At 60.4% G+C, this 57,671-nt stretch carries 50 protein-coding genes (2 of these 50 only partly in view); 9 read left to right on the top strand and 41 right to left on the bottom strand.

Annotated features, from left to right (window positions below; translation table 11 throughout):
- The 3 genes in view from rfbD to rfbC are tightly spaced (at most 24 nt apart) and all read left to right on the top strand, a layout consistent with a single transcriptional unit that may run on beyond the window.
- Positions 1 to 362 carry the end of a dTDP-4-dehydrorhamnose reductase gene (gene rfbD, locus VA599_RS19260; protein ID WP_346790118.1) on the top strand. The gene continues 571 nt to the left of window position 1, outside the view, so only the last 362 of its 933 coding nucleotides appear in the window; its start codon lies beyond the left edge, outside the window; its stop codon occupies positions 360 to 362.
- Positions 363 to 372: 10 nt separating this feature from the next.
- The gene (gene rfbA, locus VA599_RS19255) at positions 373 to 1,245 is read left to right on the top strand and encodes a glucose-1-phosphate thymidylyltransferase RfbA (protein WP_346790116.1); all 873 of its coding nucleotides are present in this window, start codon (positions 373 to 375) and stop codon (positions 1,243 to 1,245) included.
- Between the two features lie 24 nt (positions 1,246 to 1,269).
- Positions 1,270 to 1,812, top strand: a complete 543-nt coding sequence (gene rfbC, locus VA599_RS19250; RefSeq protein ID WP_346790114.1) for a dTDP-4-dehydrorhamnose 3,5-epimerase — start codon at positions 1,270 to 1,272, stop codon at positions 1,810 to 1,812.
- Positions 1,813 to 1,906: 94 nt separating this feature from the next.
- On the opposite strand, the gene groL is transcribed toward rfbC, so the two are convergent.
- From groL to gltB, 31 genes are all read right to left on the bottom strand, one after another.
- On the bottom strand, positions 1,907 to 3,547 hold the full coding sequence (gene groL / locus VA599_RS19245) for a chaperonin GroEL (RefSeq protein ID WP_021478510.1): 1,641 nt from the start codon (positions 3,545 to 3,547) through the stop codon (positions 1,907 to 1,909).
- A gap of 46 nt (positions 3,548 to 3,593) precedes the next feature.
- Positions 3,594 to 3,881, bottom strand: a complete 288-nt coding sequence (gene groES / locus VA599_RS19240) for a co-chaperone GroES (protein WP_021478511.1) — start codon at positions 3,879 to 3,881, stop codon at positions 3,594 to 3,596.
- A gap of 166 nt (positions 3,882 to 4,047) precedes the next feature.
- On the bottom strand, positions 4,048 to 5,154 hold the full coding sequence (locus VA599_RS19235; RefSeq protein WP_346790112.1) for an MraY family glycosyltransferase: 1,107 nt from the start codon (positions 5,152 to 5,154) through the stop codon (positions 4,048 to 4,050).
- A gap of 198 nt (positions 5,155 to 5,352) precedes the next feature.
- The gene (locus tag VA599_RS19230; RefSeq protein ID WP_346790110.1) at positions 5,353 to 6,249 is read right to left on the bottom strand and encodes a glycosyltransferase family 2 protein; all 897 of its coding nucleotides are present in this window, start codon (positions 6,247 to 6,249) and stop codon (positions 5,353 to 5,355) included.
- Positions 6,250 to 6,267: 18 nt separating this feature from the next.
- Complete coding sequence (locus VA599_RS19225; RefSeq protein ID WP_346790108.1) at positions 6,268 to 7,197, bottom strand: glycosyltransferase family 2 protein; 930 nt, start codon at positions 7,195 to 7,197, stop codon at positions 6,268 to 6,270.
- 204 nt (positions 7,198 to 7,401) lie between these two features.
- Positions 7,402 to 8,394, bottom strand: a complete 993-nt coding sequence (locus tag VA599_RS19220; protein ID WP_346790106.1) for an EpsG family protein — start codon at positions 8,392 to 8,394, stop codon at positions 7,402 to 7,404.
- Positions 8,391 to 9,509, bottom strand: coding sequence for a glycosyltransferase (locus VA599_RS19215; protein ID WP_346790104.1), 1,119 nt, complete (start codon positions 9,507 to 9,509; stop codon positions 8,391 to 8,393). Before VA599_RS19215 ends, VA599_RS19220 begins: the two co-directional genes overlap by 4 nt.
- Positions 9,510 to 10,625 carry a DegT/DnrJ/EryC1/StrS family aminotransferase gene (locus VA599_RS19210; protein WP_346790102.1) on the bottom strand — a complete coding sequence of 372 codons (1,116 nt, stop codon included), beginning with the start codon at positions 10,623 to 10,625 and terminating at the stop codon, positions 9,510 to 9,512.
- Positions 10,626 to 10,654: 29 nt separating this feature from the next.
- Positions 10,655 to 11,089 (bottom strand): hypothetical protein, encoded by a 435-nt coding sequence (locus VA599_RS19205; protein ID WP_346790100.1) that lies wholly within the window; start codon positions 11,087 to 11,089, stop codon positions 10,655 to 10,657.
- Positions 11,090 to 11,105: 16 nt separating this feature from the next.
- Complete coding sequence (locus VA599_RS19200; protein WP_346790098.1) at positions 11,106 to 11,672, bottom strand: acyltransferase; 567 nt, start codon at positions 11,670 to 11,672, stop codon at positions 11,106 to 11,108.
- Positions 11,669 to 12,835, bottom strand: coding sequence for an oligosaccharide flippase family protein (locus tag VA599_RS19195; RefSeq protein ID WP_346790096.1), 1,167 nt, complete (start codon positions 12,833 to 12,835; stop codon positions 11,669 to 11,671). Before VA599_RS19195 ends, VA599_RS19200 begins: the two co-directional genes overlap by 4 nt.
- 110 nt (positions 12,836 to 12,945) lie before the next feature.
- Complete coding sequence (locus tag VA599_RS19190; RefSeq protein ID WP_346790094.1) at positions 12,946 to 14,169, bottom strand: glycosyltransferase; 1,224 nt, start codon at positions 14,167 to 14,169, stop codon at positions 12,946 to 12,948.
- 392 nt (positions 14,170 to 14,561) lie between these two features.
- Positions 14,562 to 15,797 carry a polysialyltransferase family glycosyltransferase gene (locus VA599_RS19185; RefSeq protein ID WP_346790092.1) on the bottom strand — a complete coding sequence of 412 codons (1,236 nt, stop codon included), beginning with the start codon at positions 15,795 to 15,797 and terminating at the stop codon, positions 14,562 to 14,564.
- An 8-nt stretch (positions 15,798 to 15,805) separates the two neighbouring features.
- A complete protein-coding gene (locus VA599_RS19180; protein WP_346790091.1) occupies positions 15,806 to 16,537 on the bottom strand; it encodes an SGNH/GDSL hydrolase family protein in 732 nt (243 codons plus the stop codon).
- A gap of 15 nt (positions 16,538 to 16,552) precedes the next feature.
- Entirely contained in the window at positions 16,553 to 17,512 is a 960-nt protein-coding gene (locus VA599_RS19175) for a Gfo/Idh/MocA family oxidoreductase (protein WP_346790090.1), read from the bottom strand.
- 16 nt (positions 17,513 to 17,528) lie between these two features.
- On the bottom strand, positions 17,529 to 18,488 hold the full coding sequence (locus tag VA599_RS19170) for a Gfo/Idh/MocA family oxidoreductase (RefSeq protein ID WP_343481129.1): 960 nt from the start codon (positions 18,486 to 18,488) through the stop codon (positions 17,529 to 17,531).
- Positions 18,489 to 18,496: 8 nt separating this feature from the next.
- Positions 18,497 to 19,300 (bottom strand): oxidoreductase, encoded by an 804-nt coding sequence (locus VA599_RS19165; protein ID WP_346790088.1) that lies wholly within the window; start codon positions 19,298 to 19,300, stop codon positions 18,497 to 18,499.
- Between the two features lie 7 nt (positions 19,301 to 19,307).
- Positions 19,308 to 21,389 carry a glutamate-1-semialdehyde 2,1-aminomutase gene (locus VA599_RS19160; protein ID WP_346790086.1) on the bottom strand — a complete coding sequence of 694 codons (2,082 nt, stop codon included), beginning with the start codon at positions 21,387 to 21,389 and terminating at the stop codon, positions 19,308 to 19,310.
- Between the two features lie 2 nt (positions 21,390 to 21,391).
- On the bottom strand, positions 21,392 to 22,402 hold the full coding sequence (locus tag VA599_RS19155) for a Gfo/Idh/MocA family protein (protein ID WP_346790085.1): 1,011 nt from the start codon (positions 22,400 to 22,402) through the stop codon (positions 21,392 to 21,394).
- 21 nt (positions 22,403 to 22,423) lie between these two features.
- Positions 22,424 to 23,473: a nucleotidyltransferase family protein gene (locus tag VA599_RS19150; protein WP_343481126.1), complete on the bottom strand. Its 1,050-nt coding sequence runs from the start codon at positions 23,471 to 23,473 to the stop codon at positions 22,424 to 22,426.
- Positions 23,470 to 24,123 carry an acetyltransferase gene (locus VA599_RS19145; RefSeq protein WP_346790083.1) on the bottom strand — a complete coding sequence of 218 codons (654 nt, stop codon included), beginning with the start codon at positions 24,121 to 24,123 and terminating at the stop codon, positions 23,470 to 23,472. The genes VA599_RS19150 and VA599_RS19145 overlap by 4 nt, the downstream gene beginning before the upstream one ends.
- Positions 24,120 to 25,205, bottom strand: coding sequence for an N-acetylneuraminate synthase (gene neuB, locus VA599_RS19140; RefSeq protein WP_346790081.1), 1,086 nt, complete (start codon positions 25,203 to 25,205; stop codon positions 24,120 to 24,122). The genes VA599_RS19145 and neuB overlap by 4 nt, the downstream gene beginning before the upstream one ends.
- On the bottom strand, positions 25,198 to 26,364 hold the full coding sequence (gene neuC / locus VA599_RS19135; RefSeq protein WP_346790080.1) for a UDP-N-acetylglucosamine 2-epimerase: 1,167 nt from the start codon (positions 26,362 to 26,364) through the stop codon (positions 25,198 to 25,200). Before neuC ends, neuB begins: the two co-directional genes overlap by 8 nt.
- Positions 26,361 to 27,527: a LegC family aminotransferase gene (locus VA599_RS19130; protein ID WP_346790079.1), complete on the bottom strand. Its 1,167-nt coding sequence runs from the start codon at positions 27,525 to 27,527 to the stop codon at positions 26,361 to 26,363. Before VA599_RS19130 ends, neuC begins: the two co-directional genes overlap by 4 nt.
- 6 nt (positions 27,528 to 27,533) lie before the next feature.
- Positions 27,534 to 28,544 (bottom strand): NAD-dependent 4,6-dehydratase LegB, encoded by a 1,011-nt coding sequence (locus tag VA599_RS19125; RefSeq protein WP_346790078.1) that lies wholly within the window; start codon positions 28,542 to 28,544, stop codon positions 27,534 to 27,536.
- Positions 28,545 to 28,563: 19 nt separating this feature from the next.
- Positions 28,564 to 29,685 (bottom strand): GDP-mannose 4,6-dehydratase, encoded by a 1,122-nt coding sequence (gmd, locus tag VA599_RS19120; RefSeq protein ID WP_346790077.1) that lies wholly within the window; start codon positions 29,683 to 29,685, stop codon positions 28,564 to 28,566.
- Positions 29,686 to 29,705: 20 nt separating this feature from the next.
- Positions 29,706 to 30,632: a GDP-L-fucose synthase family protein gene (locus VA599_RS19115; RefSeq protein WP_346790076.1), complete on the bottom strand. Its 927-nt coding sequence runs from the start codon at positions 30,630 to 30,632 to the stop codon at positions 29,706 to 29,708.
- Between the two features lie 5 nt (positions 30,633 to 30,637).
- Positions 30,638 to 32,080: a mannose-1-phosphate guanylyltransferase/mannose-6-phosphate isomerase gene (locus VA599_RS19110; protein ID WP_346790075.1), complete on the bottom strand. Its 1,443-nt coding sequence runs from the start codon at positions 32,078 to 32,080 to the stop codon at positions 30,638 to 30,640.
- A 1,120-nt stretch (positions 32,081 to 33,200) separates the two neighbouring features.
- Positions 33,201 to 33,389: a hypothetical protein gene (locus VA599_RS19105; RefSeq protein WP_346790074.1), complete on the bottom strand. Its 189-nt coding sequence runs from the start codon at positions 33,387 to 33,389 to the stop codon at positions 33,201 to 33,203.
- A gap of 260 nt (positions 33,390 to 33,649) precedes the next feature.
- Positions 33,650 to 35,065 (bottom strand): FAD-dependent oxidoreductase, encoded by a 1,416-nt coding sequence (locus tag VA599_RS19100; RefSeq protein WP_346790073.1) that lies wholly within the window; start codon positions 35,063 to 35,065, stop codon positions 33,650 to 33,652.
- A 65-nt stretch (positions 35,066 to 35,130) separates the two neighbouring features.
- The gene (gene gltB, locus VA599_RS19095; protein ID WP_346790072.1) at positions 35,131 to 39,579 is read right to left on the bottom strand and encodes a glutamate synthase large subunit; all 4,449 of its coding nucleotides are present in this window, start codon (positions 39,577 to 39,579) and stop codon (positions 35,131 to 35,133) included.
- Positions 39,580 to 39,861: 282 nt separating this feature from the next.
- Between gltB and VA599_RS19090 the strand changes: the two genes are divergently transcribed.
- Positions 39,862 to 41,379, top strand: coding sequence for a phospholipase D-like domain-containing protein (locus tag VA599_RS19090; RefSeq protein WP_346790071.1), 1,518 nt, complete (start codon positions 39,862 to 39,864; stop codon positions 41,377 to 41,379).
- A gap of 483 nt (positions 41,380 to 41,862) precedes the next feature.
- Positions 41,863 to 44,121, top strand: a complete 2,259-nt coding sequence (locus tag VA599_RS19085) for an Orn/Lys/Arg family decarboxylase (RefSeq protein ID WP_346790070.1) — start codon at positions 41,863 to 41,865, stop codon at positions 44,119 to 44,121.
- 64 nt (positions 44,122 to 44,185) lie between these two features.
- Here the strand turns inward: VA599_RS19085 and VA599_RS19080 are convergent, their stop codons facing one another.
- Positions 44,186 to 45,109, bottom strand: a complete 924-nt coding sequence (locus VA599_RS19080; protein ID WP_104946138.1) for a GGDEF domain-containing protein — start codon at positions 45,107 to 45,109, stop codon at positions 44,186 to 44,188.
- 129 nt (positions 45,110 to 45,238) lie between these two features.
- Positions 45,239 to 45,868: a LysE family translocator gene (locus VA599_RS19075; protein ID WP_166440019.1), complete on the bottom strand. Its 630-nt coding sequence runs from the start codon at positions 45,866 to 45,868 to the stop codon at positions 45,239 to 45,241.
- Positions 45,869 to 45,999: 131 nt separating this feature from the next.
- On the opposite strand from VA599_RS19075, the gene VA599_RS19070 reads away from it, so the two are divergent.
- Both VA599_RS19070 and VA599_RS19065 read left to right on the top strand, forming a co-directional pair.
- Positions 46,000 to 46,554 carry a GNAT family N-acetyltransferase gene (locus tag VA599_RS19070; protein ID WP_346790069.1) on the top strand — a complete coding sequence of 185 codons (555 nt, stop codon included), beginning with the start codon at positions 46,000 to 46,002 and terminating at the stop codon, positions 46,552 to 46,554.
- Positions 46,555 to 46,671: 117 nt separating this feature from the next.
- On the top strand, positions 46,672 to 47,286 hold the full coding sequence (locus VA599_RS19065; protein ID WP_346790068.1) for a LysE family translocator: 615 nt from the start codon (positions 46,672 to 46,674) through the stop codon (positions 47,284 to 47,286).
- A gap of 211 nt (positions 47,287 to 47,497) precedes the next feature.
- Here the strand turns inward: VA599_RS19065 and VA599_RS19060 are convergent, their stop codons facing one another.
- Positions 47,498 to 48,289, bottom strand: coding sequence for a ferredoxin--NADP reductase (locus VA599_RS19060; RefSeq protein WP_199776239.1), 792 nt, complete (start codon positions 48,287 to 48,289; stop codon positions 47,498 to 47,500).
- 34 nt (positions 48,290 to 48,323) lie between these two features.
- Positions 48,324 to 48,722, bottom strand: a complete 399-nt coding sequence (locus VA599_RS19055) for an NUDIX domain-containing protein (RefSeq protein WP_346790067.1) — start codon at positions 48,720 to 48,722, stop codon at positions 48,324 to 48,326.
- Positions 48,723 to 48,784: 62 nt separating this feature from the next.
- On the opposite strand from VA599_RS19055, the gene VA599_RS19050 reads away from it, so the two are divergent.
- Positions 48,785 to 49,720, top strand: coding sequence for an isoaspartyl peptidase/L-asparaginase family protein (locus VA599_RS19050; protein ID WP_346790066.1), 936 nt, complete (start codon positions 48,785 to 48,787; stop codon positions 49,718 to 49,720).
- Here VA599_RS19050 and VA599_RS19045 read toward each other — a convergent pair.
- Positions 49,717 to 50,772: an NAD(P)H-dependent flavin oxidoreductase gene (locus tag VA599_RS19045; protein ID WP_346790065.1), complete on the bottom strand. Its 1,056-nt coding sequence runs from the start codon at positions 50,770 to 50,772 to the stop codon at positions 49,717 to 49,719. The genes VA599_RS19050 and VA599_RS19045 overlap by 4 nt on opposite strands.
- Before the next feature lie 57 nt (positions 50,773 to 50,829).
- A complete protein-coding gene (locus tag VA599_RS19040; protein WP_346790064.1) occupies positions 50,830 to 51,975 on the bottom strand; it encodes a trans-sulfuration enzyme family protein in 1,146 nt (381 codons plus the stop codon).
- Between the two features lie 233 nt (positions 51,976 to 52,208).
- Between VA599_RS19040 and VA599_RS19035 the strand changes: the two genes are divergently transcribed.
- Positions 52,209 to 53,972, top strand: a complete 1,764-nt coding sequence (locus VA599_RS19035) for an AMP-dependent synthetase/ligase (RefSeq protein WP_346790063.1) — start codon at positions 52,209 to 52,211, stop codon at positions 53,970 to 53,972.
- Positions 53,973 to 54,025: 53 nt separating this feature from the next.
- On the opposite strand, the gene VA599_RS19030 is transcribed toward VA599_RS19035, so the two are convergent.
- From VA599_RS19030 to ychF, 4 genes are all read right to left on the bottom strand, one after another.
- Positions 54,026 to 54,688 (bottom strand): amino acid ABC transporter permease, encoded by a 663-nt coding sequence (locus VA599_RS19030; RefSeq protein WP_046156687.1) that lies wholly within the window; start codon positions 54,686 to 54,688, stop codon positions 54,026 to 54,028.
- A 72-nt stretch (positions 54,689 to 54,760) separates the two neighbouring features.
- The gene (locus VA599_RS19025) at positions 54,761 to 55,534 is read right to left on the bottom strand and encodes a transporter substrate-binding domain-containing protein (RefSeq protein ID WP_346790062.1); all 774 of its coding nucleotides are present in this window, start codon (positions 55,532 to 55,534) and stop codon (positions 54,761 to 54,763) included.
- Between the two features lie 179 nt (positions 55,535 to 55,713).
- Complete coding sequence (locus tag VA599_RS19020) at positions 55,714 to 56,676, bottom strand: GumC domain-containing protein (protein WP_346790061.1); 963 nt, start codon at positions 56,674 to 56,676, stop codon at positions 55,714 to 55,716.
- A 115-nt stretch (positions 56,677 to 56,791) separates the two neighbouring features.
- A protein-coding gene (ychF, locus tag VA599_RS19015) for a redox-regulated ATPase YchF (RefSeq protein ID WP_021478221.1) crosses the window boundary here: on the bottom strand, positions 56,792 to 57,671 show its 3' portion. The gene runs 212 nt beyond the window's last position; 880 of the gene's 1,092 nt are visible here — the last part of the coding sequence; the start codon falls outside the window, past its right edge; the stop codon is at positions 56,792 to 56,794.

Below are 57,671 nucleotides of genomic sequence, written 5' to 3'. Positions count from 1 at the left end.
CAGACATCACCGCCGAGCTGATCCGCGAGTATCTAGCCAAACCGGCTGGATTCGCATTCGGCACCTACCATCTGGCGCCCCGTGGCGAAACCAGCTGGCATGGCTATGCGGTCTACCTGCTCCAGCGCGCCGCCGAATCCGGCCTGGCGCTTAAAATCGATCCCGCAAACATCCAAGGCATTCCCAGCAGCGAATACCCACTGCCAGCCAAGCGCCCCGCCAACTCCAGGCTATGCTGCGACAAGCTGCAGGATACTTTCGGCATCGCGCTGCCCGAATGGAAAAGCGGCGTAGACCAAGTGCTGGCCCAACTGCTCAGCCCCGCTGCCAATAGCGGCCGGCCGCCGCGGGAATGGCCATAGGAAACCGACAATGAAACGAAAAGGCATCATTCTCGCCGGGGGCTCCGGCACCCGGCTCTATCCGGCGACCATCGCAGTCAGCAAGCAACTGCTGCCGATCTACGACAAACCGATGATCTATTACCCGCTGACGACACTGATGTTGTCAGGCACCCAGGACATCCTGATCATCTCCACGCCACAGGACACACCCCGCTTCCAGCAGTTGCTCGGCGACGGTAGCCAGTGGGGGATCAATCTGCAATACGCGGTCCAGCCCAGCCCGGACGGCCTGGCTCAGGCCTTCCTGATCGGCGAGTCATTCATCAACGGCAATCCGTCGGCGCTGGTGCTCGGCGACAACATCTTCTACGGCCACGAGTTTTCCAATCTGCTGCAGGCCGCCAACACCCAGAACGATGGCGCGACCGTCTTCGCCTACCGGGTCAGCGACCCCGAGCGTTATGGCGTGGTGGAGTTCGACCAACAAGGCCGCGCTCTGTCCATCGAGGAAAAACCCCCCAAGCCCAAATCGCACTATGCTGTGACCGGCCTGTATTTCTATGACTCGCAAGTCGTGGAGATCGCAAAAAACATCAAGCCCTCGCTGCGCGGCGAACTGGAAATCACCGACATCAACAACATTTATCTGCAGCGGCAGCAGTTGAACGTACAAACCATGGGCCGCGGTTACGCTTGGCTGGATACCGGCACCCACGAGTCGCTGCTGGAGGCGGGCCAGTTCATCGCCACCATTGAGAATCGCCAGGGGCAAAAGGTTGCCTGCCCGGAGGAAATCGCCTTCCGCAACGACTGGATCGATGAAGCTCAGGTGCTGCGGCTGGCTCAGCCTCTGCAGAAGACCGGCTATGGCCGCTATTTGCTCACAATGATTGCGAACTAATCCAAACAAAGCAGAATAAGCACCATGAACGTAATCGACACCCGCATCCCGGAAGTCAAGATCATCGAGCCCAAGGTATTCGGCGATGAGCGCGGCTTTTTCTTCGAGAGCTTCAATCACCAGCGTTTCGAGCAAGCCATCGGCCATACGGTCGCCTTCGTGCAGGACAATCACAGCCGCTCCGGGAAAAACGTCTTGCGCGGCCTGCATTACCAACAGGATCCGCACCCGCAAGGCAAGCTGGTGCGCGTCGTCTCCGGCGCCGTGTTCGACGTCGCCGTCGACATCCGCCTCGGCTCACTATCCTACGGCAAGTGGGTAGGCGTGGAGCTGACCGCCGCCAACAAGCGCCAGTTGTGGATACCCGCCGGCTTCGCCCACGGCTTCCTTACGCTGAGCGACGATGTGGAGTTTCTATACAAGACCACCGACTACTGGCATCCGGAACTGGAGCGCAGCATAGCCTGGGATGATCCGGATCTGGCCATAGACTGGCCGCTGAGCGGCATGCCCACGTTATCGGCCAAAGACCAAGCCGGCGCGCCGTTCATCTCGCTGAAGAGCTGAGGCGCAGCCTCATAAGCAAACAGCCCCGCAGGCATACGCCGCGGGGCTGTTTGTTTCGGTGGACATGCGAACATGCCCGCCCGTACGGCTCGATTTACATCATGCCGCCCATACCGCCCATGCCGCCCATGTCCGGCATGCCTGCGGCCGGCTTGTCTTCCGGCAGCTCGGCGATCATGCAGTCGGTGGTCAACATCAGGCCGGCTACGGAAGCAGCGTGTTGCAGAGCAGAGCGGGTCACCTTGGCCGGATCCAGCACGCCCATTTCCAGCATGTCGCCGTATTCGCCGCTAGCGGCGTTGTAGCCGAAGTTGCCCTTGCCTTCCAGCACCTTGTTCACCACGACCGACGGCTCGTCGCCAGCGTTCTTGACGATCTGGCGCAGCGGAGCTTCGATCGCGCGCAGCACGATCTTCACGCCGGCTTCCTGATCGACGTTGTCGGTCTTCAGGCTTTCCAGGGTCGCGCGAGCGCGCAGCAGGGCTACGCCGCCGCCAGGCACCACGCCTTCTTCAACCGCGGCGCGAGTGGCGTGCAGCGCGTCTTCGACGCGGGCCTTCTTCTCTTTCATTTCCACTTCGGTGGCGGCACCGACCTTGATCACGGCAACGCCGCCGGCCAGCTTGGCCACGCGCTCTTGCAGCTTCTCGCGGTCGTAGTCGGAAGTGGCTTCTTCGATCTGCTTGCGGATCTCGCCCACGCGAGCCTGGATGGTGGCGGCTTCGCCGGCGCCGTCGATGATGGTGGTGTTTTCCTTGCCCACTTCAACGCGCTTGGCTTGGCCCAGCTGGTCCAGGCTTGCCTTTTCCAGGGTCAGGCCCACTTCTTCGGCGATCACTTCGCCACCGGTCAGCACGGCGATGTCGGTCAGCATGGCCTTGCGGCGGTCGCCGAAGCCCGGAGCCTTGACAGCCACAACCTTCAAGATGCCGCGGATGGTGTTCACCACCAGCGTGGCCAGCGCTTCGCCTTCAACGTCTTCGGCGATGATCAGCAGCGGGCGGCCGGACTTGGCCACTTGCTCCAGCACCGGCAGCAGGTCGCGGATGTTGGAGATCTTCTTGTCGAACAGCAGGATGAACGGGTTGTCCAGCGCAGCGATCTGCTTGTCCTGGTTGTTGATGAAGTACGGGGACAGGTAGCCGCGGTCGAACTGCATGCCTTCCACCACGTCCAGCTCGTTGTTCAGGCTCTTGCCGTCTTCAACGGTGATCACGCCTTCCTTGCCCACTTTTTCCATCGCATTAGCGATGATTTCGCCAATGTCGGAATCGGAGTTGGCGGAAATGGAACCTACCTGGGCGATTTCCTTGGAAGTCGCGCACGGCTTGGCGATCTTGGCGATCTCGCCAACCAGCGATACCACGGCCTTGTCGATGCCGCGCTTCAGATCCATCGGGTTCATGCCGGCGGCGACGTACTTCATGCCTTCCTGCACGATGGCCTGGGCCAGAACGGTAGCGGTGGTGGTGCCGTCGCCAGCCACATCGGAAGTCTTGGAAGCCACTTCCTTAACCATCTGCGCGCCCATGTTCTCGAACTTGTCCTTCAGTTCGATTTCCTTGGCGACGGACACGCCATCCTTGGTGATGGTCGGCGCGCCGAAGGAGCGGTCCAGCACCACGTTGCGGCCCTTGGGACCCAGAGTCACTTTTACCGCGTCGGCCAGAATGTTGACGCCGGCCACCATCTTGCTGCGAGCGGATTCACCAAACTTTACGTCTTTAGCTGCCATTCTCGAAATCTCCAGAATCTATTTATGAAGTAGGGATAGGATCGGATTACTCAACGATGCCCATTACATCTTCCTCGCGCATCACGAGGACTTCGTCGCCATCAACCTTGACGGTCTGGCCGGAATACTTGCCGAAGATGACCTTGTCGCCGACCTTCAGCTCCAGCGAGCGACGCTCGCCGTTTTCCAGAATCTTGCCGTTGCCTACTGCGAGCACTTGGCCCATGTCCGGCTTCTCAGCCGCCGCGCCGGGCAGAACGATGCCGGAAGCGGTCTTTTCTTCAGCCTCGAGGCGCTTGATAACAACACGGTCGTGCAGAGGGCGAATTGCCATGGATCTCTCCTGTTACATTGGCTGTTGAGAGTGGAACATCAGGTATGTATAGATTGCGGCAGAGCGCTTAGCACTCAACCGTTGCGAGTGCTAATAATAGGGACGCCATCCAAGTATTTCAAGAGGTAGAAGTGCAAAGGGCGTCCTAGACGCCCTTCGGATCAAATCAAAGCCTTCGGCAGGTTCGCCGCAACACCAGCCAGCGCGGCGTCCGAAAACGAATGATCATGCGATAAAGGTAGATATACGTCATGGCAAACAAGACGCAGAAAGTCATCAACACTCCGGTGTTCTGCCAAAACAGCATGGCAGGCACCACGGATATGGAAGACAGCGCCCACAAGTAGGGAGAGGTCAGGCTATTGCGCATGGTTTTATGATCGGCATTCTTGCTTCCCACCATCCAACGCACAAGGCGCTTGTAGACCAGCATGTGCAAATGCAGACCATCAGGCACTCCTGGAGACATCCCACGCAGGAATTTCTTTCGATAAATCGAGTATAACGTTTCAAAAACGGGATAGATCACACACAACAACGGGAACCACGGCGAAACTTGCGGATGGCGCACCACCAGCAGCACCGCCACTTCAGCGATCATGAAGCCCACCAAGTAAGCGCCGCCATCGCCGGCAAAGATCAAACCCCGCGGGAAGTTCCAAAATAGAAATCCAGCAATCGCGCCAATCATCGCAAAACAAATTCCCATTAAGGCCGCATCCTGCACTTTGAAAGCGACATACGCCATCGCCAGAAAAATGAAGATAGACACCACCCCCGACAAGCCATTGTAACCGTCGATGATATTGACCGCATGCGCCACCCCGCCAACCGCAACGACAGTCAGCAGCAGAGACAGCACCCAGAATTGCGACACTAAACCGTCCAATAGGGGAATGTCGAGACGCTGCAACCCAGCACCCAGTACAAAGTAGCCCAAAGTTGCAGCAATGAAAGTAGCCAGCAATCGGGGCAACGGCCCAACCTTCTTCGTCACATCTTCAAGTATCCCGACCGCAAAAGCAGGCAGCGCCACCGCCAACAATCGCAACACCGAAGCATCTCTCAGCAGCCATGCCAAAAAACCGCACCCCACCACCAAACCCGCCGCAATCGACACGCCACCAATACGCGGCACCGGCCGGGCATGAAACTTCTGCACCCCTCCCAAATCATGATCCGCAGAGAAACGCTCATGCAGATGAGCAAAACGGATCAGGCACATACCAACAAACAAGGATAAAAACGTGGCCAACAATAGAATCTGCAACATTGGAGCCTCTTTATATTTCTATCGACAATATCCATGAGGACACCATCTTGCCACAATCAAGAATGGACTTCGCGTTGCAGATGGTGACCCAATGGCTCTAAGTCAAGCAATTGCCGCCAATAAGCAGTATGCATCTCCGGATGAACCATATTCAGTTGCTGCGGCGTTTTTCACGCCACAACAATCCAGCTAGCTTTGCTACTTGCGTGCTAGCGTCCGTAGATTCTCGCTGATAAAGATGATCCCATAGCGACACAGCATGTAGATAGCTGGCCATTTAGCATAGCGCCGGCTGAATGCCCACCCTTGGCGCCAGTTATAACAGGAGTTGAACGCAGTCAACGCCTTACGCACCCCACGCCAGCCGCCCTTGCCTAAGCTAAGGCTGAAGCTCGCCGTCGTTGCCTCATTAACGTAGACGACGCTCCTGCTATCCACGAGAACCTTGAAGCCACGCAGCTTCGCTCCGTAGGCAAAATCCTCGTCGGCACAGTACTGAGGGAAAACCTCCTCGTCAAAACCGCAGCCCACCTCGAAAACACTCCACGGTATCACCAGCAGCCGACCGTACAGGAAATCGGTTTCCAGAAAACGTGACGCAGGCTCATGCCAGGGTGCCCCCCCCCTGATATTGACCTTATGCCGTGCGAAGCGCAGGTCATAACGACCGCCGCAAAAGTACACCTGAGCCTCTTCACCGGGCCGATGCACGATGTTCACTGCTCCAATCACAGCGCCGGGCTCCAGCTCCGATGCCTCCAGCAAACGAATTAACGCCATGGGAGCCAGATCGATATCATCATTCATAAGCAATACACGATCACCAGCGCGCGCTGTCTTCGCGATATGCTTCAGGCCATGATTGACGGTGGCCGTCCACCACATATCTGCATGCCCATCGACGATCTCGGCCGATGGGCATTGCGCTTTAACCGCGTCCCGAGTACCGTCGGTCGAACCTGCGTCGACAACAATCAGTCGCGCCGTCTTGGGCGGCAACTGCGCGCGCACTTTGGTCAAAGTAGCGCACAAGATATCGCGACGATTATGCGAAGGAATCAGAACGTAAACCTGTCCAGAAATCTGAGTATTCATACAATCAGTCACCATCAATCAAAGCACCATACGCACCGCACGCATCATAACGCGCTTCCGTAGCGAGCCCCACCAGCGGCGTGGCAAATACAGCACGCCCAGCGCCAGCGCGACTGCCATCGAACCGTGGTCCGCAGCAGCCGGACACAGCAGCGCAGTGCGCTTGAACTGGCCCACGCTCCACAATCCGGCCAACGCCTGCCCACGACGCCGGTTTAGATAGCCACAGCCATGCTGTCTTACAAGGTCCGTAGCGTACTTCTGCAGTAGCTGCGCGTCACCAATCATCAGATTACGCGGCGTAGCAACGTGCTCGCCAGGATGATGAACAAGGACCATCGCCAGGGTATCATCGAAAGCAAAACGTCCAGCCCGGATCAGACGAAGAGATAAATCATCGTCATGTCCGGAAACTAGGCTCTCATCTAGCTTGAGTGCGGCGTGGGGCTCCCTCCGAAACATGATTGAACTGGTCGGTGCGATTTTGAAATCAAGAAGCGCAGTCGAATAATCAACTGGGCAGATACGAGAACTACGGTCGATGTTCTTCACCAAATCCCATTGATTTCCAACAAACTGGACCCGATAACCAGAGAATAACGCATCCAGCCCTTGCTCCCGGCATCGCAGCACCCGCTCGGCGAGAGTATTAGGTTCGAAATAATCGTCGGAGTCGAGAAAGGTTACAAACTCGCCACTAGCAACCTCCATACCAAGGTTACGACTAACTTGTGGGCCGCTACGGGACGGCTTCTCAATCACAATCAAATCACGCGCTTTATAGCGCTCACGAATGTAAGAGACCGTGCCATCGCTCGATCCATCGTCGACTACGATGCATTCGACCCGCACGCCGGGCTGGCTGAATACGCTGTCCAGTGCATCTGGCAGACACCCAATGCGGTTGAAAGTCGGGATAATGACGCTAATATCGATCATGGCAGTCATAAATTTAAAGGTTTGTCAGAGCCGGCCCAACGCATGGTGTGAAACCGGTGTTTCTTGCTCGCCAACCACTCAGTGCTAACTTACGCAGGCAAGCACTTCCGCAAACTAGCTACAACATATAGGTAAAACTCAACTGCTCAAGATCAACCAACTACCGCAATAAGACATTGGGCACCAAAGACTAATCAATAAATGTATTGATCGTTACCAAATAGTATCTCCAGACAGACACCAGTTTCCATCACTACCATTCTGACAATCGCTCCATGGAATCATCAGGCTGCTCAGCACCAGCAACAAAGTCACGCCAATCGCCAGCAACCGGTGCCGAACCAATCGATGATTGGCACAGAAATCCAGCAGCATCAAGAACAATACCAGATCGCCGAGACGGCTCAGAACCGGACTCACCGCGTGGACCAGCACTACGAAGATTGCATACGCGGCCAAGTAGAAACGTTTACCACCATTGCGATACATCAACCAGACCACCAACAGCTTCATCAACACTGCTGGATATACCGCCTTGCTCTCGTATTGCTGCTCCAGATAGCCCTTGTAACCGGACAAATCGACAACCGTCAGCAGATCGGACTTCAGCCAGGCCAGCGCGATACCACAACCGGCCGCGCTCACCAACCCAATCGCAAGCCATTGACGCCGGCTCAGAGACAATCGCAGCAACGCCAGAGATATCAGTGATGAGTAATGAATAGCCGTCGAAGACAACAATGCCAATAGGCTCGCTCTCTGCAAACGAACATACAGGGATGCGACAATCAATAGCGCGAATGAGTTGCGGACCGCATTGAACTGGAAGTTCAGGTAAAACGAACTCAAGTAGAAGAGCAGAAAAAACAGCGGGTCGCGCAGCCGCGTCACAACCGACATCAACAGCAGTATCTCAACCAGGGCGAGTAAGCGAGTAAAGTCGAAATAATCAAGTCCTAGAGACTTGGCCCCAATCATTAGGGCAGAGAAACCAGGTTCAAGCGGAAAATCCTCGGCGATATCGAACAACCTCTGATAGCTCTTGACATCAGTACCAATCTGTCCCGCATATCCGATGGCGAATATGGCCAGCGGCAGCACCAATGCCCAGCACTCAACACGGGTAAGGACGCGGTTTCTCACGGTTGTTTCCAGCACAAGAAACGTGGTCAAGAACGCGGCAAACACGAATAGATATGGGATCATGATCGTTGGTACAGCGATCTCATTGTGTCCTTGACGCGACCCCAATTGAAACGCGCGAGAACATCACACTGCGCGGGATCGACACGCGCGAAGCCAGGACGTGCCAGCATGTCGGCCAACACGGCCCGCAGGCTGCCCGTACCAGTCTTCGAGCTGCCGTCGAAGAAAAACACCCCCTCGCCGGCAGACGCATAGTTGTACATGTCAACCTGATTGAGCAGCACCGGCGTCCCAGTGGTCAGGGCCTCCAACGCCGGGTAGCTATAGCCGCTTTCCAAGTGGCTCGGCACAACGTACAAGCTGGCATTCTGGTAGATGGCGTGGAGATGCTCCTCTGGGATAAAGCCCAACAAATGCACCCTCCCGGCCAGCGCTGACTCGGCGTTGACCGCAGTCCGGATATCGAAACCCATCGAGGTGCGTTCGAAGATCGGACCGCAGACGACCAGGTCATAACCGATGGCAGGATTCGCTTTCAGCGCGTCGCGATAAGCGGTCAACAGGCCATCCAGGTTCTTGCGCGGCTTGTTGAGCCCGATGTACAGGAAGTAGGGTCGCCGCAATCCATAAGCGGCCTGCAAATCCGCCTCGAGCGGCTCCATGTAGTTTCGGTAACCATGCGGACAAACAATTACCTCATGGAAGGGGTGATGTTTGGCAATCTGCTGCGCGGTGTAGTCCGATTGCGCCAGGATCGTCGCGCGATGACGCCTCAGGCTCCAGATATAGGCGTTGTAGGCCAAGCGGTGAAGCGGCGTGCGAAACTCCCCGGTATCGGTCAATACGTCGTAGAAATGCGCGATCTGCCTCACATGCTTGGGCAGCAACAGCGGGACATTGAAGTTGAGCGAATGCAGAGTCACGCGCCGGTGACGTAGGCGAGCAAACAAGCGGCGGAACTCAGTCTGTTCTCCACGCCCAAATGGCAGCGAGCGAAAACGGATCAGATTCGACAAACCATCCGGAATCGCTGTGCCGTCATTAACGATGTACAGGGTCTCGAACTCGGACTCTAGGTCACGCGCGCACTGGAAGATTCCGCGCGTAACCCGGCCGATGCCGGTCCAGGGCCAAGTGCGCAGGTCGACGACGATAAGTGGATCTTGGGTCTTCATTCAAAGAGTCAAAATGCGGCGTACGGTGGCGGCGACTGTGCGGATCTGCTCTTCGGTCAACGCCAGCCCGCTCGGAATGTAAAAACCACGCTCATATAGACGCTCGGCAACCGGACAATGATCGGATGATGCTATTGCGCCCATGCTATGCAGCACAGGTTGCTGATGCATCGGGTAAAAAAATGGCCGGCTACCAATCCCTTCGGCAGCAAGACGCTTCATTGCGTCAGCCCCGGTCAATCCCAGGCGCTCATCCAGCACCAAGCCGAAAACCCAATAAATGCTGTCGGCGTAGTCGGTCGACGCCAGCGGCAGTTGCACGCCATCCAGATCGCCGAGCAGTTCCTGATACAACGCCCCCATGCGACGCTTGCGCGCGACGAACTCATCCAGACGCTCCAACTGCGCCAGACCCAGCGCAGCCTGCATGCTGGTCATGCGCAGATTCCAGCCAAGCCGGTCATGTACAAAGCGGCTCTCAGGCTTGAAGCACAAGTTGCGCAAACTGCGGCAATGCTCGGCCAAATCATCACTATCCGTGACGATCATGCCGCCCTCTCCGGTAGTGATGTGCTTGTTGGGATAGAAGCTGAAGGTGCTGATGTCGCCGAGACTTCCGCAGGCGCGGCCCTTATAGGTCTGGCCATGCATCTGCGCCGAGTCTTCCAGCACTTTGAGGCCATGCTTGCGGGCCAGCTCCAGCAGCGGATCCATATCGACCGGCAAACCGTAGATATGAACCGCCATGATGGCTTTGGTGCGCGGCGTGATGCGCGACTCGATAGCGCTCACGTTCATGTTCCAGGTACGCGGATCGGCATCGATCAGCACCGGTTTGGCGCCATTGCGCACAATCTGCATCACGCAGGAAATAATGGTGAACGAAGGCATGATGACCTCGTCCCCTGGACCAATGCCCAGCGCCTCAATGGCGGCATCCAGCGCCGCAGTGCCGTTACAGACCGCGATTGCGTGCTTGCGATTGAAACGGGCCGCGAACCTCTCCTCAAAATCCCTAATAAAGGGGCCTTCCGAGGATATCCAACCCGATTCGATGCACTCGAGCAAGTAGCGTTTCTCGTTGCCGTCCAGCAACGGCTGATTCACAGGGATCATGTCGATGTTTCTCTCAGTCTGGTGCCGTTTTAGTGGCTGGAAAACTTGACTTGGTCGGCCGAAACCGGCTCGAAGCGAATCTTGTCGTGCTCGCCGACGTAGGGCCCCTGCTTGACCTCAACGATCTCGCTGGCCTCCAACATCTCAAAACCATGCCCGCCTACAATCAACAGAATGATATCGCCACAATCCAGCATGCGGCTCTCTCGATACTGTTGGTCGTTGCCGTAAAAGTCTACGCGCACGCGGCCGCTCTTGATGAAGAGCACCTCATTAGTGTACTGGACTTCGCGGCTGACGGGATTGTGCACATGTGGCTTGATGACGTAACCCTGCGGTCGATTCATGTAGCCCAATTGCTGAGAATACGAATCCGGTGTCAGGAATTTGATGCCGTCGGCCTTGTAATTGTGGCGTAAAATGAGCGCCATGACGGTATCGCCGTCGCGAATCTCTTCGATCATAGGAATTCCATTCATTTCAGGCGAAGCGGCCTTGGGCTTTTAGACGTTGATAGAGCACCATGTCCCGCTGGCCAATGATCCGCGCGGGGTTACCTGCGACGACCGCGCCGGGCGGGACGTCACGTGTGACGACCGCGCCCATCGCAACCACCGCTCCTTCACCGACGGTCACTCCAGGCACGATCGAGACGTTTGCACCGAGCCAGACAAAATCTTCAATGACAACCGGCCCCGGTAGGTCAACGTCATCGTACGGGATCATCGTATCGCTACGGTAATTGTGATTACTGGAGAAAATCGTCAACCCTCTGCCAGCGTGAAAATACCGACCTATACGTACGCCACCACTGCACTCAATGAAGGTGCCAGACTTGATATGGCTGGTCGGATCGATATGGAAACGTGACAAATCGCCGGCAAGGTAAAAATCATGTCCCCCCTGTGGCACAAAGGATAATGGTATCCCGCGAGCCCGCAAACGACGCACACGCAGTTGCGCCAGCAGACTCGACCAGCGGTCAACGATACAGTCAACTCGCATAGTGCCAAGGAGAAAAAGGATGATTCTAGTCAGCATAGTCATACAGTATTGGGAGAAAAGGGGCGGCGCACCAACGCCAGCATCAGCCAACCAGCGAGTGCAGCATAACCGAGCCCGGTGCCGAAAGCGGCGCCGAATAGGCCAAAATGCGGAATCAGCAACAGATTACCACCCAGCGCAATAACGGCAGCAAGAGCAAAGCCGATCAACTTACTGCTTGTCATGCCATAATAATCTGTCACGGTCCCAATGACCGCATAGACACTGCGCCACTGCATCATCACCACCAACACGTAGACAACAGGGATGGCCTCGGTGTAACGCGCTGGCAAAAGATGACCCGCCGCAAACGTGTACGCGACCAAAAAAAGCGAGGCAAAGGCAATTGACAAGCCGCAGAACCTAACGGCATAGCGCATCGCAACACGCGACGGTAGCTCGCGCCCGTCCTTCAGCGCGGCCATGAGTTTTGGCACCGAAGTGTTGAGCAAAGCGGTAATGAAAGTCAGCATGAAGCCGGCAATAGTGCAGGCAGCACCGTAGACGCCCGCAGCAGCCAGATCCAGGCGTTGCGCAACCACTACCTTGTCCGCCTCATTGAGCAGATAGGCGGGACCGACCGAGACCATCAACGGGGCGCCGAAGCGGACAATGCGCCCGAAGGCCTCGCGATCGAAACGCCAAGATACGATCACAGTAGGCCTCAACCCATAGCGGACCACCAGTAAAACTGCATCAGCCAACATCAGCGCGGCAACGCGAGACTCTGCCGTCGGCGATACCCACAGCACCAGCGCAACAGTCGCAATCGAGGCCGCTATCGAGGTCAGGAGTTGCACTAGCCCATAGGCGACGGCACGCTGCTCCATTATGTACTCAATGCCGGCCATGGTGACGAAGAACTTGAGCAGCGCCATTAAAGGCACGAGCAGCACCAGGCCATCAACCCGGCCCGAGAGCCAGACCGGCACTGCGACGATCTGGCCAACCACGAAGGTCATCAAAGCAAAATGGCTATAGGAGCGACGGAACGCCACATAGCTGTCAGCATCAAGCTTGGCCTTGTTGATTGCAACCAAGTTATCCGCGCCGAATCCGATTACGGCATTAGCAATCAGCAAAGCACCAAGCGTAATGGCCACCCGGCCAAACTCATCCGGCGCGACGTGGCGAATCATGAAGAGCGTAGTCAGCAATCCGATCACGCTCGCACCGGCCGAAAACGATAGATACACCGCCAATACCCGAGCACGAGAAGCCAGGCCACACACGCCCCGCAGGGCAGCGCCCACGCAGGAGCCTGTTATCCACGCAATCATGCGATGAAGCCTCCCCGCTGCGGTACAGCCAAGGCGGCATAAAGATCCAACACCCGGCGCGTAGCCACGATGGCCGTGAACTCGGTCTCAAACCGGCGGCGCGAGGCCATGCGCATGCGCTCAAGTGTCTGTGGCTTGCTCAACAAGGAAACAATCGCCGCCCCCAATGCCCGCGCGTCGCCAACCGGCACATTCAATCCGGTTTCGCCATGACTATTGACCCAGGGCACGCCTGAGCCTGCGATGTTGGATGCCACGATTGGCAACCCGTGTGCCATCGCTTCCAATAACACAACGCCAAACGCCTCTGCGCGCGAGACCGATGGCAGGCAGAACAACGTCGCGCGCTGAAATAGCTCGCGCAGCGACGCGTCGTCGAGCCGTCCGGCCAATTGCACTCGGTCGCTGACACCATACCGCGCGATGCGAGCCTCTAGCTCGGCGCGGCGCTCGCCGCCTCCGACGATCACAACTCGGCAACCAGACGGCAGATCACGCGCGGCATCGACGAGCACCTCGAAGCCTTTGTATGGCACTAACCTGCCGACTGCTAACACGATCTTTTCATCAGCGCGCGAGGCTTTGGGCTGCTCTGCTTTCCCTATCGCGGGCGCCAGGATCAAGCCAGGCTCATGGTCATCGTCGAGAACATCGGGATCTTCAATGCCAATTGGCACCACGCGGACCTTATCGCGAAAACGACGCAACAGCGGAGAAGCGTCGGCATAAGCCTGTGACGTTGCGATCACCGCATCGGCGCGGCGCAACAACAGCCGCTCCAATGGATACATCATCCGGCCCAGCCACCCCTTGTTGATGACGTCGCTGTGCCAATGCACGACAACCCGCCCCGGCAACCGCGCCAGGACAATAGCCAGTGCGGCCAGCATGTTGGGGACATGCACATGAACAATGTCGTACTCGCGCGCGCACCGCAGAAAGGCATAAAAATATTGCCAGCTGATGGGCTGCGAGGCGGTCTTCTTCCAGACTGGAGCGCGTAACACCTCGACATCGCCGATCCGCTCGCGACGCAAACTCGCGACATCGCCAAAGCACAACACGGTGACCTCATAGCCCGCCAGAGCAGCTCCTTGCGCGATATCCTTGGTAACCGTCTCAATGCCGCCAGCATCCGGATGGAAGTATTTCCCCAAATGCAGAACTTTGGTCGGATGGTTGAAGGCGTTGCCAGGCGTATCAACTCGTCGTTCAGCCACGTGTATTCCTCACAGACACCACACGCGGTGGCCTACAATATCGAGCAGCCTGCTGTAAACTGCCCTGAATCTCGGTCAACATTGTCCCCACGCTCAGCAGGCGCGAAATCGCAGCAATGTCAGGCTGGAGCATCGCGTCAACCCTGTGGGATTGGTGTTCGACACCATACTCGTCTTCGCCCTCGGCCAGATCGGCAACCAATACGTGGATACCGTCATGACTCGAGCACGCGACGATAATGATCTTGGAGTCCATCAATTGAGTCACTGTGCTTAATTGCGTGGCCGGTGAAGGTCTGGTTGCGGGTGAGGGGCGACGCGAATCGCCCATCTGACGATTGCGAGTCCATCCTTCGCGGTTGCGGGATTGAAGGGATTTGAACCACGAACAATCAAGAAAGCCTCCTTGGACGCCTCTCATCTTGCAGGTGCTCGTGCGCACCTGCAACTGAGGCAAAGCCACGTGACCGATGCAGAGGGAACGGTGCGGAACGCGCCCCTCCATCGCCGGCACTGGACGACAACATCAATAGCTGCCTCAAATCAATGCTTGTGACCGAATCGTCATTGGTGATGCCACTATGATAACCGGCGCGTACGCCGTCGTCATCTGCGAAACGGTAGCCCCAGATCTGCAGAATGCGAGTCGCGATCACGAAAACAGGCTGCTCCACCAGATCGTCTAGCAAGTGGTAGAGATACAGGGGTTCGATGCCCTCATACTCGATGCTGAGCAAGCCGGCAGAAAAATAGGATGCCAAAGCTTCTGGACGATAGTCGAGAATCATCTCCTCGATCGTACCAGCCCGATCGATAACGCTAACGGATGGAAACTCCCGCGCCAATAACTCGCCTATACGAACTACCCAACCTTGCGGCTCACGTGGATGGAACTTGAAGTACACGGTTTCGTAGCCATCTGTCAGCATGCGCATCAGTCGGCACAGACCCGCAATGTAGGCCTCATCGGTCTGGTAATGGTCATACATCCGCTCGTTCAGAAAAACGACGCTACCTCGACGAATCTCGCAACGTTTGCGAGCAGGCCTGAGGACACAGCATGTTGATATGTCGCGGTGCAGTCTCACATCCTTGTATAGTGCGATCACGTCGATCGCGCTGTTCGGCAGACGGGGGAACACTTGGCCATTAACCTTGAAGAGCCGGCTGCGCCCCAGTCCAGGCACCAACCGGAAAGCAAACTGAATGCAGCGCTCGCGCAAGGTCAGCCGCTCGCTGTCTGGCACTGACATCGGGATATAGGTGGCAAAGCCTCCGTCCTCCAACATTACGACATGCGCGCCGTGGTTGTGGAAGTACTGAACTATGATCTGGTTGAGCCACTCGACCTCGGTAAAGAATAGCAGCGTGTCACTGGGGCTAGGGTTCAACACCTGGGCAACATCGTGGCCGAGCACACAGTAGCGCCAAAGCATGCGCAGCAAACCGACGCGGCCTTGTGGCGTATCGAAACGATGTACGGCTTCGAAGTCAGCCATATCGTTCGGCAACGATAGCGCGTGCGGCACCGCGATCAGAGTCACACCGGAGCCAGCACCCAGCTCCGCGATGCCATGACGGCGCAGCGCATGCAGTTGATAGTCATTGTTGACCAGGACGTACAGCATGGCCGCGTTTACACTATCATATGGCGCTCAAGCGCCTCAAGAACCAGCGGCTCGAGCGCAGCCGCAATGCACCGCGCGCCCTGCTCGTTGAGATGATAGCCATCATCGACAAACAGCTCGTCGATCAAGGTCATATCCAGGAACGGATGCAGTACGCGCAGGCATGGGAATTGCGCCGCTAGACGATCCAGCACCGCGTTGTACGCATCAATCTGTTGACCAATGTGTGGATTCTTCGATGCCAGACGACGGCTGGCAGGCAAAGTCGAAAGCGCGATCACTCGGGCATCGTGGGCGGCGGCTCGCACAAGATAGCCGCGCAGATTGCGCTCATAGGCCGCCAACGGAACGAGACAGTTGCTGGCCTTGCGACCACGCCATGCTTCCAGCCACGAGGACAAGCGCCAACCCAGGCCGAACGGCAATCGATAGACATACGCCGCGGTCCGCTTATGCAAAACACGAGGCGAACAATCGCAAATTCCAAGCTGCAGCACGACCAAGTCTGGATTATAGAACTCCAGGCAGTCGGCGCCCTGATTACCTTCATCATTCAGACGCTCAGAGGTCGAAAGCCTCTGGGCACGATTGATCCAAGTAATCGCGGGCAAGCGCTCTTCCAGCATGCCTGGCCAAGTGTGCTCGTAGGCGACATCGTTTCGCGGCAAAGCGAGCGAGTCGGCAACAATCAGTCCCCTGGGGCGCAAGGACTTGCCAACAACAGAAATAATGGAAGACATAGTAGCGGACAATTGTCAGGCAGAACGCGCGTAGCCAGCAATAGCGCAGAAATGCTCGAGATTGACGGCCAGCTCATCAAGCGCACAAAGCGCGCCGGTGTCGGCCGCATAAAAGGCCTCCACTTGGCGGAACAGCCCCGGCTTGTACTCGGCATCCAGCCGCGCATCCTCCAGGTCGGCGGCAACCTCCTCGATTTGCACCGACCCCTTGCGCATTACTTGCAGCTTCTCCATCGGTCGGAAGATCAGCTTATGTTGTCGGGTACAGAACTCCAGTCCCCAACGCCCAGGCGCATCCCAGTCGGCATGATATGAGAACGGGACATGGCTTGTCGTCACGCCGCTACCGACAAACACGGCGCTTGCCGGATGCCAATCCAGCGCTCCAGCGCATGTGGCGTGCAACTGCGCGGGTACGCCGCCGAGATGAAAGGCCAAATCCAGCACGTGCGACGAGTTGCCCAACGCCCACAGTTCTTTCACGCCAGGCGCCTTCGTGAGCGTCACGATTTCGTGTCCCCACTCGGTAAAATCAAAGGTGAATGAGGTTAGTCCACCGTCGTTTTCAATAATCTCGCGTGCGCGGCGTACCGAAGCCAGAAAACGCCGATTGTAGGCAATATATACCCTGGCACCAGCCAAACGAGCGGCGTCTTGCAACGGACCAATCTGGTCCGGCCGCATCAACCCGGGCTTCTCGATAAGCAGATGCTTCACGCCAAATCTCAGCAATGCAACGCTGGTCTCGTATAACGCCTCCACGCCAACGGATACGATAGCGGAGGTCACGCCGGCGACGAGACCGGACGCGATTGCAGCGTCAAGGCCTCCGGTTTGCACCGGCACGCCGGTCTTTTCCGTAAACTCGGCCGCGCTCGTCGCGCCACGGCCGATAACAGCAAATTTACGCCCCTGCGCCTTCAGAACCTTGGCATACTCCACTGCCATGGAACCACTTCCAATCAGTAACAACATAATATAAGACTCCGGATCAGGTAATGGTGCACCGCGCGTGGTTACCAGCTACGGTACCTGCGCATTCCGCAAAGGCAAATAGCAAGGGGAGATGAGCGGCGACGGAATCGGCATACGGGGTCAAATCGCAGCCATTACCGGACAGCAGCTGGCTGGCAATCACTCCTGTCATCTCACTTTGATAAGGCAAGCGGAAGGTACTGGCGTCGTCCCCGCCCTGGCCAAAACGCCAAAGTTGGCCAGCGCCTTCAGCAATGAGCACTGTCTGGCGTCCATAGTGCAGCGTGACAGTGATTGGCTTGGTCGAACCGCGAATCGAGCGCACAGTGAAACGCGTAGCACCCACTTCGCCGGCGATCTCGCCGGTCAGCTCGACGTAGCCATTGCGTTTGCTCGCCATCACATCGGCGTCAAAGCGGGCCTCAAGTGCCTTCAGCTCGGTCTCGCCGGCCAGGAACTGGACCAGATCGACGAAGTGCACGCTATTGCAGCACAGTCCCCAGTCGCCGCCGTCAACGGTGAATTGCAACAACTGGTCGTCGCGAGTCTGTTCGCGCAACTCGCGGTAAACACTGAAGTGGCGGCGCGGCGTATTGACCCAGGCGGCAATGCCATGCTCGGCAATCAACGAAGCCGCGCGCTTGTACTGTTCAGAGTCGTTAAACAGGAATTTTTCCAGCACTAGATGGCGAATTTTCGCCACCCCGACTAACTGTTCGATCACATCAAGGCGCTGGTTCGCTGTGGTGGCGACAATCACCAAGTCAAGCGTGGCTGGCAGCGCATCCGGCGTCTCATACACATGAATCGCAGGCAGCGAGCCGGAATCCGGCGAGGCGATGAAGTCTTCTACCGCACGGCGCGAAGCCTCGAATGGATCTACGACATGGATGGTCAGCAACTCAGTCGACTTGACCAAGCCTTGCAGGTGGCGGCGGCCGAGTTGACCGGCGCCGATAATGGCAACTTGATTCATGGTGGGGCTCACTTCGACCAGCCATCGTCGACAACGATGTTCTGACCATTCACGTAGGAGGATAGATCTGAGATCAGGTACACCAGGGTACCGGCCACGTCAGCCGGCTCCAGCATGCCCTTGTGCTGGGCATACGCCTTGTAACGCTCCAGAAAAGGTTCGGGTTGATGATCAAAGATTCCCCCCGGCGATAGCACATTAAAGCGTAACGCCGTGCCCTGGTAGTAGCGCATGAAGTACAACGACAGGTGCTGGATCGCGGATTTGATGGCCGCATATTCTACCGGCATGGTCATCGCCGTTCCCTCGTAGATATCGAACCGCGGAGCGACGTTGCCGTAAATGGACGAGACGTTGACGACATGGCCGAAGCCCTGGACTTTGAAGAACTCGGCAAAGCGCTGCGTACTGAGAAAATAGCCCCCCAAGTGCGTGCTGACGTTCTCGCAGAAGTCCGCATACTCAACCTGTTCCAGCTTGCGTCCATACTGCTTGTTGCGCGGATAGGCATTGTTCACGACCGCATCGATTTTGCCGCACCTAGCCTGGATGCGGCTAATCAGCGCATCGAGCGACTCACGCACCGTGATATTGGCGGTTTCCGCGATCACGCTCGCGCCGGGAATTTTGGCCGATAACTCATCGCAAGCGACGCGACAGCGCTCCTCGTCGAGGTCGGCCACGATCAGCTGCGCGCCATGACGCAGCAGTGACTCGCCAAAAGCTTTGCCGAGCAGGCCCGCGCCGCCAACCAACACGACCGTCTTATCCTGCAACAGGGATGAATCAAGCGTCATCGATTTGGACATCATTGAGTGATTAGTTGAAACGACGGAACACAGGCTTGATCGCCGGACCGATCAAATACTTGTCGACCCCCTCCGCGATGCCGCGCGCGCACACATCCATTGCGGCAGCCAGCGCCTCGCGGGTCTTTTCCAGCTCGGCGTCTCCATGGCGATAGCTAAGCGCCAGCCAGGGCATCAACACGCCCTGCTTGATCATTTCCTGCGCGAACAAGGTTCTGAGCTCAAGCCAAGGCGCGCCCTCGCCAGTGACTGTCGCATAGTAGGGGCTGACTGCGGGGCCGGCCGCGTAGAAATGCTTTGCGATGCCGGCCTGCTCGGCTGCTCCATTGATCTCAGCTTGCAGCTTGGCGCCATACGTCCACAAGTGATCGACGACGGCATGCTCTTCGAGAAAATCCATCGTGGCAAGATACGCGGCTAGGCCGCACATCTCTGCGCCGTGCGTCGTCGAGAGCAGGAACAGGCGCTCCTGCCCCAGCTGATCTATCGACCCCAGCGACATCAATTCGCGCCGGCCGGCCACTGCTGCGACAGAAAAGCCGTTGGCCATCGCTTTGCCAAAGGTGCACAGATCGGGCGTGACGCCATAAGTATGCTGAGCACCCTTCAGGTGCCAACGGAAGCCGGTGATCATCTCATCGAGAATGAAAACAATCCCGTGCTTGCGGCACAGCGCCTCGACCTGCTGCAAATAGTTGACTTCACGGCTATCAGGGCCGATGAAGGTCGCAGGCGTATCCGTCGAAGCGGGCTCAAGGATAACGCAGGCGAATTGGTCTGGGTATTCGGCGATCAGCCGCTCAAGGGAGCCGATGTCGTTGTACGCGAACGATTTGGTCTGTTCAATGGTGCCGACAGGAATACCCTTGGTGATGGCGGTATTGCCGATGAACCAATCATCGTAAGAGAAAAAGGGATGCTGGGCGCAGCGCGCGACAAGGTCGCGCCCAGTGTAGGCGCGCGCCAGCTTGACCGCGGCGGACGTGGCCGTGGAGCCGTTCTTGGTGAACTTGACCATATCGACCGAATCGATCATGCCTACCAGTCGCTCAGCCGCAGCCAACTCGATCATGGATGCGCGCGTCAGGTTGTTGCCGGCCTCCAGGCCGCGAATCGCGGCCTCGTTGATCGCGGGCTCGGAATAACCGATGGACACGGCGCGCAGCGCCATGCCGTAATCCAGGAAACTGCGGCCGTCAGCCGCCCAGACGGTGCTCCCCTTGGCGCGTTCAAGGATTTGCGGCGCATTTACTGGATACTGGTCGTCGCCGCGAGAATAGGTGTGCGCGCCGCCTGGGATCACTCGATGCAGCCGCTCGCTATACGACTTGGCGTGGGTTGCGGTTTGTTCAGAAGAAACGCCCATATTGAAATTCTCCCAATATTGTTCTGTAACCGAAGCATTGATTCGATGCAGTCCACGGCTCAGCACGGCCTGCACCAAGTCGGATGCAGGCAGTTGCTCCCACCCCTGGATCTCACGTGCCGTCACATCGAAAAACTCGAGGTCTTCCGGATAATCCAGCGTGGCTCGCACCTGTTCGGCCCCAGGACAGGACAGCACATCCTCATGAACGGTCATGCCGTCAAAGATGCGTCCCCAACCGGTTTCTAGCACCGAAGCATCCGCGCCGCGCAGCGCCTGTTCCAGTACCGGCGTTGCATACCCCCAGGCATTCATGCCCAACGGCAAACCGCTAGTCTTGGCCAAAGACACGCCGGAAACGAGCGCATCATACACCGCGCGCATCGCCTCCGGCGCGCAGAAGATGTCATCGCCATCAATAGACAATAAGGCATCAAACCCGTGAGCTTGCGCGACTTGCAGATGGCGCAATGGAACGTTGTCGTCAGCGCCGAAGAATAGCTGCGCGGGAATGCCGGATGTCAGCGCCGAAAACCCTGCGTTGCGATCCGGATTGCCAGTTGCGATCCACAGCGAGGCCGCGCCGCCATCAAGCTCAGCGTGAAACTCAGCGGTGATCCGCTCCAACAGCCAGCGCAACGCCGGACGGCCAGCCATGTCCCGCAGATGCTTGTCGGACAAGCGCGTGGAACCCATACGCGCCGTAATGAGAATAGCGACGCGCATGATCAGATCGCCTGAAAAGTCGCCGTAGCGTCAGAACGCTCCAAGGCGTACAGCAATTTGAGCACACGGTGATCTTGCTCCAGCGAATTCGGAAACGCGGCCTTGCCGGCGACTGCGTCCAGGAAAGCGCGAATCTCATCAATATACATATTCTCGCCGATATTCTTGTTGTAACCTGGCTCGGCCTGTTCCATCTGGTAGACAAACTCAGTCCACTGGGCGGTTGCGCCGTCGAAAACCTTGATGGCAGCTTCGTCCCAGGACCAGGCCAGCAGTGCCTTGTCGCCATTGATGGTCAAGCGGCGGGTTGCATGGCGCGACACGACATCGACAGTAATAGTGGCGAGAAAAGTGCCATAATCGAAGAGGCCATTGTAGGTATCGTCGATGTATTCGGCGCCGGCGATGTCGATTGTTTTCCGATACTGGCCCGCGACACGACGCGGGAAGCCAAACAGCTCGGTGAACCACGTCATTTCGAACGGCACAATCTCGCGCGCGCCGCCAGTCGCCGGGTCGCTGACGTAATAGTCGGAAACCGGCTCATAAGTATGCCAATCCGGCAAATACTGGCCGGAATGCAGCATTACATTGGATATCTTACCCAACCGCCCACTGCGCACGATGCGCGATATCTCCGCGATTGCCGGATGGAAGTGCAGCGTCGTAGACGGCGCAGCAACCACGCCAGTTTGCTTCGCCAGCGCAACGACTGCCGCAAGGCCATCATCGACGACGCTGGCCTCGACAAAGAACGGCACGCGATGCGCAAGGCAGGCATGCATCGCCGCAACATGGGCCTTTGGTGGCAACGAGATGATTGCGACATCCGGCGCGAAACTTGTCCACAGCTGATCCAGCTCAGCCTCGACGCGTATGCCATAGCGCTGCGCGGCCTCGTCGCGGCGGTCCGCTCGCAAATCCACGCCCACAATGTCCATCACGCCCAAAGCCTGCAAGCAACGAACACGCCGCTTGCCCATAGAGCCCAAACCGATAACAACTGCTTTCATATATTTCTACCGGGAAAATAATCAATTGAAAATATTGTGAAACTCGCTGTTGGCCCGTTCGAAATCAGGTAGGCGGCCAATATCCAACCAGTAGCCATCGATCTGGTGCGCGCGGGCCTTCATGCCGCTCCTGAGTACAAGATCGAACAATGCCGGCATATCAAAGAAGCTGCCAGTCGGAACCAAATCCAGCACTTCGGGCGACAGTACATAAATGCCAGCGCTGACGACAAAGCGCTGAACCGGCTTTTCCTCGATCGAATGAATATGCCCCTCCCGCACATTGACCACGCCGAATGGGACCTGCATCTCATATTGACGTACCGCCATCGTGGTGTGGACACCCGCTTCAGCATGCTGGTCAATAAGGAGCCCGAAGTTCTCCTTTGTCAGCAAATCCGCGTTGGTGACGATGAAAGGCGAGGCGGGACGTTCCGGCAGCAGACTCAAGGCACCGGCGGTGCCCATGCGCTTCTCTTCGCGCACGTAGCGGATATCGACGCCAAGCGCCGAACCATCGCCAAAATGCTGCTCAATCTGCTCAGCCTTATAGTTCACCGCGAGGTAAAAACGGTGAAAACCCTGCTCGGCATAACTGCGAATGATCGTTTCAAGCAACGGTCGGGATCCAACCTTGAGCATCGGTTTCGGGGTGTCGCGCGTTAACTCCTGCAATCGCGAACCCAAGCCTCCGGCCATAATCACCACCCAGTTATCACGTCGCGCGGCGGTCAGATAATCGCTGATAAGCGCCAAGCCGATAACGATGCCATCAGCATCAACAATCGGCAATTGGTGGCGCCCGGTGCGGCGCATCGTAGCCTGGATCTCATGGGGAGTGGACGAGCTGGTAACGACTGTCGCTCCGGCATGCATAACGCGGCAGACCCGGTCATCCATGCCCAATCCGCTCAACAACGCGCGGCGCGCGTCTCCATCAGACACGGTTCCTAACAAACGACGATGCTCGTCAACAACCACAGCCAGCTGCGAGCCTGCCGAATCGATAATCTCCAACGCCTCTCGCAGGCTAACATCGGGGCCGATCAGGGCTGATTGCCAGCTCTTCATCGCTTCACTCCAAGAGGGCGCGCGGGCACGCCGCACACAACTTCACCGCCAGCGCTATCGCGCACAACGACGGCGCCCGCGCCGATCACGGTATCAGCGCCCACACTCACGGATTGGCGCAATACTGCACCAGCGCCGATAAGGCAGCCGTCGCCGACATGAGTTTGGCCACACAGCGTCGCACGCGTCGCGACATGGCACCATGCGCCAACGATCGCGTCATGCTCAACCACCGCCGCGGTATTAATAATCGTGCTGGCGCCAATCCGGGCGCCAGCCTGCACAATCGCACCGGCCAGTACTTGGGCGTCTGCAGCCAAGGTCGCATGCCGCGAGACCACCGCTCGAGGATGAATCACAGGCGCAAAGGTCCAGCCCTGCGCTTGCAGCCTCTGCTGCGCGCGGGCCCGCGCTGCCGTTCGGCCGGAGCCCGACACGAAGCCCAGGCCGTTCACCAGCCTCACTCGCTCGGGCACATACCCTGCAAGCGCTTCATCCCCCCCCAGCACGGGCAACCCCAATCGTCGCGAGCCATGAAGGCTGGGGTCGGGATCGGTATAGCCCAACACTTCGATGCCGGATTCGAGCAGGGCATCCGCCACTACGCCCGCATGCCCCCCGGCACCGATCACGATCACAGGCAGACTCATGGTTCGATCTGCTCGTCGGGAGAGAAATCACGCGTGGCGGGACGCCCCACCAACGACCAGATCTCCATCGGCGACATGCCCGTGCCAGGCCGCTTGCAGTCCAACATATCCAAGCTAAACAGCTCCCCAGCCTCAATTGGACGGCCAGCGACAATCGAACGGCGCGCCACGGCGCGATTGGGATGCTCGGCTGGAGCCGGCAATTTGCGCGCGCTCCCTAGAGCAGCCTCAACGTTGCGGATTGCCCCCACCATGTGCTTAAGCTCATCCGGCTCAAGCGAGGCCAGATGATCTGGCCCCGGTAATAAACGATCGAGCGTGAAATGTTTTTCAATCACCGTGGCACCGCGGGCAACGGAGGCAACAGATACCTCGATACCCAGCGTATGGTCCGAATAACCGACCGGCAAACCAAAAGCCTGCGCCATCGTATCCATCGCACGCAGGTTCACCGCCTCCGCCGGTGCAGGGTATTGCGTGACACAATGCAGGAGAGTGACATGACGGCGCAAGGCCTCCTGGCCCTCAACGCTGAAGTAGCAAGCATCAATCTCGTTTTGACTTGATGGCTGGCCATCATGCAGTAGCCCCCAGGCCAACACAGCCAGGGCGCGCTCCAAATCAGTCAGCGTCGACATGCCGCTGGATACCAGCAAGCGCTGGCGCAGCTGGGCTGCCTGCAGCAGTAGCGGCGCACAGGTGATATCGCCAGATGGAATCTTGATCGCCGGCATGCCAAGTCCGCCGAGGAACGTCAGACTGGCCGCATCGAAGGCCGTCGACATGAAACGAATGCCCCGCGCTTGGCAATGTTCGATCAGTGCATGATGGTCCTCAAGCTTCAATTCGAGCGCGCGCAGCATCGCAAGCTGATTGCCGCCCTCCTTCGTATTGGATATCTGATAACTGGCCTTGCCGGCCTTCGCCGTGGCCAGCAGCTCGGCCTTGAAGGTTTGGAATTTGACCGCGTCAGCGCCAGCTTCGGCAGCGGCATCGACTAGACGCAACGCCATGTCCAGCGAGCCGTTATGGTTGACTCCAGCTTCGGCGATAATAAAAACGGGAGATAAAGTCTCAGGCACGGGCAGCCTCTATCATGTGAAAAGTCTTCTTTAGCATGCGTGCCGCCGGCGGCATTGCCCGCAACGCATCGACGATACGGGCCGCGCTGCGGCCATCGCCATAAGGATTCTGGACACCGCTGCAATCCAGCGCCTGCGCGCAGGTAATCGCATCGCGAATTGAACCGCGCTCGGGTTCGCAATGCAGCACGGATGCCGCCGCTAGCCGGCCGCGCTGCCGATCCCCGACGTCGACGGTCGGTACCAGAAATGACGGCGCTTCATAAAGTCCGCTGGACGAATTGCCGACGACGACATCCGCCTCTCGCATCAGGCTCAGGTAGCGCAACTGTCCGAGTGAAGCAAACACTCGCACGCGCGACCTATCTTTGGCCCACGCCTGCAACGCAGCCGCCAACCCGCGACCGCCGGTATCGGCATTAGGCAGAGTGAACCACAACACCCACTCTTCAGGCAGGACATCCAAAGCAGCCAGCAGTTCCTCTTGCTGACGCAACCCATCTGCCGGCTCAAGCGTTACCGGATGGAAAGTCACCAATGCATTGCGCGCCCCCAGTGGCTGCCCCAAAGAGACCTCCAGCGCAGTGCGGTCCAGCAACTGCAGCCTGCTCAGATGATCCAGCCCCGGGCTGCCAACAACGTGGACGCTGCGCGGATCCTCCCCCATCTGGACAACTCGCTGACGAGCAGTCTCGTTCGTCACTAGGTGCAGGTGCGCCATCTTCGTGATGGCGTGGCGAATCGCCTCATCGAAGGCCCCTTCGGTGGTGTCCCCGCCGGCGATGTGCACCAGGGGCACGTTGTGCACCATCGCGGCTTGCGCGGCGGCCAGGATTTCGAAGCGGTCGCCCAATACAAGCATGGCATCCGGACGCAGACGCTCAATGGCATCGGAAAAACCAATCAGGCCCAGCGCCATCGACTTGGCGATGCCACCCGGCGCATCGCTCGAAACCAGCATGTCGACCCGCGCGCTGATGGGAATACCATCACGCTCTATATCACGCACGGTCAAACCGAATTCGGGCGAGAGGTGCATACCCGTAACGATAAGCTGCAGCTCAAAATCCGGCGCAGCGAGAAGATCGCGAATGGGCCAGTACAGCAGGCCATACTCGGCCCGGCTGCCCGTGACGATAGCAATACGGCGGCGGGTCACATGCTCTCCGGGATCAATTGCGGACTGCTCGGAATATTGATGATTCGGCGCGCAAGGTCTCGCGCCACCGGCAGCGGCGAGGCAGGACAGTCGCGGTACATTGGCAGCGTGTTCAGCAACTCCCAGACAGGGCGCGTCATCAAGCCAGCGGCGTTGGTCGCCCGCAGCACGTCATCTCGCTGCTCGGCACACTCCTCCGACAGGATCAGCGTCTGCAGCCAATAGTTGGCTCGGGTATCGGGACGCTCAAGGAAGAGCGATGCGCCGGCAAAACCTTCAAACGCCTGCTGGTAACGCTGCGTCAGTTCGCGCTTGGCATCGATGAAAGCGCTGATGCGCTCCAGTTGAGCGCATCCCATCGCGGCATTCAGGTTGGGCAACCGGAAGTTGTAAGCTACCTCGTCGTGGAAGAAGGCCCACGAGTGAGGCTGCTTGGCGGTTGTCGTCAGATGCTTGGCGCGGCGAGCCAGGTCCGAATCATTGGTGATGATCGCCCCGCCGCCGCCGGTGGTGACGATCTTGTTGCCATTGAAACTCAGCGTCGCGCAGACTCCAAAGTTACCCGTATGCCGACCATCCAGAAAGCTGCCCAGCGACTCTGCCGCGTCCTCGACCACGGCGAGCCCATGACGCGCCGCTACCTCGTTCAGCGCAGGCATATCCACCGGGTGGCCAAAAGTGTGCATGGGGACGACCACGCTGATGCGCCGACCAGTCAATCGGTTGAACAGCTCGCCGTTGCGGCGCTCGCCGATCTCGTCCAAGTGCTTGGCGAGCGCGCCTGGATCGATGCCCAGCGTGCGGGTCTCGCTATCGACGAAATGCGGCCACGCGCCATTATGGCGCACCGCATTGGCTGTCGCGACGAACGACAGCGCAGGCACCAGTACCTCATCGTCCTGGCGCACCCCGGCCAAGTGCAATGCAATCTGCAATGCCGAGGTGCCGTTGCTGACCACCACCGCATGCGCAGCTCCGGTATACGCGGCGAGGTCACGTTCGAATCGGTCGACGAATGAACCCACGGACGACACCCAGCCTGTTTGGATGCACTCAGTCACATAAGCCAGCTCATTACCTTTGAGCAAAGGCTCGTGCAGCGTGACCCGCCCGTCCCCAACAACATGGCGAATACGCTCGGCGATGGAATCAGAAAAGGACATGGCGGATCAGATATTGTAGTTGCCGGCCTTGTAACGGCCGAGATTCGACGGTTCCGTGAACCAGTCGATCGTTTCCTTCAGGCCGCGACGCAAGCCATCAATGCCGGCATACTCCGGCCCCCAGCCGGCCAGTTCACGCGCCAGCCTGTTATCGGCCCACAGGCGCTCAACCTCACTCCCTGCAGGACGCAGACGTTGCTCGTCGCTGGTGAAACGCACATCGCGGCCCATCAGTTCCGCAATCAGACGGGCCGTATCGCCAACCGATATCTCGTAGTTGCTGCCCACGTTGATCACCTTACCCAACGCCGCGTCGCACTCTGCGACTGCGCAGAAACCCCGCACGGTGTCTTGCACGAAGTTGAAGTCTCGCGTCGGATGGATGGCACCCAGCTTGATCTCGTCCATGCCTGCGGCGATCTGCGTGATGATCGTCGGAATCACGGCGCGCGCCGACTGGCGAGGACCATAAGTATTGAATGGACGGATCGTCGCCACCGGCGTCTCAAAGGACAGGAAGAAACTTTGCGCAATCTGATCCGCGCCGATCTTGCTGGCCGAATAAGGCGACTGCCCTTGCAGCGGGTGCTCCTCCGTGATCGGGACAAAGCGCGCCGTGCCGTAAACCTCGCTCGTGGAGGTGTGCACCACGCGCTCCACGCCCAACTCGCGCGCCGCCTGCACAACATTGAGTGTGCCTTTGACGTTGGTATCGATGTAGGTATCCGGCGAGTGATACGAGTAAGGGATGGCAATCAGCGCCGCCAGATGCAGCACTACGTCGCATCCCTGCATCGCCGTGCGCACACCATGGGGATCGCGGACGTCGCCAGCGAACACCTCGAATGAACGCCGGATGTCCTCCGGGCTTTGATCCAGCCAGCCCCAGCTATTGAAGCTGTTGTAATAGACGAAGGCTCGCACGTCGGCGCCCTGGCGCACCAGATGCTCAACGAGATGGGAACCGATAAAACCATCCGCGCCAGTAACGAGGATTTTCTTGCCTTGCAGTTTCATGATCGTAATCCGCGTCGCATCACTCGTTGTAGTCGTAGGCTTTGAAGCCGGCCTGTTTAACCAGATGGTCGCGACAGGCTGCTTTATAGTCGCTCACGACCATCTCGCTGACCAGCTCGCGCAGCGTGGTCTTGGGGGTCCAACCCAGCTTCTGCCCCGCGCGGGTCGGATCACCCAACAATGTCTCAACCTCAGTGGGACGGAAATAGCGGGGATCGACTTTGACGATGACGTCGCCCACCTTGCATTTGGCCTTATCACCGGTCACCGCCGAAACGCGACCGATCTCATCCACGCCCTCGCCCTCAAAAGTCACCGTGATGCCAAGCTCGGCGGCAGCGAAATCGACAAACTGGCGCACCGAGTACTGCACGCCGGTAGCGATGACGAAGTCCTCGGGCTTGTCCTGCTGCAGCATCAACCACTGCATCTCGACATAATCGCGAGCATGGCCCCAGTCGCGCAGCGCGCTCATGTTGCCCAGGTACAGGCAGTCCTGTAATCCGAGAGCGATACGCGCGATAGCACGCGTAATCTTGCGCGTGACGAAGGTCTCTCCACGAATAGGACTTTCGTGATTGAACAGGATGCCATTGCAGGCATACATACCATAAGCTTCGCGGTAATTCACCGTGATCCAGTAGGCATACAGCTTGGCCACCGCATAGGGACTGCGCGGATAAAATGGCGTGCTTTCTTTCTGTGGCACTTCCTGTACCAAGCCATAAAGCTCGGAGGTGCTAGCCTGGTAGAAGCGCGTCTTCTTTTCCAAACCGAGGATGCGGATCGCCTCCAGCAGACGCAAAGCGCCAATACCATCGGCGTTAGCGGTGTACTCAGGTTCTTCAAAACTTACCGCCACATGACTCTGCGCCGCCAGGTTGTAGATTTCGTCAGGCTGCACCTGCTGGACGATTCGAATCAGGTTCGTCGAGTCGGTCAGATCGCCGTAGTGCAGCTTGAAACGCTGATCCGGATCGTGCGGGTCTTGGTAAAGATGATCAATGCGATCGGTGTTGAAGAGACTCGAGCGTCGCTTGACTCCGTGCACTTCGTAACCTTTGGACAGCAGGAACTCTGCTAAGTAAGCGCCATCCTGGCCGGTAATACCAGTGATAAGAGCGACTTTCTTGTTCGACATCGTATTCTTTCTTCGCAAAATCAGTATCGGAAAGGAGCAGCTTCATAGGCCAGACGTAGCCCTTCGCTCAACGGGGTGCGCGCACACCAGCCCAACGCTTCCAAGCGACCGACATCCAGCAATTTGCGCGGCGTGCCATCTGGCTTGGACAAATCAAATACAATGCGCCCCTCAAAGCCTACAGTGGCCATCACCATTTCGGCCAACTCGCGGATCGTCACATCCTCGCCTGTGCCGATATTGACCAGATCGCCGTCATAATCCCGCTCCATCAGGTGAACGCAAGCATCGGCTAAGTCATCCACATACAGAAACTCGCGGCGCGGAGCGCCGCTTCCCCAAACCACGCACTCCTTGTCGCCGCGCAGTTTTGCCTCATGCGCCTTGCGCAGCAGCGCCGGCAAAACATGGCTGCTGGCCAAATCGTAATTGTCGTTGGGTCCATAAAGATTGGTGGGCATCACGCTCACATACTGTCGGCCATACTGGCGGTTGTAGCTCTCGGCCAACTTGATACCCGCGATCTTGGCTATGGCGTAAGGCTCATTGGTCTGTTCCAACAAGCCAGTCAGCAGGTACTCTTCCTTGATGGGCTGAGGACAGTCCCGCGGATAGATACAGCTGGAGCCGAGGAACATTAACCGCTGCACACCCGCCAAATGCGCGCCATGGATGAGATTGGCCTCTATCATCAGGTTCTGATAGATAAAGTCAGCGCGCTGCAGATTGTTAGCCTGAATGCCTCCCACCTTGGCAGCGGCAATGAAAAGGTAATGCGGCTTCTCATGAGCCAGGAACTCATGCACCGAGCGTGAGTCGAGCAGATCCAAATCTGAACGGTCGGCGGTAAGGATGCTTGTGTAGCCCGCGGCACGCAGTCGTCGCGCAAGAGCGCTGCCAACCATGCCACGGTGGCCCGTTACAAAAATCTTACTATCTTTGTCCATGCTGCTCACTGCCGACCATAGGTATCTTCGAAGCGCACGATATCATCTTCACCCAAATAGCTCCCAGACTGTACCTCTATGATTTCCAATGGAATCGTCCCCGGATTAGCCAACCGGTGCACCTCGCCCAGGGGAATATAGGTCGACTGATTCTCAGTCAGCAGAATGACATTGTCACCATTGGTAATCTCGGCGGTACCTTTGACCACGATCCAATGCTCGGCACGATGGTGATGTTTTTGCAGGCTCAGGCTAGCCTTAGGCTTGACCTGAATGCGTTTGACTTTGAAACGCCCGCCTTCATCAAGGCTGTCATACCATCCCCAAGGACGGTGAACCTTGCGATGCAGCGCATACTCTTCCCGCTTTTTCTGCCCCAAGGCATTGACAACGCGTTTGACATCTTGACTGCGCGACTGATTGACAACAAGCACAGCGTCAGGCGTTTCAACAACAATGACGTCGTCAATCCCGACCAGGCTGACTAACCGGCTGGTTGCATGCACAAGTGTATTGTGGCTGTCGATTGCCAGCACATCCCCAACATGCGCATTCCCGAACTCATCCTTCGGCAAGACTTTCCAAACGGCATCCCAAGCGCCCAAATCGCTCCAGCCTGCATCCAGAGGAACCATTTTAATATCGAAACGGCTGCCCGGGCAGCACTCCATCACGGCATAGTCAACGGAATCGGAAGGGATTTTGGCAAATTCGTCCCTGCCGGGCCTGATAAATTGAGCATCGACAGTACGCTGAGTCCAAGCAAGATAGGTTGCATCCAGAATATCGCTGCGAAACTGTTCTAGCGCCTTCAGCCACACAGAGGCCTTGAGTACAAACATGCCCGCATTCCAATAATACCCACCCTCAATAAGATAGGACTCGGCAGTTTCCTCGTCTGGTTTCTCAACGAAACGCTTAACAACCTGAGCACTACCATTTGCATTGGCATTGTGGATCTGGATATAGCCGTAGCCCGTCTCAGGACGATCTGGCGTCACCCCCAGAATCACTATCGCTTCGTTTGCCGCCTCGCGGATCGCCGACTGCGTTGCCGATGCAAATGCCACAGCATCAGTCACCATCTGATCAGCAGGGGTAACAACCAAAACCGGATCATCGCCACTTGCCATTGCAGCCAAGGCCGCCAGAGTCAGCGCTGGCGCCGTATTTCGGCCGGTCGGCTCAAGCAAGGCTGCCCCCAACTCGATATCGACTTCACGCAACTGCTCTGCGGCGAGGAAGCGATGGTCCTCACCTGTGACAATGAGCGGAGAAGCAATCTTCAGGTCAACTTCACCCAAATTTGACAGGCGCTGCGCCGCTTGCTGAAACAGGCTTTCCTGACCATTCAGGCACAGAAACTGCTTCGGAAAACCAGCCCGGGAAAGTGGCCACAAACGTGTCCCTGAACCACCACACAAAATGACGGGAGTGACCTTGATCATGATTTTCGTCCTCTCCAGCCTGTTTGATCAACTTCTAATTTCCGCATCCAGCCCCCTGCTTCATATCAGAAAAGCCTTGGTCAGCACCGCACGCTACCATCATCGGGGCCAGCAGATTAGGCATAACCGAGTTTGTTGTTATCACCGGAGAAAGCCCTGCCTTTTGACTAAAATCCTTGCCAATCAGCGGCTCATACAGCTGATTAGCACATCGCCTTCCTCAGTCTTTGCGCCAACGCCGGCTAGGATACTCTTGCCACCGCAGGCCCAGCCGCACTCTCCAAGAACTCAACAGGCCAGGCGGTCACGGGAGCAATGCCAAAGAGTGAACACATGGATCAAGCGCACAAGCGTCCGGCCCGCGTCACGTTCAGCAAACTCGATGAGAGCACTCAATGATGAGCGGATTCTAGTGAAAACGGCCATTAGGGGGAAGAGGCTTCCGAACTTTTAGGCAGGAAGTCTCTAGCACATCCCTCGCTTAATTCCGCCCAAAACATCGGCACTGGCTAGCCATTCACCATCATTGACAGTGCGATTAATTATGCGCCTACCACGAACCCGCAATCGAATCGAACGTTCGCATCAAACGCATTTGGAATCCAGTCATCAAGAGCCGTCGCAGAAAACTACAGAAATCCACCTGCGTCGCCCCCCCCATAAACGAACCATTGACTGTTCGCGCCGACACAATACATATCGGCACTCTTGCGACCACCCAACCATGGCATCGCGCCTCAAAAAACCAAGAAAATGTCCGCTAGAACCATTGTGGAGCCGAAAAATTCAACGAGTTTAATATTGCTTATCATTCTCAATGTTACGCCTTCAAAATTGTCCCCTTTTTTTTGTGACGTAAGGAACCACAACCAAAAGTTGCGCGCACTCATGACTAACCGTACCCCCCTCCTGGCAATTTGGGCTCATCATTGAGAAGCTGCGACGCAACCAGTTGTGCATGTCCAGCGAGCCGCTTCCTTTGCACCACGCTCAATGACTCGATGTAAGGCCGGATCTAAGAGTCTGTTTACGATCTTTTTACGAGCAGCGCAGCCCGCAGCAGAGTGCGTAGGCTTTCATCATTCCAAGGCGCCGCATCTGACCCGTCGGCCGGACAGCCTTATGGGGCCTTTTTCTGCCGGCGCATGGTTTTGGCGAACGTCTCTTGCAGTGAATGACACTGCTGCAGGCCGATTTTCGCGCCCTGCATCCGACAAAAAATGGCCGCTGCCGCAAAAAGATCGTCAGCAGGCTCTAAGATACCAATCGATGCCAATAAGTAGATGAGCCATCTCATCGGTATCAGCATGGCCTCATCCAAGCCGCCCACAACTTTAGTCGAGCTCTTGCGTCACGATGAGCGGCACGCGAAGCGCGCCCTGACCACAGGCTACGCCCCGGAACAAGGGATGCAATTATCCATGGCCCCTTCTCCTCGACACCATATTCTCTTAAATGGTGGCGAACGCGTGCCATTGTACGGATGGGATGATGCAAAAATGCAGCCTGTGGTTGTGGCGCCAAGGCATCTGTAATGCAAAAGAGCCAGGGGGAACGGCCCTGGCTTGGCTACCACACTCCCAAATATCCCAACACCCCCTCCGCGGCCTGCCTTCCATCAAACACTGCCCTCACAACAAGATCCGCACCACGTACCATATCCCCGCCGGCAAACACCTTGGGGTTGCTGGTCTGGTATTTGTACATGCCATGCGGAGCGGCTTGCGTGCGGCCATTGGGAGCCGTGGCTATGCCGTGCTGTTCCGACCATGGCGCCACTTCAGCCTGGAAGCCAAAGGCGATGATCACGTGGTCGCATTCTACGATTTCTTCGCTGCCCGGCACCGTTTCGGCGTTGCGGCGGCCCTTGGCGTCCGGCTCGCCCAGGCGGGTTTCGGCCAGCTTCACCGCCAGGGTGCCGCCTATCATCGGCTCGATGGATACCGGCTGGCGGTTCCACTGGAATTCGACGCCTTCTTCGCGAGCATTGCCCACCTCGCGCTTGGAACCCGGCATATTAGCCTCATCACGGCGGTAAGCGCAGATCACTCGTTTCGCTCCCTGGCGGATGGCCGTGCGGTTGCAGTCCATTGCCGTGTCGCCGCCCCCAAGCACTACCACCCGCTTGCCGCGCATCGATATCGCAGCCTCCCCTTGCGGCAAAGTGCCAAGGCTTTGGCGCACATTATTGATCAGGTAGGGCAGCGCCTCCAGAACGCCCGGGCTGTCTTCTCCCGAGAAATTGCCGCGCATATACCGATAGGCTCCCATGCCCATGAAGATGGCATCGTGCTTTTTCAAGAGCTTGTCGATGGAAATATCTTTTCCAACCTCGGTATTCAGCACAAACTCGACGCCCATGCCTTCCAATATTTCGCGGCGACGGCGCACAACGTCCTTTTCCAGCTTGAACTCCGGAATGCCGAAGGTCAGCAGCCCGCCGATTTCCTCATAACGGTCATACACCACGGCCTTGACCCCGTTGCGAGCCAGCACGTCGGCGCAGGCCAGACCAGCCGGGCCGGCGCCGATCACTCCCACTGTCTTGTCCGTCCACACCACTTTGGACATGTCCGGCCGCCAGCCCGCCTTGAACGCCTCGTCGGTGATGTACTTTTCGATACTGCCGATGGATACCGCGCCGAAACCGCCCTGGTCCAGCGTACAGGCACCCTCGCACAGCCGATCCTGCGGACAGACCCGGCCGCAGATTTCCGGCAAGCTGTTGGTCTGGTGCGACAACTCAGCCGCTTCGAACAGGCGCCCCTCCTCCACCAGCTTCAACCAGTTGGGGATGTAGTTGTGCACCGGACACTCCCACTCGCAATACGGATTGCCGCAGGACAGGCAGCGCCCGGCCTGATCGGCGGCGTCCACCGCGTGCAGAGGCTGGTAGATTTCCTTGAATTCGATCTTGCGGACCGAGGCGTCGATCTTGTCGCCCGGGTTGCGCGACAGCTTCATGAACTGGAATACATCGGACATCTTGTTCTCTCCCGCTAGGGTGGGCGGCGCCGCGCGCCGCCCTGTATTTGGATGGCTGCCGGCGCTTAGTCTTTGAGCAGGCTTTCCAGCTTGGCGGCCTTGGGCTTCACCAGCCAGAAGTAGTCGACGTAGTCGTCGAAGTTCTGCAGCATCGCGTGGCCGGTTTCCGAGCCGGTCAGCTCCACATGCTTGGCGATCTTCTCCAGCAGGTAGGCGCGGTACATGCCCATCGCCTCGCCGTTGATCAGGTGGATGTCGATCAGCTCATTGTTGTAGCGGTAGGCGAATTTCTCGTTCGGGTCATAGACGAAGGCAAAGCCACCGGTCATGCCCGCGCCGAAGTTGTAGCCGGTTTCTCCCATCACGATCACGGCGCCGCCGGTCATGTATTCGCAGCAATGGTCGCCCGCGCCCTCGATCACCGCCAAGGCGCCGGAGTTGCGCACGCCGAAGCGCTCGCCGGCAATGCCGGCCGCGAACAGCTGGCCGCCAGTGGCGCCATACAGGCAGGTGTTGCCGATGATGATGGATTCGCTCGCCTTGTAGCCGGCGTCCTTGGGTGGGTAGATGGTGACGCGGCCGCCGGCCATGCCCTTGCCGACGTAGTCGTTGGCGTCGCCTTCCAGCTCCAGGTGCAGGCCGGCGGCGTTCCACACGCCGAAGCTCTGGCCGGCGCTGCCGCTGAACTTGACCTTCAGGCAGCCGAACGGCAGCCCAGCCGCGCCGTGGACGCGGGCGATCTCGCCGGACAAGCGCGCGCCGATGGAGCGGTGGGTATTCTCGATCGGATAGGCCAGCTCCAGCATTTGCTTGTTGTGGATGGCCGGCAGCGCGTCTTGCAGGATCTGCTCGGCCAGCTCGCCCTTGTCGAAGGACGGATTGCTGGCGCTGACGCAGAAGCGCGGCTCGTTGTCCGGCACCGTGCCTTGCGACAGCAGCGGCGCCAGATCGAGACGGCCCTGGCGCTCGCTCTCCCCTGCCAATACGTCCATCAGGTCCATGCGGCCGATCAGCTCTTCCATGCTGCGCACGCCGAGCTTGGCCATCCACTCGCGGGTTTCGCGGGCGATGAACAGGAAGTAGTTGACCACCATCTCCGGCAAGCCGATGAAGTACTTGGAACGCAGCTTGACTTCCTGCGTCGCCACGCCGGTGGCGCAGTTGTTCAAGTGGCAGATGCGCAGGTATTTGCAGCCCAGCGCCACCATCGGCCCGGTGCCGAAACCGAAGCTCTCGGCGCCGAGAATGGCGGCCTTGACCACGTCCAGGCCGGTTTTCAGGCCGCCGTCGGTCTGCACCCGCACCCGGCCGCGCAGGCCGTTGGCGCGCAGCACCTGCTGCGCCTCGGACAGGCCCAGCTCCCACGGCGAACCGGCGTATTTGACCGAAGTCAGCGGCGAGGCGCCGGTGCCGCCGTCGTAACCGGAGATGGTGATCAGGTCGGCATAAGCCTTGGCCACGCCGGCGGCGACGGTGCCGACACCGGGCTCGGCCACCAGCTTCACCGACACCAGCGCCGATGGATTCACCTGCTTCAGGTCGAAGATCAGTTGCGCCAGGTCTTCGATGGAATAGATGTCGTGGTGCGGCGGCGGCGAGATCAGGCTGACGCCCTCCTTGGCGTGACGCAGCCGCGCGATCAGGCCGGACACCTTGTCGCCGGGCAACTGGCCGCCCTCGCCCGGCTTGGCCCCTTGCGCCACCTTGATCTGCAGCACCTCGGCGTTGACCAGGTAGTGCGGCGTGACGCCGAAGCGGCCGGACGCCACCTGCTTGATCTTGGACATTTTCTCGGTGCCGTAGCGCGCCGGATCCTCGCCGCCCTCGCCGGAGTTGGAACGACCGCCCAGACGGTTCATGGCGATGGCCAGCGCCTCATGCGCCTCCGGGCTCAACGCGCCCAGCGACATGCCGGCCGAGTCGAAGCGCTTGACGATGGCCTCAACCGACTCCACCTCGTCCAGCGGAATCGGCTCTCCGGCTAGCTTCAGTTGCATCAAGTCGCGCAGCATCGCCACCGGACGGGTGTTCACCGCCTCGGCATATTGCAGATAGGCTGTGTAATCGTCGTTCTGCACCGCCTTTTGCAGTTGCATCACCACGTCCGGGTTGTAGGCGTGGTATTCCTCGCCGTGCACGTATTTGAGCAGGCCGCCCTGGGCGATGCCGCGCATCGGGTTGAACGCCAGCCGCGCCAGCTGTTTCTGGTCGGCTTCAAAATCAGCGAAATTGGCGCCGGACACGCGCGACACCGTGCCTTTCAGACACAATTCCACCACTTCCTCGTGGATGCCCACCGCTTCGAACAACTGCGCGCCGCGGTAGGAGGCGATGGTGGAGATGCCCATCTTGGACAGCACCTTGAGCAGGCCCTTGTTGATGCCCTTGCGGTAGTGCTGCAGCGCCTCGTTGGCCTTCAGCGCCACTTCGCCGCTGCTCACCAGCTCGATGATGCTTTGATAGGCCAGATACGGGTAAACGGCGGTGGCGCCGTAACCCAGCACACAGGCCATCTGGTGCGCGTCGCGCACGGTGGCGGTTTCCACCACGATATTGGTCTTGCAGCGCAGGCCGGCGTCGATCAGCGCATGATGCACGGCGCCGGTGGCGAACAGCGCGTGGATGGGCAGCCGCTCGCCGGTGGCGTGGCGGTCGGACAGCACCACCACCACCGTGCCCTCCTGCACCGCTTCCACCACATGGAGGGCCAGACAGATGATAGCCTCGCGCAGCGTGGTTTCCGTCGGGTCGTAGCACAGGTCGAAATTGGTGGCCTTCAGGTAAGGCTCTGGCCGAGTAGTGACGCGGGTGAACTTTTCATGGCTCAGCACCGGACTGCGCACTTCCAGCCGCTTGGCGTGCTCGGCGCTCTCCTCGAACATATTGCGTTCCGGGCCGAACACCGTATTCAGCGACATCACCACCGCCTCGCGGATCGGGTCGATCGGCGGGTTGGTCACCTGGGCGAACTGCTGGCGCAGGTAGTCGAACGGCGCGCGCACTTTTTGGCTCAACACGGCCATCGGCGTGTCGTCGCCCATCGAGCCCACCGCCTCCTGGCCGTCGGCCGCCAGCACGCGCAGGATCTGGTCGCGCTCCTCGCGGCTGAGGTTGAACAGCTTCTGCAGCCGCGCCAGCTCATCCTTGGACAAGGGTTCGACGCCGGCATCGTCCTCTATCGACAGCTCCAGGTACTTGGCGCTGTCCTTGATCCATTGCCGGTACGGCTTGGCGCTCTTCAATTGCGCGTCGATGTCTTCCGGCATCAGCAATTCGCCGTTCAGCAGATCGGCGCCGAACAGCTGGCCCGGCTTGACCCGGCCCTTCCTCACCACGTCCTGGGCGCGGTAATCCCATACGCCCACTTCCGAAGCGATGGTCAGGATGTTGTCGCGGGTCAGCACCCAGCGCGCCGGGCGCAGGCCGTTGCGGTCCAGCATGCAGGCGGCGTAGCGGCCGTCGGTCAGCACAATGCCGGCCGGGCCGTCCCACGGCTCCATATGCATCGAGTTGAATTCGTAGAAGGCGCGCAGGTCCTTGTCGGTGCTGTCCACGTTCTGCCAGGCCGGCGGCACCAAGAGGCGCAGCGCGCGGAACAGCGGAATCCCGCCCATCAGCAGGCCTTCCAGCATATTGTCCAGGCTCATCGAGTCAGAGCCGTCGGTCTGGACGATGGGACGGACCGCGTCCATGTCGAGGTGCGGCGAGGCCATGATGCGCTCGCGCGCGCGCGCCCAGTTGCGGTTGCCCTGCACCGTGTTGATTTCGCCGTTGTGGGCGAGGAAACGGAAGGGCTGGGCCAGCTTCCATTGCGGCCAGGTATTGGTGGAGAAGCGCTGGTGGAACACTGCCAGGCTGGATTCGAAACGCGGATCGGCCAGATCGACGAAGAAACGCGGCAGATTGTCCGGCGTCACCAGGCCTTTATAGGAAATGGTGTGCGGCGACAGCGTGGGCAGATAGAAACTGGGATCGTCGTCGCGACAGGCCTTTTCCGCCTGGCGGCGGCCCATGTACAGCCGGCGCTGAAAGGCCAGCTCGTCCATGCCGAACGGGCAGTTCACGAACACCTGGGAGATAGCGGGCAAGGACGCCAACGCGGTCTCGCCGCAGGCGGACAGATCCACCGGCACCATGCGGAAGCCGGCCACTTCCAGCTGCTGCGCTTCCAGATGCTCGCGCAGGCGCGCCAGGCTGCGCTCGCCCACCGCGTGGTCCGAGTGGTGGAACACCAGTCCGGCGGCGTACACTGACTTCAACGCGATGCCGGCTTCGCCGGCCACTTCGCGCAGAAACCCATCCGGTTTCTTGAACAGCAGGCCGCAACCATCGCCCGACTTGCCGTCCGCCGCCACAGCGCCGCGGTGGGTCAGCTTGGCCAACGAGGAAATGGCGGTGGCCACCAGCCAGTGGCTGGGCTTGTCGTCCAGCTGGGCGATCAGGCCAAAGCCGCAGCTGTCCTGTTCGAACTCGGGTTTATACAATGTGCCTTGCAGGCGGCTCTGTCTGTCCATTTCTCTGCCCATTTATACTTTGTAGTGATACGTTCGATTCTACGGGCAAGATCGCGCCAGCCGCAAGACAGTTTGGCGCAGCGCAACAATCATTTTATTTCAATCATTTGAAGCGCAATGACTTGTTTTGATATGTAATTCCACTACTCGATTACTGCATTTTTTTTGAGTTTTTGAGACAAAAATTTTCAAAAAAACGACAGTATTTCTCATTGAAAACCAGATACAAAGTAGCCATTCCAGCAATATTTTGTATTCTGTCAGACAAAATTCAGAAAAATCATGAACCGAGACGAGCAGTCGCAACAGACCCTGCAATTCGTCCGCCAGCTGGCGGAACAGGCACTTTCCCGCTCCGCCGGCGCGCCGCTGGTGGGCGGCAATCAGGTGAGCCTGCTGTACGACAGCGCCGAGAACTTCCCTGCCTGGGAAAAATCCATCGCCTCCTGCCTGGATTCCGTCTTTATCGAAATGTATATTTTCGCCAATGACCAATTTGGAATGAAAATACGGGATATCCTTATAGAAAGAGCAAAGCAAGGCATCCAAGTTTGCCTGCTCTATGATTGGCTTGGCAGCTGGCGCGCTCACTTGTCCAGCTTCTTCAAACCGCTGTTGGAGGCGGGCGCCGAAGTGCGCGCCTATCACCCGCCCAGCCTGAGCGCCGGGCTCGCCCTGCTGGGACGCAACCACCGCAAGATGATCATCGTCGACCGGCGGGAGCTGTTCGTCTCCGGCCTGTGCGTCAGCCAAAGCTGGCAGGGCCAGCCCGACAAGGGTCTGGCGCCGTGGCGCGACACCGGCCTGGCGCTGCGCGGCCCCTTGCTGGCGCCGGCGCTGGCCGCCTTCGCCGACAGCTGGGCCAGCTGCGGCGAGCCCTTGGACGCGCGCTGGCTGGCTCCTGCCGATACGCAGCCCTGCGGCGAGGCGGCGGCGCGGCTGATCGCCACCACGCCGTCCACCGCGCGGATGATGCGGCTGGACCTCCTGGTGGCCAGTTTCGCCCGCCGCACCTTGTGGCTGACCGACGCCTATTTCATGGCCACCAGCCTCTATCTGTCCGCGCTGAAGCAGGCGGCCCGGGACGGCGTCGACGTGCGCCTGCTGGTGCCGCGCTCCAGCGACATCCGCTGGATCGCCGCCGTGTCCCGCACCCAATACCGCCCGCTGCTGGAAGCCGGGGTGCGGGTGTTCGAATGGAACGGGCCGATGATCCACGCCAAGACTGCGGTGGCCGACGGCCGCTGGGCCCGCATCGGCTCCACCAACCTCAATCTGTCGAGCTGGCTGGTCAACCGCGAGCTGGACATCGCGCTGGAGGATGCCGGCCTGGCCGGGGAGCTGGCCGACCGCTTCCTGCAGGATCTGGAGCAATCCACCGAGATCGTGCTGCGCCAGGAACGGCGCAAACCGGTGCCCCGGCCGATAGGCAAGCAGGAAAAGCGGCCGCGCGGCACGCCCAAGGAAATGGCGCTCAGCAGCGCCAGCGCCGCGGCGCGGCAGGCGATGCGCATCGGCGACGCGCTGGGCTCCGCGGTGCGCGGCAGCCGGATGGTGGAAAGCAGCGAGGCTCCTGCCTTTCTCAGCATCGGCGTCGCCCTGTGCCTGCTGGCGCTGGCCATCGCCTACTTCCCCTGGCTGGCCGCCGCGCCGCTGGTCGCGCTGCTGGCCGCCGGCGGCCTGGCGGTGGTATTCAAGGCCGCCGGCCTGTATCTGGAAAAACGGAGAAAAAAACAACAGTTGCGCCTGGCTCAGCCCCCCTCCGACGACACCCGGGACCCGCCTGCCGACTGCCAATGAAAACAGCTCTTTAACCATCCCAGAAGGGCATATGGGCAGGGTCGCCCCCCTCCTCTTGCCCCGGGCGATTGTTCAAGGCGCGATTTTTTCACACCATCTACCGCAACGCACAACAACATGACAGGCAAAAGGTCTACAATGCGCGCTTCTTGGGATGTTCTCCAGGCCGGCTGACGTGAAGCGACCGATGGTCGCCAGGTACGGACCGCGGCGCAAAGCGACCCTGTTTTAGATCGGCTGTTCCGCGCCAGGCGCGGCGCTCCGCCTGTTGTCCAGACACGGCGGCTCGCCCTCTCCAGGCAAGGCCCAGCCCACTATTTCGCGCCTCAAGGCCAGCCTCCAGGGCGGCGGCGAAGACCCGTTCTTCTGCCCGTGCGTACAGATCTGCGCCCCACGCGCACCTAGCGACATTGCCGCGGCAAAGTCCGGTGACGCCATCGGCTCCGCTGCAGTGTCCGAGTTAACAGCAACAAGGACTCAGGTATGCGTTTTCACTTCCCCATCGTGATCATCGACGAGGATTTCCGCTCGGAAAACACCAGCGGCTCCGGCATCCGCGAACTGGCCGCCGCCATGGAGGCGGAAGGCATGAGCGTGATCGGCTACACCAGCTACGGCGATCTCACCTCCTTCGCCCAGCAGCAAAGCCGCGCCGCCGGCTTCATCCTGTCGATTGACGACGAGGAATTCCAGACCGTGGATTCGGCCCAAGAGTCGCTGGGCAATCTGTACGGCTTCGTCGCCGAGATCCGCCGCCGCAATCCGGACATCCCGGTCTACCTGTACGGCGAAACCCGCACCGCGCGCCACATCCCCAACGACATCCTGCGCGAGCTGCACGGCTTCATCCACATGCACGAGGACACGCCGGAGTTCGTCGCCCGCCACATCATCCGCGAGGCCAAGAGCTACCTGGACAACCTGGCGCCGCCGTTCTTCCGCGCGCTGGTGGACTACGCCTACGACGGCTCCTACTCCTGGCACTGCCCCGGCCACTCCGGCGGCGTCGCCTTCCTGAAGAGCCCGGTGGGCCAGATGTTCCACCAGTTCTTCGGCGAGAACATGCTGCGCGCCGACGTCTGCAACGCGGTGGACGAACTGGGCCAGCTGCTGGACCACACCGGCCCGGTGGCGGCGTCCGAGCGCAACGCCGCCCGCATCTTCAACGCCGACCACCTGTTCTTCGTCACCAACGGCACGTCCACGTCGAACAAGATCGTCTGGCACAGCTGCGTCGCCGCCGGCGACATCGTGCTGGTGGACCGCAACTGCCATAAGTCGAATCTGCACGCCATCATCATGACCGGGGCCATCCCGGTGTTCCTGATGCCGACGCGCAACCACTACGGCATCATCGGCCCGATCCCGAAATCCGAGTTCCATCCGGACACCATCAAGCGCAAGATCCTGGCCAATCCGTTCGCGCGCGAAATGCTGGAGAAGCACCCCAACCGCAAGCCGCGCATCCTGACGCTGACTCAATCCACCTACGACGGCATCCTGTACAACGTCGAGGAGATCAAGGGCCTGCTGGACGGCGAGGTGGACACGCTGCATTTCGACGAAGCCTGGCTGCCGCACGCCTGCTTCCACGATTTCTACCGCGACTTCCACGCCATCGGCGAAGGCCGTCCCCGCTGCGAGGACAGCCTAGTGTTCTCCACCCAGTCCACCCACAAACTGCTGGCCGGCATCAGCCAGGCCTCGCAAATCCTGGTGCAGGACCCGCAGAATCGCCAGCTGGACACCGCCTGGTTCAACGAGGCTTACCTGATGCACACCTCGACCAGCCCGCAATACTCGATCATCGCCAGCTGCGACGTGGCCGCCGCGATGATGGAGCAGCCGGGCGGCCAGTCGCTGGTGGAAGAGTCGCTGGTGGAGGCGATGGAATTCCGCCGCGCGATGCGCAAGGTGGACGAGGAATACGGCCGCGACTGGTGGTTCAGCGTGTGGGGCCCGGACGACCTGTCCGACGACGGCATCTGCGACCAGGCCGACTGGACGCTGCGCCCCGACGAGCGCTGGCACGGCTTCGCCGGCATCGAAGACGGCTTCAACATGCTGGACCCGATCAAGGCCACCGTGCTGACGCCGGGCCTGGACGTGGACGGCAGCTTCGAGGAAATGGGCATTCCGGCCGCCATCGTCACCAAGTACCTGACCGAACACGGCGTGGTGGTGGAAAAAACCGGCTTGTACAGCTTCTTCATCATGTTCACCATCGGCATCACCAAGGGCCGCTGGAACACGCTGATCTCGCTGCTGCAGCAGTTCAAGGATGATTTCGACAAGAACCAGCCGCTGTGGCGCGTGATGCCGGAATTCGTCGCCAAGTACCCGCAATACGATCGCGTCGGCCTGCAGGACCTGTGCCAGCGCATCCACGGCCTGTATACCAAGCATGACGTGGCGCGCCTGACCACCGACATCTACCTGTCCGACATGGAGCCGGCGATGCGCCCGGCCGACGCCTTCGCCAAGATGGCGCACCGCGAGATCGAGCGCGTGCCGGTGGACCAACTGGAAGGCCGCGTCACCGCGGTGCTGCTGACCCCGTACCCGCCGGGCATCCCGCTGCTGATCCCGGGCGAGCGCTTCAACAAGACCATCGTCGACTACCTGCGCTTCGCCCAAGCCTTCAACCGCGAGCTGCCGGGCTTCGAAACCGACGTCCACGGCCTGGTGGCGGTGGAGGTGCAGGACCGCAAGGTTTACTGCGTGGACTGCGTCAAGCAATAAGACGCGGGGCTGGGAACGACAAAGGCGGGAGCGATCCCGCCTTTTTTCATGCCCATGCCCAAGCTTAAAGCCTCACCCGCCAGGTATTGCGCCCACCGGCCTTGGCTTGGTACAAGGCTTCGTCCGCCCGTCCCAGCGGCGCAGACAGATCATCGCCGGCGCGAAGCAAGGACATTCCGATCGAACAGGTGTAGGAAAACGCCGGGTCATCCGCCAGCGGCCGCGACGACTGCACATCGGCCAGAATCAGCCGTATCAACGCTTCCGCCTGCTCCAGGCCGCTGCCGGGCAACAGCAGCAGAAATTCCTCCCCGCCCAGCCGCCCCAAGCTGTCATGCGGCTTCAGCAAGGGCTGCAGCCTATGCGCGAAATCGCGCAGCACCGCGTCACCGGCCAGATGACCCTTCAGGTCGTTGATCAACTTGAAATTGTCCAGGTCCAGGATGGCCACCGCGGCGGCTTGGCAGGCGCCGCCATGGTATTGCTCCACCAGGCCGTCCATCTGCTGCAGGATGTGGCCGCGGTTGCCGATGCCGGTCAAGGGGTCGGTCAGCGCCGCCCGCTGCGCCAGGTCGCGCGCCTGCCTGAGCTCGCGCTCGCCGACGCGCAGCTCGGTGATCTCGCTGCCTACGCACAGCATCCAGCCGCCCGTCTGCGTGGTCTCAGTCATCCAAATCCAGCGGCCGTCGGCCAGATCGGTCTCGAATGCGCGGAAGGGCAACTTGGCCCGGCGCGATTTCGCCGAGGCGAGCCAGGCCTCGAAATCCCGGGTGCTGATCTGCGTCCCCCGTCGGTTTTGATAATTGCGCCGCATCAATTGCTCCCAGCTGATGCTCTCGTCCGGCGCCACGCCCAGCGCCGCGCAAAAAGCCGGGTTGGCGTAGCGCAGGCAATCGCGCTCGTCAAACAGGGAAATCAGCAGCGGACAATCCCGTTGCAGCGACATCAGGCGGGAAGCGATGTCTTCGTCTTCATCGGCAGGCTTCATACACTGGCATCCGGCGGCATCCGGGCCGATGTTCATCGGCCCGCCGCCGCCCATTGCGGACGGCGGTCATAAGCCATGGTAGAGCAAAACCGGGACGGGATTAAACCGCGTCGCCCGGACCGGACCCGTTCACTTCTGCCCCGCCGCCAGCAAGCGCAAAGCCAAGCCCCCGAATACCGTCGCCAGCAGATATTGCGGCCAGCGTCCGCCCTTGCCGCCCGCCAACGCTCGGCCCATGCGGCCACTAGCGACGATCACCAGCGCGTTGACACCGAAGCCCACCACGTTGAGCACCGTGGCCAGCAGCATGATCTGCAATGCCACCGGGCCGGCCTGTGGCTCGACGAACTGCGGAAACAGCGCCAGCACGAACAGCGCCATCTTGGGGTTGAGCAGATTGGTGGTCAGCCCCTGCAGCGCGATGCGCGCCAATGGCTTGCCGTCGGAGCCGGGCTCGGCCGCGCGCAGCACGCTCTTGCTACGCAAGGTGGTCCAGGCCAGATACAGCAGATAGGCGGCGCCGGCGATGCGCACCGCATCGTAGGCCATCGGCACCAGCACGAACAACTGTGCCAGGCCCAGCGCCGCCAGCAAGGCGTGGCAATAGGTGCCGATCTGGATGCCGAACAGCGTGGCGAAGCCGGCGCGCAAGCCCTGTCCCGCGCTGCGGCTGGCGATCAGCAGCATGTCTGGCCCGGGCGTGGCGGCCAGCGCGAGACAGGCGAGGGAGAACAACAGCAGAGTGGACAGGGTGGGCATGCGCGGGGCTCCGTTATCGGTGACGAAGGCATTCATCATACCGGCATCATCCGGACGCGAACAGCCGCGCACCCATGTTTGAAGAGCCGCAGCGTTTAGGGTATATCTATTTGTCCTGATCAGGAGAATGAATGGACTTCCCCACTCTGCATACCCCGCGGCTGACGCTGCGCGAAATCACGCTGGACGACGCGCCGGCGCTGCTGGGCATCCACGGCGACGCCGACACGATGCGCTGGTTCGGCACCGACCCGCTCGCCACGCTGGAACAAGCCCGGCAAATGGTAGAGAAGTTCGCCGGCTGGCGAAACCTGCCCGCGCCCGGCGTCCGCTGGGGACTGGCTCTCGATCAGGACGGTCCATTGATCGGCAGCATCGGCCTATTCAAATGGAACCCGGGCTGGCGCTGCTGCACGCTGGGCTACGAACTGGCGCGCGGCCAACAAGGGCAAGGCCTGATGAGCGAGGCGCTGCGCGCCGCGCTGGCCTGGGGCTTCGAACATATGGAGCTGAACCGGATCGAGGCCCAGGTCCATCCGGACAACCAGGCTTCGCTGACGCTGCTGAAACGGCTGGACTTCAAGACGGAAGGCCGAGCCCGCCAGGCCGGCTTCTGGCTGGGCCGCTATCAGGACCTGATCAATCTGTCGCTGCTGCGCGAGGAAAGCGCGCTGGCCGTGGCTTAGCGCGGCTAACAAAATGCTGCTTTATGCCTGAGGCAGGGCGCGCCGACGCAGACAGTACTGCCAGTCGGCACATCGCAGCATCAGGATTTTTGTTGGCGGCTCTTAAGGAGAAACCCAATGCACCACTATCTGTTGTTCCTGCTGATGGCCAGCCTGGCCATCCTGACGCCCGGCCCCGGCGTGCTCAACTCGCTGGGCAACGCGCTGCGTTTCGGCCTCCGCGGCAGCCTGCCCGGCATACTCGGCGTCGCCGGCGGCAGTTTCATCGTCGCCGCGCTGTCCGCCACCGGCCTGGGCCTGCTGCTGGCCACCTCGGCGCTGGCCTTCACCGCGCTGAAGTGGCTGGGCGCCGGCTATCTGTTCTACCTGGGCATCAAGCTGCTGCGCGCGCCGGCCTTTCGTTTCGACGCGCCGGACGCCAAGCGGACCGGACCTTGGCGGCAATTCGCCGGCGGCATGCTGCTGCAGTTGAGCAATCCCAAGTCCATCTTTTTCTTCCTGGCCATCTTCCCGCAGTTCATCGCCGCCGGCAGCGCCCATTACACCAGCGACTTCCTGCTGCTGGTCAGCAGCTACAGCGCGCTGCTGGTGCTGATCCACAGCGCTTACGCCTTGCTGGCGCACTCGCTGCGGCGTTGGCTGGACAACGAGCGCGGCGGCCATCTGATCAACAAGGCCAGCGGCGCCAGCTTCCTCGTGTTCGGCAGCCTGCTTGCCGTCTCCAATCGTTAAGCGCGGCTGACCAATCTCAGACCGGCACAGGCTGTGCAAGCAGTACGACAAGCCAGCGCAACGCAGCGTCAGGGGTTGTTGACGGCTCACAAAAGCCGCTGACAAAACCCAGCGAAGCGCCTGAGGCAAGGCGCGCCGACGCAGACAGTACAATCAGTACGGCAAGTCGGCGCAACGCAGCATCAGGGGTTTTGTCAGCGGCGCAAGGCGCTTACCAGCCATTTTCCAACACGATATGGCCCGGCGCGTTCTGCCGGGTCATCCGGTAGCCCATCTTCATCAGCTGGCGATGGGTGTCTTCCACCATCTTCGGGTTGCCGCACAACATGAAACGGCTGTGCTCCGGCGACATCTCGATGCCTGCGCGCGCCGCCAGCTCCCCGCTCTCCAACAGCGCCGGCACGCGCTGGCTCAGCATGCCCCCCGGCGCATTACGCGTGACCACCGGCAGGTACTGCAGCTTGTGGCCATGCTCATGCCACAGCGGATGGTCGCGCAGCATGGCGATCTCGTCCTGGAACGACAGCTCCGCCGCCTCGCGCACGCAATGCGCCAGCACGATGCGCTCGAAGCGCTGCCACTCCCCAGGCTGCTTCAGGATGGACAGGTATGGCGCGATGCCGGTGCCGGTGGCGATCAGCCACAAGTCCCTGCCGGCCGGCAGCCGTTCGGCCTGGAAAAAGCCCATCGCCCGCTTGTCCAACATCACTTCTTCGCCCGGCTGCAGCCTGGCGAGGCGGGAGCTGAACTGGCCTTCCGGCATCACAATGGAATAGAAATCCAGAAACTCGTCATACTCGGCCGAGCACATCGAATACGCGCGCCACACCTGGCCGCCGTTCTCCAGCGGCAGACCCAGCCGGGCGAACTGGCCGGCCGCGAAGCGGAAGCCGTCCGGCCGCGTCAGCCGGAAGCTGATCAGCTTGTCGGTCCAGCGCTTCATGTCGGTGATGGTTTCAACGGTGTATTTCTGTTGAATCTCGGCTTCCAGCGCGGCGTCCATCTCCACTCCAATTGTTGAGTAATTTACTCGACTATTATGCGCCCAGCCCATCCGCCTTGCCAAGCCAGTCCGCCAGCTGCGGATGCAAGGCTTGCTCCCTCAGTGTTTGCAACGGCATCGGCAGCAGTTCCGCCACCTCCGGCCCCAGCCGCCAGGATTCGGGCAGCGGCGCCTGGTACAGCGCGCAGCGCTCGCCACTCAGCCGCATCTCGCCGACAGCGCGCAAGGGCAGGCCGGAGACGCCCAACTCTTCCGCCAACTCGCGCTCGGCCGCCGCCAAAGGCGTCTCGCCCGGCTCAATGCCGCCGCCAGCGGCGAAGTCCAGACAGCCCGGGTGGCTGTCGTCATCCCATGCCCGGCGTTGCCACCAGTAGCCATTCCTGCCTATCAGCAAAACCAGCGCGCTGGTCACCACGTCGTCTGCATTCCGCATCTGGCGAACTCCGGCCAAAAGCCTCATGCTAACAGTCCACTCGCCTATCTGGAGATCGACACATGACCATCGCCCTCGCCTTGCACGGCGGCGCCGGCACCCTGCGCCGCAGCGACATGGACGCCGAACTGGAGCGCGCCTACCGCGCCGGCCTGGAACAGGCGCTTGAGGCCGGCCACGCGGTGCTGCGCAGCGGCGGCTCGGCGCTGGACGCGGTGTGCGCGGCGGTCTGCGCGTTGGAGAACGATCCACTGTTCAACGCCGGCCGCGGTTCGGTGTTCAATCTGGACGGCAAGCAGGAAATGGAGGCAGGCGTGATGGACGGCAGCCGCCAGGACGCCGGCAGCGTCGCCGGCCTTTCCTGCGTGCGAAATCCGGTGCTGCTGGCGCGGGCGGTGATGGAGCGCACGCCCCACGTGACGCTGGGGTATGCGGCGGCGGAAGATTTCGCCCGCCGGGAAGGACTGGAAATGCGGCCGCCGGAATACTTCCACACCGACAAGCGCTGGCGAGCGCTGCAGGAGGAAAAGGAAAGGCTGGCCAACGGCGGCTCGGACGAGGATATCTCCGAAGACCGCAAGCACGGCACCGTCGGCGCGGTGGCGCTGGACGCGCAAGGCCGGCTGGCGGCGGCCACCTCCACCGGCGGCCGCACCGCCAAGTGGCCGGGCCGCATCGGCGACACGCCGGTGATCGGCGCCGGCACCTGGGCCGACGCCCATTGCGCAGTGTCGGCCACCGGCCACGGCGAATATTTCGTCCGCGCCGCCGCCGGACATGAAATCTCGGCCCGGGTCCGCCACCTGGACGAAACCCTGGCCCAGGCCTGCGACGCCGTGGTCTACGGACAGTTGCTGCCCATGGGCGGCACCGGCGGCGTGGTCGCCGTCGACCGCTACGGCCGGGTGGCGCTGCCGTTCAATTGTGAGGGCATGTACCGGGCGGCGATAGACGGCGCAGGCTTGCGGACCGTCGCCATCTACCGCGGCGAAGATTAGCGGTAGGCGGCCTGCCATTCCGCCTGCAACTGGGCGATCAGCTCCGCCGCCGGCAGTTCGCGCGCGTCGGCGACGCCCTCGCCCGCCCATAGCGACATCAGCTCGCTGCGGCCGGCCTTGGCGGCGGCCGCGCGCATCGCGCCGGTGAGCGCGTTCATCACCGGATAGGCGGGCAGCCTGTCTTGCCACTGCGCCATCTCTTCCATATAGCGGTTGTCCAGGCCCCGCGCGTAGCGGCCGGAAAACGCCCGGGTCAGCCGGGTGGAGCCCGGCTTCGCCGTCGCCAGCGCCTGCTTCCACAACGGCGAGATGCCGGACTCCGGGCAGCGCAGGAAGGCGGTGCCCAACTGGCAGGCAACCGCGCCGTGGCGCATCGCGGCGGCGATGTCGCGGCCGTGCATGATGCCGCCGGCGGCGATCACCGGCAGCGGCAGGTTCTGCGCCAACTCATAGGTCAGCGACAGCATCGGACGCAGCGACTGCCGCTGCTCGCCGATGAAGGTGCCGCGATGGCCGCCCGCCTCCCGCCCCTGCGCGCACACCGCGTCCGCGCCCAGCGCGGCCCAAGCCAGGCCCTCGGCCAGATTGGTGGCGGTGCCGACCACCAGAATGCCGGCGTCGCCCAGCGCGCGCATCTGCGTCGCGTCCAGAATGCCGAAGGTAAAACTTGCCACCGCCGGCTTCAGCTCCAGCACCGCCTCCAGTTGCTCATCGAAAGACTGGCAGAAGCTGTCCGGCGCGGCGGGCGCATCCAGGCCCAGCTCTGCGTGCCAGGGCTTGAGCAGATCCAGCGCCAGCGCCAGCTCATCCGGGTTCGGCTGCGGCCGCCCCTGGACGAACAGGTTGATCCCGAACGGCTTGTCGCTCAAAGCGCGGATCTTGCCCGCCTCCTCCCTGATCTGAGCCTGAGACAGCAGCGCGCCGGCCAGGAAGCCCAGCCCGCCGGCCTCGCCCACTACCGCCGCCAGCTGCGGCGTGGTCGCTCCGCCGGCCATCGGCGCCTGTATCACCGGCAACTTCAGTTGCAACTGCTGCCATCTCGCCGCAGGCATCCGTATTCTCCTTGTTCTAGGGTCTTGCCAGCTAACCGGGCCCCGCGCCCGGTCCGATCAATCGCGCAGCGCCTGCGCCAAATCCTCCAGAATATCATCCAGATCCTCGATGCCGATCGACAGCCGCAGGCCGCCTTCGACAATGCCCAGCGCCGCCTTCTGCTCGGCCGGCATGCCGCCGTGGGACATCGTGTAGCTGTGGTTGACCAGCGACTCCACGCCGCCCAGCGACTCCGCCAGCGCGAACAGCTTCAGCTTCTGCGCGACGCGGCTGGCCGCCTCGCGGCTGTTGTCCTTCAGGCGGATGCTGATGATGCCGCCGAAACGCTTCATCTGCCGCTTGGCCAGCTCATGCCCCGGATGCTCGGGCAGGCCGGGGTAAAACACCTTGGCCACCGCCGGCTGCTCCAGCAGCCAGGCCGCCACCTTCTCGGCGCTGTCGCAATGGCGCTCCATCCGCAGCGCCAGCGTCTTGATGCCGCGCAGGGTGAGGAAGCAGTCCTGCGGCCCCGGCACCGCGCCGGCGGCGTTCTGCAGGAAGCGGATGTCGTGGAAGAGCTTGTCGTCGCTGACCGCCACCAGCCCAAGCAGCACATCGGAGTGGCCGCCCAGGTACTTGGTGGCCGAATGCACGACGATGTCGGCGCCGAGCGTCAGTGGCCGCTGCAGATAAGGCGTGGCGAAGGTGCTGTCCACCGCCACCTTCACGCCATGGCGGCGGGCGATGGCGGACAAGGCGGCGATGTCGACCATGCCCAGCAGGGGGTTGGTCGGCGACTCCAGCCACAGCAGCCGCGTGGCCGGCGTGATCGCCGCTTCCAGCCGCGCCGGATCGGACAAGTCGACAAAACTCACCTTGATGCCAGCCGGCTCCATCACCCGGGTCAGCAAGCGGTAAGCGCCGCCGTAAAGGTCGGCCACCGCGATCACCTCGTCGCCGGGCTTCAGGCAGGCGCGCAGCACCGCGTCTATCGCCGCCATGCCGCTGGAGAAGGCCAGGCCGTGCTTGGCCTCCTCCAGGCTGGCCAGGCAGTCCTGCAGCGCGCTGCGGGTGGGATTGCCGGTGCGGGCGTAGGCGTAGCGCAAATCTTCGCCGACGTGGTCGAAGGCGAAGGCCGAGGTCTGGTACAGCGGCGGCATCACCGAGCGGTTGTGTTCGGCATTGTCGTAGCCGACATGGATGGCGCGGGTAGCGAATTTCACGAAAATCCCTCTAAATCATGAGCTTGGGCCAAATTGCCCGACAATCAAACCCTAACTCCTTGCAAATCATGCATTTGCCATGCTCATTTCATCACGATGCCAAAATTTCAGGTCAATTGCGAGCAAATATCGGCAAATTGTCCTGATTTTCGCCAAGCTAGCGCCGTTTTTTACTTTACAGCGGCCGCCAATAGGGCTATTTTGCTGCGTTTCGCATTAAAACCATCGTTTGCATGAAGCTAGAACGCGTTTTTGACATCCTGTCCCACCAGTTCGCCAATCATCCCCGCCCGGACTGCCTGGCGGCGAAATCCGGCAAGGCTTGGCGGCAACTGTCGACGGCCGAGGTCCGGGACACCGTCAACCGCGTCAGCCTGGGCCTGATGGAAATGGGCATCAAGCGCGGCGACAAGGTGGCCATCGCCGCCGACAACAGCATCGAATGGGTGCTGGTGGATATCGCGCTGCAACAAATCGGCGCGGTCAGCGTGCCGCTGTATCCCACCATCACCCTTGATGATGCACGCTATATCCTGACGCATGCCGAGGTCAAGCTGGCCTTCGCCGGCAGTGCTGCATTGCAGCGAAAACTGCACGAGGCGCTGGGCAAGCTGTCCTGCCCGATCTACGGCCTGGCCGACATCGACGGCGTGCCTTCCTGGCGCGAGATCGCCGAGCGAGCGCGCCTGGAGCGGATGGCCGAGCTGGACGCGCTGCGCGACGCCGCCCGCGCCGACGACGTCTACACCATCATCTACACCTCCGGCACCACCGGCCGCTCCAAGGGCGTGATGCTGAGCCACCGCAACGTGCTGAGCACCGTGGTGGCCACCGCCGCCTTCACCGGCCTGCCGCAGGGCCGTTGCCGCGCGCTGAGCTTCCTGCCGCTGTCTCACATCTTCGAGCGCGCCGGCGTGTTCTACTATCTGTACAGCGGCACCGGCATCTATTTCGCCAGCGTGGAATGCCTGTCGTCGGCGCTGGCCGACGTCAAGCCGCACACCTTCAGCTCCGTGCCCCGCGTGCTGGAGAAGGTGCACGAGAAGCTGGTGGGCAAGGCGCGCGATCTCACTGGCGCCAAACGCCGCCTCTACCAGTGGGCGCTGGCCCGCGCCGAAAGTTTCGATCCCAACCGCCGCCGCTCGCCGCTGGACGCGATCCAGCACGCGCTGGCTGACAAGCTGGTCTACAGCAAGTGGCGCGCGGCGATGGGCGGCGAGCTCATCTCCATCAATGTCGGCTCCGCCGCGCTGCAGCCGCGGCTGGCGCGGATGTTCTGGGCCGCCGGCATCGCCGTGGCCGAGGGCTACGGCATGACCGAGAGCTCGCCGGTGATCTCCGCCAATCCGTTCACCGCCCGCGGCGTGCGCATCGGCAGCGTCGGCCTGCCGCTGCCCGGCGTGGAAGTGCGCCTGGCCGACGACGGCGAGATACTGGTGCGCGGCGACAACGTGATGTCCGGCTACTACAAGGAGCCGGAGCAGACCTCCGACGCGCTGCGCGACGGCTGGCTGCACACCGGCGACATCGGCGTGCTGGAAAACGGCTACCTGCGCATCACCGACCGCAAGAAGGAAATGTTCAAGACCAGCAACGGCAAGTACATCGCGCCGCAAGCGCTGGAGAACAAGCTGAAGGAGTCGGCCTTCATCGACCAGATCATGGTGGTGGGCGACGGCCAGAAGTATGCGGCCGCGCTGATCGTGCCGCTGTTCGAGAAACTGAAGGAATGGTGCGCCGAGCACGGCATCTCCTACACCACCGACTGCGAGATGAGCCGCCACCCCAAGGTGGTGGAGCTGATCGACCGCGAGGTCAAGCGTTTCAACCGCTATTTCGGCAGCTGGGAGCACATCAAGAAGTTCTCGCTGCTGGACAAGCCGTGGTGCGTGGACGCCGGCGAGCTGGCCCCGACCTTGAAGCTGCGCCGCAAGGTGATCACCGAACGCTGCCGCATTTTGATAGACGGCATGTACGGCATGCCGGAGCCGGCGTAAACGAAAAGCCCCGCGACGCGGGGCTTTTTCATTTGGCGGAAACCAACAATGGCTCAGCGCTGATGCGCCAGATTGAGCCGGTTCTCCACATGGCGCTGCAAGCGCTCGAACAGCGCGCTCAGCGCCCAATAGATGGCGGCCGCGGCCAAGTACAGCGGCAGCGGCTGAAAGGTCTGGGCGATCACTTCTTTCGTCGCCAGCATCAGCTCGGTGACGGTGATCACCGATACCAGCGAAGTATCCTTGATCAGCGAGATCAGGCTGTTGGACAAGCTGGGCACCGACAAACGCAGCGCCTGCGGCGCGATGATGTGGCGCATCGTCTGCCACCAGGTGAACCCCAGCGAGAAAGCCGCGTCCCACTGCCCCTTGGCCACGCCGGCGATGCCGCCGCGCAGGCTTTCCGACAGATAGGCAGCCACATTCAGCGTCAGGGCCAGCACGCCGGCCGGCACCGGGTCCAGCTCCAGCCCCACGCCGGGCAAGCCGTAGTAGATGACGAAAATCTGCACCAGGAGCGGCGTGCCGCGCATCGCGCTGACGTAGAACGCCGCCAATTGCGACAATACCGGCAGCTTCGCCACCCGCACCATCGCCACCGCGAAGCCCAGCGCCAGGCCCAGCACCATCGCCACCAGCGCGAACAGCAGCGTATGCGCCGCGCCCTGCAGCAGCACCGGCAGCGCCGCCTCGAACAGAGCCATCCAATCGCCCATTCCATCCCTTCCCTGAAAAACCGACGCCCCCGCTAAAGCAGGGGCGTGCGGTTCATGCTATCACAAACCGGCTTATTTCTTCGCCGCCGCGGGCGCCTTGGACACGTCGATGCCGAACCACTTCACGGAAATCTTCCGGAAGGTGCCATCGGCCTTCATGCCGCTCAGGGCCTTGTCGATCTCGGACTTGAATTGCGGATTGCCCTTGGCGAACGGGATCGCCATCGTCGCCACGTCGCCCACCGGCGCGCCGGCCTTCAGCGGCAGCTTGGCCTGCTTGATCGCGAACGGGATCAGCAAGCTGTCGTTCAGCGCCGCGTCCAGCCGGCCGGTGGCCAGATCCTGCAGGTATTCCGGCGCGCCCGGATAGGTCTTCACCTGCACCCCGGCCGCGGCCTTGGCCATGTCGGCGTAGTTGCTGCCCTGGCCGACGCCGAGCTTCTTGCCGTTCAGGTCGGCCAGGTTCTTGAAGACGCGGCTTTCGTTCTTGCGCACGATCAGCTGGGCGCTGGAGTAAGTGTAAGGCTGGCTGAAATCGAACACCGCCTGGCGCTGCGCGGTCACGCCCACCTGGTTGACGACGATGTCGAACTTGCCGCTCTGCAGACCTGCGAGCAAGCCGCTCCATTCCGCAGTGGCGAATTCCGGCTTCACCTTCATCCGGCGCGCGATCTCGGCGGCGATCTCAACGTCGAAGCCGGTCAGCTGCTGCTTGGCATCCTTGAAGTTGAACGGCGGGTAAGTGCCTTCCAGCGCGATCTTGAGCGTGCCGCGCTGCTTCACCGTGTCCATCAGGTCTGCCGCGAGGGCGAGATTGCCGATTGCAGCGGCCATCAGTGCAAGCATCAACTTCTTCATATTCATATAACCTTTTGAGATATATAATTCAAAAAACAATTCCATGAAGAATATCAATAAAACCACATATTGCACAAGCTCACCCCCGCTGCCGCGCCAGCCCCGCCCTCACAGTAAACAGCCCCGCCGAAAAAGCGGCGGGGCTGTGGCTCAGGCCAGCGAATCGATTATTTTTCAGCAGACAAGACCAAGCGCCCCGATCGGCGCCATTGCAAGACGAGCGCCAGCAACGTGGAAATCGCCAAGCCAATCAAACTCGCCATGGCGACGATCAAGCTGCGCTTGGGCGAAGACTTCATCAGAGGCGGGGTAGCTTCAACCAACACTTGCACGTCCTGCGAGGCCACCAACTCCGCCTGCTGCACCTGTCTCGCCAATTCCTGAGTCAGCGCACGGTGGTAGTACAGGTCCCGAACCTCGGTAAACAAATCCGGCGGCAAGACCATCACCTCACCGCTGGCCTTGGCCAATTCCATCTTGATCTGCATCAGCGCGCTATCGAGATTATTGGTATCACCGGCGGCAAGCATTCCTTCGAGACTGGCAAAGCCACTTACCATTTGAACTGCAGTCGAATCCAGCTTCAAGCGGCCGCTTTGAATATCCGCGCGCACCTCTTTCTCCGCCTGCTTCAAACGCTCACGGGAAGTCGTCAGCCGCCCTTGCAGCACATACAGCTTACGACCCTGCTCAGTGATATGAGCGCCCAGTATCTGCTGACGGCAAAGATCGGCCAAATAGTTGGCTATGCGCGCGGCCATGGCCGGATCCGGATCCGTCACCATGATTTCCAATGGTTGATCCTTTACCACGTTGACTTTCAGATGGCCATTCAACAGTGCCAGCTTGGCCTCGCTTTCACTGTCACGCTTATAACGCACCGCAAGGCCAAACTTTTCCACTGCCTGCTTCAGCACGGGGTCGCTCTGCAGCAGCGCAGCCCCACCTTTCGCCCCGATCGGCTCAGCAATCAACAACTGGGTCTTTGCCGAAAAAACATCCGGCATGCTCAACGACCAAGCTAGCCCCAGCGCGCCGAACAGAGCGCAACCGGATAACAGTAAGCACCAATTCGCCAAGCAGAACTGCGCAACCTGCAACAAACTGATTTCATCTTCTTCGCGCTTCACCACTGCACCCCGAATCTCCGACAACACTGGCAACACAAATCAATCTAATTAGCAAAACAAGTTCTTATAGCAAAAGTGGCGGCGACTCGCCACCACCCGCTTTATGAAGAACTGTTTAGACGTTGAACAGGAAGTTCATCACGTCGCCGTCTTGCACCACATATTCCTTGCCTTCGGCTCGCATCTTGCCGGCTTCCTTGGCCTTGGCCTCGCCGCCGTAGCCAATGAAATCAGTGTAGGAGATGGTTTGGGCGCGAATGAAGCCGCGCTCGAAATCGGTATGGATCACGCCGGCCGCCTGCGGCGCGGTATCGCCGATATGGATGGTCCAGGCGCGCACTTCCTTGACGCCCGCGGTGAAGTAGGTTTGCAGGCCCAACAGCTTGTAACCGGCGCGGATCAGGCGATCCAGGCCAGGCTCTTCCAGACCCAGCGTTTCCAGGAACTCGGCCTTGTCGGCGTCATCCAGCTCGGCGATTTCGGATTCGATGGCCGCGCACAGCGCCACCACCGGCGCGCCTTCGCTCTCGGCCAGCGCCTGCACCCGCTCCAGCAGCGGATTGCCGCTGAAGCCGTCTTCGGCCACGTTGGCGACATACATCGCCGGCTTGATGGTCAACAGGCACAGCGGCTTGATCAGCGCCTTTTCCTCGTCGGACAGGGCCAGCGAGCGCGCCGGTTTGCCCTGATCCAGATGCGGTACCAGCTTTTCCAGCACAGCGATCAGCGCGCGCGCGTCCTTGTCGCCAGACTTGGCTTTCTTGCCTTCGCGCTGCATCGCTTTTTCCACCGCGGACAGGTCGGCCAGCGCCAGCTCGGTCAGGATGGTTTCGATGTCGGCGATCGGGTCCACCTTGCCGGCAACGTGGACGATATTGTCGTCCTCGAAGCAGCGCACCACGTTGACAATGGCGTCGGTCTCGCGGATGTTGGCCAGGAACTGGTTGCCCAGGCCTTCGCCCTTGGAGGCGCCCGCCACCAGGCCGGCGATGTCG

This window comes from Chromobacterium indicum (assembly GCF_039708975.1).
Lineage (GTDB): Bacteria > Pseudomonadota > Gammaproteobacteria > Burkholderiales > Chromobacteriaceae > Chromobacterium > Chromobacterium piscinae.
Note: the sequence above shows the minus strand (reverse complement) of the source record. Positions and strands in the feature narration are given on the sequence as shown.

Coding starts and splice junctions, on each gene's coding strand:
- rfbA (WP_346790116.1), top strand. CDS start 373: ATGAAACGAAAAGGCATCATTCTCGCCGGGGGCTCCGGCACCCGGCTC.
- rfbC (WP_346790114.1), top strand. CDS start 1,270: ATGAACGTAATCGACACCCGCATCCCGGAAGTCAAGATCATCGAGCCC.
- groL (WP_021478510.1), bottom strand. CDS start 3,547: ATGGCAGCTAAAGACGTAAAGTTTGGTGAATCCGCTCGCAGCAAGATG.
- groES (WP_021478511.1), bottom strand. CDS start 3,881: ATGGCAATTCGCCCTCTGCACGACCGTGTTGTTATCAAGCGCCTCGAG.
- VA599_RS19235 (WP_346790112.1), bottom strand. CDS start 5,154: ATGTTGCAGATTCTATTGTTGGCCACGTTTTTATCCTTGTTTGTTGGT.
- VA599_RS19230 (WP_346790110.1), bottom strand. CDS start 6,249: ATGAATACTCAGATTTCTGGACAGGTTTACGTTCTGATTCCTTCGCAT.
- VA599_RS19225 (WP_346790108.1), bottom strand. CDS start 7,197: ATGACTGCCATGATCGATATTAGCGTCATTATCCCGACTTTCAACCGC.
- VA599_RS19220 (WP_346790106.1), bottom strand. CDS start 8,394: ATGATCCCATATCTATTCGTGTTTGCCGCGTTCTTGACCACGTTTCTT.
- VA599_RS19215 (WP_346790104.1), bottom strand. CDS start 9,509: ATGAAGACCCAAGATCCACTTATCGTCGTCGACCTGCGCACTTGGCCC.
- VA599_RS19210 (WP_346790102.1), bottom strand. CDS start 10,625: ATGATCCCTGTGAATCAGCCGTTGCTGGACGGCAACGAGAAACGCTAC.
- VA599_RS19205 (WP_346790100.1), bottom strand. CDS start 11,089: ATGATCGAAGAGATTCGCGACGGCGATACCGTCATGGCGCTCATTTTA.
- VA599_RS19200 (WP_346790098.1), bottom strand. CDS start 11,672: ATGACTATGCTGACTAGAATCATCCTTTTTCTCCTTGGCACTATGCGA.
- VA599_RS19185 (WP_346790092.1), bottom strand. CDS start 15,797: ATGCTGTACGTCCTGGTCAACAATGACTATCAACTGCATGCGCTGCGC.
- VA599_RS19180 (WP_346790091.1), bottom strand. CDS start 16,537: ATGTCTTCCATTATTTCTGTTGTTGGCAAGTCCTTGCGCCCCAGGGGA.
- VA599_RS19175 (WP_346790090.1), bottom strand. CDS start 17,512: ATGTTGTTACTGATTGGAAGTGGTTCCATGGCAGTGGAGTATGCCAAG.
- VA599_RS19170 (WP_343481129.1), bottom strand. CDS start 18,488: ATGAATCAAGTTGCCATTATCGGCGCCGGTCAACTCGGCCGCCGCCAC.
- VA599_RS19165 (WP_346790088.1), bottom strand. CDS start 19,300: ATGATGTCCAAATCGATGACGCTTGATTCATCCCTGTTGCAGGATAAG.
- VA599_RS19160 (WP_346790086.1), bottom strand. CDS start 21,389: ATGCGCGTCGCTATTCTCATTACGGCGCGTATGGGTTCCACGCGCTTG.
- VA599_RS19155 (WP_346790085.1), bottom strand. CDS start 22,402: ATGAAAGCAGTTGTTATCGGTTTGGGCTCTATGGGCAAGCGGCGTGTT.
- VA599_RS19150 (WP_343481126.1), bottom strand. CDS start 23,473: ATGAAGAGCTGGCAATCAGCCCTGATCGGCCCCGATGTTAGCCTGCGA.
- VA599_RS19145 (WP_346790083.1), bottom strand. CDS start 24,123: ATGAGTCTGCCTGTGATCGTGATCGGTGCCGGGGGGCATGCGGGCGTA.
- VA599_RS19130 (WP_346790079.1), bottom strand. CDS start 27,527: ATGTCCTTTTCTGATTCCATCGCCGAGCGTATTCGCCATGTTGTTGGG.
- VA599_RS19125 (WP_346790078.1), bottom strand. CDS start 28,544: ATGAAACTGCAAGGCAAGAAAATCCTCGTTACTGGCGCGGATGGTTTT.
- gmd (WP_346790077.1), bottom strand. CDS start 29,685: ATGTCGAACAAGAAAGTCGCTCTTATCACTGGTATTACCGGCCAGGAT.
- VA599_RS19115 (WP_346790076.1), bottom strand. CDS start 30,632: ATGGACAAAGATAGTAAGATTTTTGTAACGGGCCACCGTGGCATGGTT.
- VA599_RS19110 (WP_346790075.1), bottom strand. CDS start 32,080: ATGATCAAGGTCACTCCCGTCATTTTGTGTGGTGGTTCAGGGACACGT.
- VA599_RS19105 (WP_346790074.1), bottom strand. CDS start 33,389: ATGCTGATACCGATGAGATGGCTCATCTACTTATTGGCATCGATTGGT.
- VA599_RS19100 (WP_346790073.1), bottom strand. CDS start 35,065: ATGTCCGATGTATTCCAGTTCATGAAGCTGTCGCGCAACCCGGGCGAC.
- gltB (WP_346790072.1), bottom strand. CDS start 39,579: ATGGACAGACAGAGCCGCCTGCAAGGCACATTGTATAAACCCGAGTTC.
- VA599_RS19090 (WP_346790071.1), top strand. CDS start 39,862: ATGAACCGAGACGAGCAGTCGCAACAGACCCTGCAATTCGTCCGCCAG.
- VA599_RS19085 (WP_346790070.1), top strand. CDS start 41,863: ATGCGTTTTCACTTCCCCATCGTGATCATCGACGAGGATTTCCGCTCG.
- VA599_RS19080 (WP_104946138.1), bottom strand. CDS start 45,109: ATGAAGCCTGCCGATGAAGACGAAGACATCGCTTCCCGCCTGATGTCG.
- VA599_RS19075 (WP_166440019.1), bottom strand. CDS start 45,868: ATGCCCACCCTGTCCACTCTGCTGTTGTTCTCCCTCGCCTGTCTCGCG.
- VA599_RS19070 (WP_346790069.1), top strand. CDS start 46,000: ATGGACTTCCCCACTCTGCATACCCCGCGGCTGACGCTGCGCGAAATC.
- VA599_RS19065 (WP_346790068.1), top strand. CDS start 46,672: ATGCACCACTATCTGTTGTTCCTGCTGATGGCCAGCCTGGCCATCCTG.
- VA599_RS19060 (WP_199776239.1), bottom strand. CDS start 48,289: ATGGACGCCGCGCTGGAAGCCGAGATTCAACAGAAATACACCGTTGAA.
- VA599_RS19055 (WP_346790067.1), bottom strand. CDS start 48,722: ATGCGGAATGCAGACGACGTGGTGACCAGCGCGCTGGTTTTGCTGATA.
- VA599_RS19050 (WP_346790066.1), top strand. CDS start 48,785: ATGACCATCGCCCTCGCCTTGCACGGCGGCGCCGGCACCCTGCGCCGC.
- VA599_RS19045 (WP_346790065.1), bottom strand. CDS start 50,772: ATGCCTGCGGCGAGATGGCAGCAGTTGCAACTGAAGTTGCCGGTGATA.
- VA599_RS19035 (WP_346790063.1), top strand. CDS start 52,209: ATGAAGCTAGAACGCGTTTTTGACATCCTGTCCCACCAGTTCGCCAAT.
- VA599_RS19030 (WP_046156687.1), bottom strand. CDS start 54,688: ATGGGCGATTGGATGGCTCTGTTCGAGGCGGCGCTGCCGGTGCTGCTG.
- VA599_RS19025 (WP_346790062.1), bottom strand. CDS start 55,534: ATGCTTGCACTGATGGCCGCTGCAATCGGCAATCTCGCCCTCGCGGCA.